The organism is Micromonospora okii (assembly GCF_020884795.1).
GTDB lineage: Bacteria > Actinomycetota > Actinomycetes > Mycobacteriales > Micromonosporaceae > Micromonospora > Micromonospora okii.
Genome location: NZ_BBZF01000023.1, coordinates 158330 through 216000, shown reverse-complemented (window position 1 = coordinate 216000; position 57671 = coordinate 158330). Strand labels below are relative to the sequence as shown.

Genomic DNA, 57671 nt, shown 5'->3' with positions numbered 1-57671 from the left:
CCGGGCGCGAACGGGATCTTCACCCGCGACCCGGAGAAGGTCGGCTCGCCGCCGAGGGCGGCCACGTCGCCCGGCCCGACGACTGTGATCTTCGTCGTATCCGGGTTCAGCTTCGCCAGGAAGCGGAGCTCGATCTGCTTCGGCGCGGCGGCCACCCGCGCGCCGTTGGCCGGATCGCTGCCGGTCAGCGAGTTGTGCGCGGCTGCCGGCGATGCCGGCAGCACGAGCGACACACCGAGCGCCACGCCGACGGCGACCATCCAGGTACGCGCCGCGCGTGGGAACCTTCCCCCCATGTACACCTCCGTAAAGGTACTATCCGCCCGCTGATCTACGGTGGACTCGTTAGTCGGGCCGAGATCGCAAATAGTTCCAATTCCTGATTGTCGAGCTGCAACCGATCGACGTTCCGCACAGTCTTGAGGTGGGCACCCGCCCTGTGGGCATGGTCACCGCCGTCGACCGACCAGACGCGTGACCTGCAGCGAAGCCATCCAAATCGACGGGGCGAGGAGGCGGCGATGGTCCGACAGGTGAGGCGGCTCATCATCACGGCGGTAGGGGCGCTGCTGGCCACGGCGCTCGCGGCGGGCCTGGCCGGCCCGGCACAGGCCGCGCCGAAGCCCAAGCCACCGGCCGGGGTGGACATCACGGGCGACCGGCTGACCGAGCCGCTGCGGCTGCGCGCCGGCACCCACCCGGCCCAGGTGGTCGCGGTCGTCGACCAGGTGAACTGGCTCAAGGGCATCCGGTCGGACTCCGGGCCGAAGCCCGCCGACCGGGGCCCGAAGTACACGGTTGTGGTGCTGGCCGGGGACGCCCCCACCCAGACGTACGACCTCTACCCGCTGGCCAAGGGCGGGCCCCGGGTGTACCAGCCGGCGAAGCAGCCGGGCTCCCCGCACAAGGTGAAGGCCGGCTGGTACCTCGGCCGGCTCACCATGTCCGAGACGCTGCGCGCGGCCGGGGTGCCGCTGGAGCCGCAGGTCGACACGGTCAGCGGCGGCATCGGCGGCGGCGAGCGGGTGCTTTCCGACGAGTCGACGAAGCCGGCGAAGGGCCTCGACGAGGTGCTCGGCGAACTCCAGCGGCTCCTGCTGGTCAACGTCGGGGTGATGGTGCTGATCACCCTCGGGCTGGCCGGGATCGCGCTGCTGATCCGCCGCCGTACCCGCTGACCCGCCGCCGTACCCACTGACCCACTGACCCGCCGCACGGCTGACCGGCGCGGCGCAGTCGGGGCGCAGGGCCGGTCGAGGCGGCGCAGGGCCGGTAGGGGCGGGCCCGCGCGGGACCGGTAGGGGGCCGGGCGGTCAGGCCCCGCTCAGCACCAGCGCTGCGGCGGGCGCTCCCGGCGCAGCGCCCGGTGCCGGGGGCGGACCGGGCCGTGCCGGTGCGCGCCGGCCCAGCCCGGCAGGTCGTTGCGGCAGGCGGCGGAGCGCCCCGACTCGCCCTCGGCGGACGGCTCGGGGGTGCGCTGGCGGGGCAGCGGGGCGTCGTCCTCGGCGCGGCCGGTCGCCTCGGCGGGGTGGGCCGGCCCCGGCGGGCGGCGGTGCTTGCCCGCCGCCTGGGGATCGTGGTGGCCCGGCCGGCACGGCTCCCCCTGGGCGCAGCCGTGTTCGGCCTCGCCGTGCGCCATCCCGGTCTCCTCACGCTCGCCCTCGCGCCGGCCGGCTGCTGGCTCGCGCGCCCTGACACCGTACTGGGGCCGGCGGGTGCCGCGTACGGCGCGTACCGGCTCAGCGCTTCGGGCGGCTCGGGAAGACCGTCTCCCAGACGGGGAACGCGACCAGCCAGATCACGATGGCCACGGTGAGCGTCAGGATCCAGCTCCGCAGCACGGCGGTGCGCTCGGCGTCGCCGACGTAGAGGATCGCCGCGCCGAGCAGCGCGCAGGACACCGCCCAGCCGAGCAGCCCCTTGGCCCACTCCCGCCACTCGTACCGGGCGCGGGCCCAGCCGTGCTTCGGCGGGCGGACCGGGGGCGGCCCGCCGGCGAACCAGTGGGCGAAGCGCTGGTCGGCCCAGCGCACCATCGAGTGGCCGAAGGCCACCGAGAAGCCGAGGTAGGCGGCGGCCAGGCCGTGGGTCACGTCGGCGGTGGCCCCGCGCCGCAGGTCCAGCGCGGTCGCCGCGAGCAGCACCACGTCGACCAGCGGCACGCAGACCAGCAGCGCCGCGCCGAGGCGCGGCCGGCGCAGCACGTAGCGGGCCAGCAGCCCCGCCGCGAGCACCACCCAGAACCCGATCTCACACCCGACGATGACCGCGACCAGCACGCGTACCTCCCGTTTCCTCGGATACGAGCCTGTCGGCCGCGGCGGGCCCCGGCCTCCACCGGCGCGACGAGATCCGGGTACGCCGAAGGGCGGACCCACCCGGCGACGCGGCGGGCCGTACCTATTTCGGCGGAGGCGGCCTCGTGCCCCGGTCGGAGCCCGCGCGGCGGCGGGTGTGGTGGGATCGGGCCATGCGACCGCCACCGTGGCTCGGCTCGGGCACCCTGGGCCGGGACGTGGCGCTCGCCGCCGTCTCCCTGGCCGGTGGGCTGGCGCTGCTCGCCCTCGGGGTGAACCTGGTAGTCGTTCCCCCGCCCGGGGTGCCCACGGCGGCCCTGCTGCCGTCGCTGCTGGCCGTCTCGCTGGCGGTCGGCCTGCGCCGGGTCGCCACCCGCACCGGCCTGGCCCTCGGCACGGCGGCGTTCCTCGTCGACACCGCCCTCGGCCCCACCATCGGCACCGCGCTGATCTACACCCAGGTGCTCTACGACTCCTGCGTCTACGGCTCGCCCCGGCTGTGGCGCTGGCTGCTGCGCGGCACCGTGGCGCTGAGCCTGCTCGCCGCCGTCGCCGGGGTGCTGGTCGCCGGCACGTGGCGCGCGGTGGGCTTCGCCGCGCCGGTGGTGCTGGTCGGAGTCATGCCGGTGCTGACGGGGATCAGCGTGCGGCAGTACCGGGACCAGGCGGCGGCCGAGCGGGCGCGCGCGGCGGCGGAACGGGCGCGGGCCGAGCAGACCGCCCGGCTGGCCGAGCTGGACCGGCGGGAGGCCGTCCACGCCGAGCGGGCCCGGATGGCCCGGGAGCTGCACGACGTGGTGGCCAACCACCTCAGCGCCGTGGCCATCCACGCCACCGCCGCGCTCTCCGTGCCGGAGCTGAGCGGCGAGCAGGTGACCTCGGCGCTGCGGGTGATCCGGGAGAACAGCGTGCAGGGCATGGCGGAGCTACGGCAGCTCGTCGGGCTGCTGCGGGAGCCCGCGCCGGGCCGCGCCGTCGACCCGACCGAGGAGGCGACCCGGGTCCGCCTCGACGAGCTGGACCGGCTGGTGGACCGGATGCGCGCCGCCGGGCTGGCCGTCCGGGCCGAGGTGACCGGCGAGGCCCGGCCGCTGCCGGTGGGGGTGGACCTGGCGGCGTACCGGATCGTGCAGGAGTCGTTGACCAACGCGCTGAAGCACGGCGCGGGCGAGGCGGAGGTGGCGGTGGCGTACCGGCCGGTGGAGGTGGCGGTGACCGTGACGAACCCGGTCCGGGCGGGCGGCGCCGCGCTGCCGGGCGCGGGCGCCGGCCTGATCGGGATGCGGGAGCGCGCCGTGCTGCTGGGCGGCCAATTCGCCGCCGGCCCGCTGGACGGGCGCTGGCGGGTCCGCGCGGAGCTGCCCACCGGGGAGCCGGCGTGACCGCCCCGGCCGCCCCCGGTCCCTCCGGCGGCACGGCGGACGGCCCGGTGCCCCCCGGCGGGCCGTCCGCCTCCGGGGCCTCCAGCGGCGGGCCAGAGGGTCCGGTCGCGCGCGGCGGGCCGGTCGTGCCCGGCGGGCCGGTCGCCTCCGGCGGCGGTACGGACGGCGCGGTGCGGGTGGTCCTCGCCGACGACCAGCCGGCGGTGCGGGCGGGGCTGGCGCTGATCCTGGCGGCAACGCCGGGGATCGAGGTCGTCGGCGAGGCGGCCGACGGGGAGGAGGCGGTGCGGCTCTGCGCGGAGCTGCGCCCCGACGTAGCCGTGCTGGACGTGCGGATGCCCCGGCTCGACGGCATCTCCGCCACCCGGGAGATCGTCGCCGGCCGCCTCGCCGACGTGCTGGTGCTCACCACCTTCGACCTCGACGAGTACGTCTTCGGCGCGCTGCGGGCCGGCGCGGCCGGCTTCCTGCTCAAGGACACCGACGCGCCGGCCCTGATCGCCGCCGTCCGCACGGTGGCCCGGGGTGAGGGAATCATCGCCCCGGCCGTGACCCGGCGGCTGATCAGCGCGTTCGCCGCCACCGCCCCCGGGCCGCCCGCCGCCACCCGGGCGGCGGTGGCCACCCTCACCGCGCGCGAGCGCGACGTGCTGGCCTGCCTCGGGCTGGGCCTGTCCAACCAGCAGCTCGCCGAGCGGCTGACGATGGCGGAGAGCACCGCGAAGACCCACGTGAGCCGGGTGCTGGCCAAGCTCGACCTGCGCAGCCGCGTGCAGGCCGCCATCCTGGCCCAGGACCTCGCCCTGCCCGCACCGCCCCCAACCATGCCCGGCGCGCCCCCATCCGGCGCGCCCCCGCCCACGCCTCCGCCCCCGCCCGAGCAGGGGGCTCGGAGGTGAGAGGGGCGCCCCTCTCTACCGGGGGCGTTAACAGGGGGCCCTTCCTTTCTGCCAGGCTGGGGGGGTGAGCGAGCCGGACGGGATCGAGCTGTCGGCCACGCTGCGCCGCATCGAACGGGCGGCCGGGGCGCTGGCCACCGCCAGCGTGGCCCGGATGGACGAGACGCTGCCCTGGTTCCGGTCGCTCCCGGCCGACCAGCGGTCCTGGGTCATGCTGGTGGCCCAGGCCGGCGCCCGGTCGCTCGTGCAGTGGCTGCGTGGCGGCGGCGGCACGGACAGCACCCAGGAGGTCTCCGACGAGGTCTTCGCCGCCGCGCCGCTCGCCCTGGCCCGCTCGATCACCCTCCAGCAGACCGTGGCGCTGGTGAAGGTGACCATCGACGTGGTGGAGGAGCAGGTCGGCGCCCTCGCCGCCAAGGGCGAGGAGCAGCAGCTCCGGGAGGCCGTGCTGCGCTTCTCCCGGGAGATCGCGTTCTCCGCCGCCCGGGTGTACGCCCGCGCCGCCGAGTCGCGCGGTTCCTGGGACGCCCGGTTGCAGGCGCTGCTGGTCGACGCGCTGCTGCGCGGGGACTCCCCGGACGTGCTGGCCAGCCGGGCCGCCGCGCTCGGCTGGTCGGACGCGCCGCCGGTGGCGGTGGCGGTGGGCCGCTCGCCGGGTGGCGAGGTGGCCGCCGTGCTGCACACCGTCTACCGGCTGGCCCGGCGCATCGACGTCGAGGTGATCGGCGGGGTGCACGGGGACCGGCTGGTGATCGTGCTCGGCGGGGCGGCCGACCCGGTGGCGGCCGCCGGGAAGCTGCTGCCGGCGTTCGGGGACGGGCCGGTGGTGGTCGGCCCGGCGGTGCCGAGCCTCGACGAGGCGACCGACTCGGCCCGCGCCGCGCTGGCCGGGTTCCGCGCGGCCCCGGCCTGGCCGACCGCGCCGCGCCCGGTGTCGGCCGGCGGCCTGCTGCCGGAGCGGGCCCTGGCGGGGGACGCCGAGGCCCGCCGCCGGCTGCGCCACGACGTGTACGCGGTCCTCGCCCGCGCCCACGGGGAGCTGCTGGAGACCCTCGACGCCTTCTTCGCCGCCGGCGGGACGCTGGAGAGCGCGGCGCGGGCCCTTTTCGTGCACCCCAACACGGTGCGCTACCGGCTGCGGCGCATCGCCGAGGTGACCGGGTTCTCGCCGCTGGTGCCCCGGGACGCGTTCGCCCTCCAGGTGGCGCTGACGGTGGGCCGGCTCGATCCGGTGGCCCCGGTCGTCCCGAATCAGCCAATAACGCCCTCCGGTCGACAAAGCAACAGAAACGCCTAACCCGCCACGCCGATGTTTGTAGGGTTCCTCCAAACGTCCTAGTGTGGTTTGGTGGCCCTCGGCACCAACGTGACCGACGAGTATCCGGGAGAGTCATAGGCGTGCTCGCCGTACTCGCTCCCGGCCAGGGTTCCCAGAAGCCCGGCTTCCTGACACCCTGGCTCGACCTGCCCGGCGCCCGGGAACGGCTGCGCTGGTGGTCGGTGCTGGCCGGAGTCGACCTGGTGCACCTCGGCACGGAGGCCGACGCCGAGGAGATCAAGGACACCGCCCGCACCCAGCCGCTGCTGGTTGCCGCCGCGCTGCTCGCGGCCGAGCACCTGCCGATGCACGACGTCTCGCTCACCGTCGGGCACAGCGTCGGCGAGCTGGGCGCGGCGGCGCTCGCCGGGGTCGTGCCGGCCGAGACCGCCATCACCCTCGCCGGGGTGCGCGGCCGGGAGATGGCCGCCGCCTGCGCCCTGGAGCCGACCGGCATGGCCGCCGTCCTCGGCGGGGACACCGACGAGGTGCTCGCCGCCCTCGATGCCCACGGGCTGCACCCGGCCAACCGCAACGGGGCCGGGCAGATCGTCGCCGCCGGGTCGATCGACGGGCTGGACAAGCTCGCCGCCGAGCCGCCGGCGAAGGCCCGGGTGGTCCGGCTCAAGGTGGCCGGCGCGTTCCACACCCCGTACATGGCCCCGGCCGAGGCGGCGCTTGCCGAGGTGGCCGCCGGTGTCCTGCCGGCCGACCCGACCCGCGTCCTGCTGTCGAACCTCGACGGCACGGCGGTCCACCACGGCCCGGAGGTGGTGCGGCGGCTGGTCCGCCAGGTCACCTCGCCGGTGCGGTGGGACCTGTGCATGCGCGCCCTCGCCGACCTCGGCGTCACCGGCGGCATCGAGCTGCCACCGGCCGGCACCCTCGCCGGCCTCATCAAGCGGGACCTCAAGGACAGCGGCGTCCCCGAGACCGTCACCCTGAACACGCCCGACGACCTGCCCGCCGCGCGCGACCTCATCGCCCGGCACGGCTCGGCCCCGGGCCAACCGCTCGCCCGCATCGGGGGTCACGCATGACCGGCAGCCGCATCCTCGCCCTGGGGCACTACCAGCCGTCCCGGGTCGTCACCAACGACGACATCGCCCAGTTCGTCGAGACCAACGACGAGTGGATCAGGGACCGGGTGGGCATCGTCAGCCGCCGGATCGCCGGCGACGAGACGGTGGCCGACATGGCCGCCGCCGCGGCCGGCAAGGCGCTGGCCAACGCCGGCCTCACCGCCGCCGACATCGACCTGGTCGTGGTGGCGACCTGCACCGCCGTCGACCGCAGCCCGAACGTGGCCTGCCGGGTCGCCGCGAAGCTCGGCATCACCGCGCCGGGCGCGTTCGACATCAACACCGCGTGCTCCGGCTTCGCCTACGCGCTCGGCACGGTCGACCACGCGATCCGGGCCGGAGCGTCGCGCAACGCCCTCGTCATCGGCGTGGAGAAGCTCTCCGACTTCACCGACTGGACGGACCGCTCGACCTGCATCATCTTCGCCGACGGCGCGGGCGCGGCGGTGGTCACGGCGGCCGCCGAGGACGAGCCGGCCGGGGTCGGCCCGGTGGTCTGGGGCTCGGTGCCCGACAAGGGCGACGCGGTACGCATCGAGGGCTGGCGGCCGTACGTCAAGCAGGAGGGGCAGACCGTGTTCCGGTGGGCGACCACCGCGCTGGCCCCGCTGGCGCTGAAGGCGTGCGAGCAGGCCGGGGTCGCCCCGTCCGAACTGGCCGCGTTCGTGCCGCACCAGGCCAACACCCGGATCATCGACGGCATCGCCAAGCGGCTCGGCATCCCCGACGCGATCATCGCGAAGGACATCGTCGAGTCCGGCAACACCTCTGCGGCGAGCATCCCGCTGGCCCTGTCCAAGCTCGTCGAGCGGCGGGAGGTGCCCTCGGGCGCCCCGGTGCTGCTCTTCGGCTTCGGCGGCGGCCTGACCTATGCCGGTCAGGTCGTCCGCTGCCCCTGATGTCCGGCCCCCGTCGGGGGCCGTGCGCGCGCCGCGCTCGCGCGCGGCGAGTCCAACCATCGAGAGGAACGCACCAACCATGACCCGTGACGAGATCACCGCCGGCCTCGCCGAGATCCTCGAAGAGGTTGCCGGGGTGAGCCCGGACGACGTGGCCGAGGGCAAGTCCTTCACCGACGACCTCGACGTCGACTCGCTCTCCATGGTGGAGGTCGTGGTCGCCGCCGAGGAGAAGTTCGGCGTCAAGATCCCGGACAACGAGGTGCAGAACCTGAAGACCGTGGGCGACGCCGTCAGCTACATCGCGGCGCAGTCCTGATCATGAGTCGCTCCGACGTCGTCGTCACAGGGCTCGGCGCGACCACCCCGTTGGGCGGGGACGTCGCGTCGACCTGGGACGCCATGCTCGCCGGCCGCTCCGGGGTGGGTCCGCTCACCCAGGAGTGGGCGGCGCAGCTCCCGGTGCGGATCGCCGCGCAGCTCGCCGTCGACCCGTCCGAAGTGATCGACCGGGTCAAGCTGCGCCGCCTGGACCGCTCCGAGGCCATCGCGATCATCGCCGCCAGGCAGGCGTGGGAGGACGCGGGCCTCGCCGACTCCGGGGTCGACCCGGAGCGGCTGGCGGTCAGCGTCGGCTCCGGCATCGGCGGTGCCACCACGCTGCTCGCCCAGGACGACATCCTGGAGGCGTCCGGCCCCCGCCGGGTGTCCCCGCACACCATCCCGATGCTGATGCCGAACGGCCCCGCCGCCTGGGTGGGGCTGGAGCTGGGCGCGAAGGCCGGCGTGCACACGGTGGCCAGCGCCTGCGCGACCGGCGCGGAGGCCATCTCCCTCGGGTTGGACATCATCCGCTCCGGCCGGGCCGACGTGGTGCTGGTCGGCGGCACCGAGGCGGTCATCCACCCGCTGCCGATCGCCGGCTTCGCCTCGATGCGGGCCATGTCCACCCGCAACGACGAGCCGGAGCGGGCCTCCCGCCCCTGGGACTCGGGCCGCGACGGCTTCGTCCTCGGCGAGGGCGCGGGCGTGCTGGTGCTGGAGCGGGCCGAGCACGCCGCCGCCCGGGGCGCCCGGGTGTACGCGCGCCTGGCCGGTGCCGGGATCACCTCCGACGCGTACGACATCGTGCAGCCGCACGCCGAGGGCGAGGGCGCGGTCCGGGCCATCAGCAAGGCCATCGCCGACGCGGACATCGCCCGGGAGGACATCGTGCACGTCAACGCGCACGCCACCTCCACCCCGGTCGGCGACATGCTGGAGATCGGCGCGCTGCGCGCCGCGCTCGGCGACCACCCGGTGCTCACCGCCACCAAGTCGATGACCGGCCACCTCCTCGGCGCGGCCGGCGCGCTGGAGTCGATTGCCACGATCCTCTCCATCCGCGACGGCGTCGTCCCGCCGACGATCAACCTGGACGACCCGGACGCCGACCTGAGCCTGGACGTGGCCGCCCACAAGGCGCGGCACATGGAGATCCCGGCCGCGTTGAACAACGCGTTCGGCTTCGGCGGCCACAACGTGGCCCTCGTCTTCACCCGCCCCTGAGGTGTAAGGAAGGGCCCCCTGTTAACGCTTTTTGCATAGCAGGGGGCCCTTCCTAACGCTGCACGCCCGCCCTACCACCGGGCGGGACGCGCGGCGGCAGGCGGCGCGGGGGACAGCAGGCGGCGCGGGGGACGGCCCCGATCCGGGGCGCGGCCGGGGAAGTTACGTGCGGTTGCGGGGGTGCCGGCGCGCCTGGCGTTCGTTGCCCCGGCGATAGTTGCCGGTCCACCGGGCCATCACCAGTTGCGGGTCGTCGTCGACCTCGGCGAGGAACTCCGCCGCCCGTCCGCCCCGCAGCGTGCCGGCGACCCGCCCGTGGTGCGTGATCACCACCGACCCGTCCGCCCGCTCGGCGTACGCAAACCCCTGTGCTTCTCCCACGCCCGGCACCCTTCCACCCCGCCCACAGCCCCGCACTCCGTTTTCGGCCGCAGCGGCGCCTGTCGGCGGGGGCGGAACCCGGCCGAGTGGAGCCCTTCGCCCGGGCGACCGACGCGGCGAAGAAGTGCGTCGTGTCGAGCACCCTGGATCGGGTCGACCGGAACGCGGAACTCGTGCGGGCGGATCTCGGCGAGGCCGTGCAGCGGCTCAGGCGGGCCGGGTCGGTGCCTTCCACTCCGTGTCGGCGACATGGGGGGTCCGGGATCGGTGCAAGGCGCGATGTCCCCGACATGGAGTTGATCAAGGGCAGGAACCACCGAAGTCGGGCCGCGCCTTGCCGGATCCGGCGCTCTACCGGGCGGGGGCGCGGAGGTCGGCGACGAAGGCGCGCCAGGCCCCCGGGGCGAAGGCGAGGGTGCCGGCGTCGCGGGCCTTCGAGTCGCGCACCAGCACGAGGCCCGGCAGGTTGTCGGCGACCTCGACGCAGTTCCCGCCGTTCGTGTTGCTGCGGGTGGCGGTGCGCCAGCGGGGGCGATGGGTGCTCACAGCTCGTTCACCTGCTTCAGGATCAGGTCTCTCGACTGGTCGCGCGGCAGGGCGACCGCCCGCACAGCTTCCCACGCCCGCACCAGCGTGGAAACCCGCTTCGGGTCGGCGAGCACCCGCCCCTCCAACTGGTCCTCCAGGAACGCCAGGTGCTCGCCGCCGGCCGCCTCGGCGAGCGTGAACGGCCCCGACTGACCGATGTAGGGCCCCGCGTCGCAGGGCACGACGTGCACCAGCACCCGGGTCCGCAGCCCGACCTCGGCGAGGTGCAGGAGCTGCTCCTTCAGCACCGCCGGCTCGCCCCGGCGCAGCGCCGCCTCGTCGATGACGAAGATGGTCAGCGGCGGCTCCTTGCGGTCGAGCAGCGCCTGGCGCTCCATCCGGAAGGCGACGTGCTCCTCGACCTTCTCGGGCACGAACAGGCCGCTGGCGAGGGCCGCGCGGGCGTACCCCTCGGTCTGGAGCAGCCCCGGGATGATGACCGGCTCGAAGCAGCGCAGCGAGGTGGCCTCCCGCTCCACCTCCGCCCACGGGCGGAACCAGCCGGGCTGGGCGTCCCGGCGCGCCTCGACGGCCATCCGGGCGAACAGGTCGCCGGTGCCCAGCAGCTCGTCGAGTCGGCGCGCCGTGTCGGGCTGCGGCACGCGCCGCCCCGTCTCGAACATCGCGATCAGCGAGCCGGAGACGTGCACCGCCTCGGCGACCTGGTCCTGGGTCAGCCCCCGCTTGCCCCGCTCGTGTTTCAGGACCAGGGCGAGATATGCGCTCACTCCTCACCGCTCCTCACTGTTGGTTCGGCATCGGTCACGCTGTGCACCGTACTCCCGGCGCTCCTCCCTGTCCGGCCCGACCGGGTCCAGGGTGGAACCACGCGGTCCGGCTGGTGGAGGCGATGCCCGGCGGCCGGGCCTGCGCGGGGCCGCCCCGTACCCCCTTGCGGGGCGGCCCTCCCCCACCGACCAGGAGGCGAGCGCGTGGCAGACCCCCGATGCGACGGCGGCCGACGCCGGCCGCACCCGCCCCTGCGCCCGCTGTGGCTGTGCCGGACGTGCCTTGCCCCGTGGCCCTGCCCGCAGGCCCGGGACGACCTGCTGGCCGCCTACGCCGGGGACCGGGTCGGCCTGTGCCTCTTCCTGGCCTGGCGGATGTTCGACGCCGACGACGACCTGCGGGCGCTGCACCCCGACGACCCGCCCCCGGCCGCCGAGCTGTTCCGCCGCTTCCTGCGCTGGGCGCGCCGCTAGCCCTCGACCGAAGCCGGTCGCGGCCCCGCCGCAGAAGTCGGCCACGCCGACGCCCGTCGGGTGCCCCGTTCACGCGGGCAGCTCCATTAGGCACTGGACCGAGGTCGGTCACCGCCACCCGTGGGCCGCTGAGATCGCGCGAGGAGCGCACCCTGCGACCCGTTAGCATCCATCGGCCGTCCCGGGTGGACCGGGCGGCGAACGACCACGGGGGAAGTGCGCACGGTGTTTCGACGTATCTGCGCGGCGGTGCTGGCCGCGCTCATTCTTGCGACGGCGGCGGGCTGCGCCGACGATGGGCCACGAACGACGGGCGGCCGGGCCGGGGGTGGTCCGGTCCCCGCACCGTCGCCCTTCGTCTCCGGCCCGCCCTGGTACGACGACACGGCCCCCGCCGGGGCGGGCGTCACGGTCGGCGCGAAGGGCACCCCCTGCGAGCTGCCGGTCACGTTCTCGCTGCCCGCCCGGTGGACGGCCGAGCCGGTGGGCGACGCGGCCGGGACCACGCTGGGCGGTTCCCGGCTGCGCTGCGAGGTCGACGCGAAGCCCGCCGGCAACGTGGGCTTCCTGCGGGTCTGGGCGGTCGACGAGGGCACCGGGGACGTGCGCGCCGCGCTGGAGGAGTTCCTGGCCGACGACGACCGGGTCAGCGAGATCGAGTACCGGCGGGGGCGGCGCGGGCCGCTCGACCTGGCCGAGGCGACCTACGTGCAGGCCGACGGGCTGGGCGGCGGCCCGAACCGGCAGCGCGCCCTGGCGGTGGGCGTCCCCGGTGGCGGAACGGTCCTGGTGACCTTCGGCGGGATGGACACCAGCGAGTTCGAGGCGATGTTCCCGGCGTACCAGCTCGCCACGGGCACCCTGCGGGTCAGCCGCTGAGCGTCTCCCCATGCTGATCCCCCGCCGCCCCACGGACGGCGGAACCCGGCGGGCTGCGGGGCTTGAGTCTCCAGCGGCTGGAAGGTGCACGCTGAGCGGGTGACCGACCGCACCGAGCTGTACACCATCGGGCAACTCGCCCGCCGGACCGGCCTGGCCGTGCGCACCATCCGCTTCTGGTCCGACCTCGGGCTGCTGCCGACGACCACGCGGAGCGCAGGCGGCTACCGCCTGTACGACGCGCCGGCGGTGGCCCGGCTCGACCTGTTGCGGACCCTGCGGGGCCTCGGCATCGGCCTGGACGCCGCCCGCCGGATCCTGGACCGCCAGGAGAGCGTTGCCGACGTCGCGGGGGCGCACGTGCGGGCGCTCGACGCCGAGATCCGCACGCTGCGGCTGCGCCGGGCGGTGCTGCGGTCGGTCGCACGACGTGGCAGTACGACGGAGGAGCTGAGAATCATGACCGAACTGGCCCGACTCTCCGCAGAGGAGCGGCAGCGGATCATCGACGACTTCGTCGCCGAGGTCTTCGCCGGGGTGCCCGCCGACGCGCCGGGGGGCGGCCTGGCCGGCGCGATGCGGGCGCTGCCCCCCGCGCTTCCCGACGAGCCCACCGACGCGGAGGTGGACGCGTGGGTGGAGCTGGCGGGGCTGGTCGCCGACCCGGCGTTCCGCGAGCGGGTACGCGAGATGGCGCTGGCCGGCGCGGCGGGCGACTCCGGTGCGGAGCTGCCGCCCACGGCCCTGGAGCAGGCCCGGGAGGCGCTGGCCGCCGGGGTGGCCCCGGAGTCCCCGGAGGCGGCAGCGGTGCTGGCGCACCTCGTGGACCCGGCGCTGCCGGGCCGGGAGCGGGCCGCGCTCGCCGACCGGCTGGCGACCTTCACCGACCGCCGGGTCGAGCGGTACTGGCAGCTCGTCGGGGTGCTCAACCGGCAGCCCCCGTTCCCGCCCTCGGTGCCGGCCGGCGAGTGGCTGATCGCCGCCCTCCGCGCGCCCCGCTGAGCCCACCGGCGTCCGCCACCGTGCGGATCGGCCGCTGACGGGCTCCCGCCCGTCCCACACGGGGGGCGGGCGGGAGCCTCCCGGTCAGCGGGCCGCCGGCACCGCCTCGCGGGCCAGCACGACCGCGCCGAGCAGCGCGGCGTCGTCGGCGAAACCGGAGAGCACCACGTCCGGCCGGTACGGCAGCACGGCGGCGAGCCGCTCCACCAGCAGCCCACGGATCAGGTCGCTGCCGGCCACCCCGCCGACCAGCACCACCCGCTGCGGGTCGAGCAGCAGGCAGCAGGTGGCCAGGTGGCGGGCCAGCTCGTCGACCCGGGCGACCAGCGCGTCGCGGGGCGGGCCGGACCGCTCGGCGGCGGCGGCCAGCCCGGCCGCCCCGCCCGGCACCCCGAGGTCGTCGGCGAGCCGGTCCAGCGCCCGGCCGGAGAAGTCCAGCTCCAGCATGGTGCCCGGCCACGGGCCGCCGGCCACGGCGTACCCGATCTCGCCGGCCGCCCCGTGGTGGCCGGGCAGCACGGCCCCGCGCACGGTGACCGCCGCCGCGACCCCGGTGCCGAGGCCGACGACGAGGCCCGGGTCGGCGTCGCGCAGCGCGCCGAAGCGCAGCTCGGCCAGGGCGGCGGCGTTCAGGTCGTTGTCGACGGCCACCGTCGGCACGCCGAGCCGGTCGCGGACCGCGTCGGCCAGCCGGAGCCGGTCCCAGCCGGGCACGTTCGGGGCCAGGTCGATCCCGTCGGGCCGGACCACGCCGGGCGAGGCGATCCCCGCCGCCGCGACCGGCGCGCCGACCCGACCCACCAGGGTCACGGCCAGCTCCAGCGCGCGGTCCAGGGCCTGCGGGGCGCCCTTCTCGGCGTACGTCGGCACGCGCTCGCTCGCCAGCAGCCGGCCCTCACCGTCGGCCACCCCGACGGCCATCTTCGTGCCGCCGAAGTCGATGCCGAGCAGCACGCCCTCGTCCCCGGCCAGCGACGCGGGCTCTCCCGCCCGACCAACCAGCCGAACGGTCATCGGGCAGCCTTGGCGGCTACCGCGTCCAGCGCCTCGTCGGCCTCGGCGAGCCGGGCCCGCACGCCCGCCAGGCGGCCGGCGACGCCGTCGAGGGTGCCACGCAGCACCGTCACCTGGGCCCGGACCGCGCCCGCGCCCGGCCCGTCGGCCTGGGCCCGGTCGAGCACCAGCGCGGGGCGGACGGCGGCGGCGATCAGGTCGCCGATCGCGTCGTCGCCGAGCCGGTCGGTGACGCCCTCGGCCGCCGCGCGCACGCCCTCGGGGGTCCAGGTGTCCGGCGCGCCGCCGCGCACCAACCGTCCGACGACCGAGTGGGCGGCCCGGAACGGCACCCCGTGCCGGGTCAGCGCGTCGGCGGCGGCCGTGGTGGTGGCCCCGGAGGCGACGATCTCCTCCCGCGACGGCGGCTCCAGCGGCTCGATCTCGGCGAGGAAGCCGCCGAGCAGGGCGAAGAAGCGGTACGCCCGGTCGTTGCTCTCCCAGAGCCGCACCTGCACGTCGGTGGTGGCGTTGTTGGAGTCCTCCCACCACGCCGCGCCCACGTTGTTGAGCACGCTCGCGGCGTCGGCGGCGGTCGCCCCGGCCATCGAGACCAGGTGCTCCAGCACCACCGGGTTGCGCTTCTGCGGCATGATGCTGCTGCCCTGGGTGAAGTCGCCGGGGGTGGTCACCCAGCGCCAGCTCAGCCAGTCCATCAGGGTGCGGGCCAGCCGCGCCCCGGTGGCGAGGGCCTGGGCGTTGAGGGTGCCGACCCGGACCAGGTGGTCGGCGCCGGCCACCGCCTCGTACGAGTTGGTGACCAGGCCGCCGAAGCCGAGCAGCTCGGCCACCCGGGCCGGGGAGATGTCCAGGTCGGTGCCGGCGAACGCGCAGGACCCCAGCGGCGAGGTGTTGAGCTGGTCGATGAGGTCGGCGTACGCGACGGCCTCGCCCGCGAGGGCCTCGGCGTACCCGGCGAGGGCGTGGCCGATCGTGGTGGGCTGGGCCGGGCGGCGGTGGGTGTAGCCGGTGATCACCACGTCGGCGTAGCGGTCGGCGGCGTCGAGGGCGGTGGCCCCGGTGGCGAGCACCCGGTCGAGCACCCCGAGGAGCTGGTCGCGCAGCAGCATCCGGAAGACCCCGGCGTCGAGGTCGTTGCGGCTGCGGGCCATCTGCACGTCGAGCTCGGAGGTGGGGATGCCGCAGGCCTCGGCCAGCCGCTTCTCCATGAGGTAGTAGGTGTCCTCGAAGGTGCCGTCGAACGCGGGCGCGCCGCCGGTGTCGGCGCGCAGCTCCGCCAGCCCGCGCAGCAGCCGCGCGCCCCGGTCGGCGGGGATCAGCCCCTGCTCGGTCAGCATGACCACGTGCGCCTGGCTGGCCCGCACCATTGCGGGGAAGAGGTGCCCGACGTGGTGCTCGTAGGTCGGCCGCAGGTGGTGCCGCTGGTAGGTGGTCAGCGCGGGTGTGTCCATCAGGGTCTCTGCTTCCTTCCGTGCCGGACGCGACGACGCTCGCCGCGCCCGGGCGTCAGCCGGTCTAGTCGTGCGCGCCGAGCAGGCGCTCGGCGTTTCCGGCGAAGATCGCGGCCAGGTGGTCGTCGGGCAGGCCCAGCTCCCGGCAGATCCGAAGCTGGTCGTCGAGGTAGCGGGTGACGTAGCCGCGCGGGAACCACGACGAGTCGCTGCCGTAGACGATGCGGTGCGGGCCGATCGTCTCGTAGCAGCGCCGGAACAGCTCCTCCAGCGTGAGCTTGTACGGCATCCAGCGCACCCACTGGTTCGAGCCGGACGTGTCGACGTGGATGTTCGGGCAGCCCCAGGCGGCGAAGAGGAGGTCCTGCACGTGCTGGACGCCGAAGTGCGGCACCACCACGGCCAGCTCGGGGAAGCGCCGCGCCATCCGGGCCAGCTCGTCCGGGCCGCCGTGGCGGCCGTGGGAGAGGCCGCCGGCGCTGCCGTAGTGCCCGATGTGGATGAGCACCGGCACGCCGAGGCGCTGGGCGGTGCCCCAGAGCGGGTCCAGGTCGGCGTGGTCGAGGGGGCCGCGCAGCAGCGGGGCGAAGAGCTTCAGCCCGCGCAGGCCGCGCTCGGTGACCGCGCGCTCCAGCTCGCCGGCCGCGTCCGGGCCGTACGGGTCGTGGTGGGCGAAGCCGAGCAGCAGGTCCGGGTGCCGGTCCACCACGTCGGCGACGGTGTCGTTGCCGCCGCCGGTGACGAAGACGGCCCGGCGCACGTTCACCCGGCGCAGCTCCTCGGCCCAGCGGTCCGCCTCGTCCTGCCAGCGCTCGGCGGGGGGCTCGGGGTCACCGAAGCCCCACGCCTGCCGCCAGCCCTTGGCGTACGGGGCGGAGGCGGCGGCGCGCACGGCCCGCTCGTGCTCCCCGCCGGGGTGCATCCCGGCGGCGTCCTCGCAGGCCCGGATCGTCTCATCCGCGCCGATGCGGAAGTGCAGGTGGAAGTCGACGACGTCCAGTCCCCGGTCGACGGTCACGATTCCTCCTCGGAGACGGGCAGCGGGTCGGCGGTGGGCGGGGCGGGCGGCGCGGCGGCCACCCAGGCGGCGACGATCTCGCGCAGCCGCGCCCCGGCCAGCTCGCGCACGCGCCGGCCGGCGGGCTCGTCGGCCAGCGAGACGTGCCCGGACCAGCCCTGCCACGGGTCGGGCCGGGACTCCACCAGCACGTACGGGTGGCGCACCGGCAGCTTCGGCTTCGGCGGCAGGTCGTCGACCGCGTCGAGCCGCACCGCGCCCGGGTCGAACCCGAGCACCCCGGACGTCTCGTACGCCCCGCCGTGGCCGCGGGAGACCAGCGGCCCGTACAGCTCGGCGGTCTCGTCGGGGGTGACGAGCTGGAACCAGTTGACCAGCAGCAGGCTGGCCGTCCGCCGCCCGGAGACCCACTCCATCGCGGCGCGGACGGTGGACATGTTGGCGTCGTGGCCGTTGACGACCAGCAGCCGGGGGAAACCGGCCGCCACGATCCCCTCGATGACGTCGGCGAGGTAGCCGACGGCGATCTCCGGCCGGATCGCCACGGTGCCGGGCCACGGCCGGGTCTGCCCGGGGCAGGCGGCGTACGGCACGGCGGGGAAGACCACCCCGCGCGGGCCCGGGGCCGCGGCCTCGTCCGGGGTCCCGCCACCGGACGAGGCCGGGCCGCTTCCGGTGCCGCCCGCGGCGACGGCGCTCTCGCCGGCGAAGCCCTCGGCGAGGATCAGGTCGGTGCCCAGCGGCAGGTGCGGGCCGTGCCACTCGACCGCGCCGACCGGCAGCACCGCGAAGTCCGCCGCGTCGGCGACCGCCGCCAGCTCCCCGCCGGGGACCCGGGCGGCGGGGAGCAGCCCGCCGCCGGCCAGCCAGGTGGCGATGTGGTCGTCGCGCGTCACGCCGTCCACTTCGCCGCCTCCCGGCTCGACCGCCGGCCGCCCTCCAGCCGGCCGGAGACCACCATCACCACGAAGATCAGGACGACCTGGAGCATCCCGTACGCGGCGGCGGTGCCGACCTCGAACGAGTACATCCGGTTGTTGATCTCCACGGAGATCGGCGCGGTCTCCGAGGTGTAGATGAGCACCGAGGCGACGAACTCGCCGACCCCGTTGACGAAGGCGAGCAGCGCGCCGGCCAGCACGCCCGGCAGCATCAGCCGCAGCGTGACCGTGCCGAACGCCCGCCACCAGGACGCCCCGAGGTTGCGCGCGGCCTCCTCCAGCGACGGGTCGATCTGCGCGAGGGTGGCCGAGCTGGAGCGGAACACCAGCGGCAGGAACCGCACGAAGTACGCCAGCGGCATGATCCAGAAGGTGCCGATGAGGACCTGGCCGAAGCTGAACGCGTTGCCGGTGCTGAACGCCGAGATCAGGTTGATCGCCACCACCGTTCCGGGCAGCGCCCAGGCCAGCATGACCGCCACGTCCAGCAGCCCCCGGCCGCGGAAGTTCAGCCGGCGCACCGCGTACGCGACGAGCACGCCGACCACGACGCAGGCGACGGTCGCGATGAAGCTCATCTGCAGCGAGTTGACGATCGGCTGGAACGCCCTCGGCTCGGAGAAGATCGTGACGAAGTTCTCCGTCGTGTACGCCGACGGCACCACCTCGGTCGTCCACGAGCCGTCCTTCGAGAACGCCACCAGGGCGATGGTCGCCACCGGGGCCAGCAGCACGGCCGTGGCCAGCAGCGACGCGGCCAGGGCGAACCACTTGCCGAACGGGTTCGTGATCTCCCGCCGGTGCGCCGCGACGCCCTTGGACTGGGAGCGGTAGCTGCGCCGCCCCTCGTACCAGCGCATCCAGAGCAGGAACAGCACCGACACCACGCCGAGCACCGAGGCGTACGTGGAGGCCATCGGCAGGTCGCCGTTGGTGCGGTTGATGTAGATCTGCATGGTCATCGTCCGGTCCACCCCGAACAGCAGCGGGGCGGTGTACGACGCCAGCGACGTCATGAAGACCAGCAGCGACGCCGAGACCAGGGCCGGGGTGAGCATCGGCAGCAGCACCGTGCGCCACACCCGCACCCGGGAGGCGCCCAGGTTGTACGCCGCCTCCTCCACCGAGGGGTCCATCCCGCTCAGCGCGGCGGAGGCGGAGAGGTAGAAGAACGGGTACATGGTGAACGTGTGCACCACCAGCACGCCGGCGATGCCGCTGAACGGCAGCACCGGGTTCTCCGCGCCGAAGAGCTGCTGGAGGCCGCGCGGCAGGATGCCGGTCTCGCTGTAGAGGAGCTGGAACGAGATCGCCCCGATCAGCGGCGGCAGGGCCGCCGGCACCAGGATGATCGCCTCGATCAGCTTCCGGCCCGGGAACGAGAAGCGCTTGAGCAGGAACGCCATCGCCACGCCGACGATGCCGCAGAGCAGCACGCTGGCCGCCGAGATGACCACCGAGGTGATCAGGGAGGAGCGGGCCACCCCGTCGCCGGTGAGGAAGGCGCCGTAGTTCTCCACCCCGTCCACGCCGACGCTCTCGGCGAAGGTGGCGAACATCGGCTGCACCACGTACCCGAAGAGGATCAGGGCGAGCGGGAACACCAGCACGTACGGGAACCAGCGGGAGCCGGCACCGCCGCCGAAGCGGTCGGCCAACCGGCGGCGCGGGCCCGGCGGCGGCGTCGGCTCCTTCGTGACCGGGGCGACGGTCGCCGGGCCGGAGGCGGCGGGGATGGTGGTCACGGACGCACCACCCACATCCGCTCGCGGTTGAGCCGCAGCCCGACCTGGTCGCCGACGGCGAGCCCGGCGGGCACGTCCACGGCGGCCACCTGCACCTGCTCGCCGGCGGTGTCCACCACGAGGTTGGTGGCCATGCCGGTGAACTCGACCTCGGCGATCCGACCGGGCAGCGCGCCCGGGTCGGTGGTCGTGGTCAGGCCGATGTGCTCGGGGCGCACCGACACCAGCGCGGTCTCGCCCTGACGCAGCCCGTGGCCGGCCGGGGCGGGCGCGGCGATCTCGCCGCCGCCGGGCAGCCCGACCGTGACGCCGGCCTCCGTCGCGGCGAGCACCGGCAGGCTGAGCACGTTGCTGCGGCCGATGAAGCGGGCCACGAAGCTGGTGGCCGGGCGGTGGTAGATGTCCTGCGGCGCGCCGATCTGCTGCACCCGGCCGGACTGCATGACCGCGATCCGGTCCGACATGGCCATCGCCTCGGCCTGGTCGTGGGTGACGTAGATGCCGGTGGTGCCGGCCTCCTTCTGGATGCGGCGGATCTCCGTGCGGGTCTCCTCGCGCAGCTTCGCGTCGAGGTTCGACAGCGGCTCGTCCAGCAGCAGGGTCTTCGGCCGGATCACCAGGGCGCGGGCCAGGGCGACCCGCTGCTGCTGGCCGCCGGAGAGCTCGTCGATGCGGCGGTCGCCGTACCCGGCGAGGTGCACCTGGCCGAGGGCCTCCTCGACCCGGCGCTTCGCATCGGCCCGGCCGACCTTGCGGATCTTCAGCCCGTACGCCACGTTCTGCGCGACGCTCATGTGCGGGAAGAGCGCGTAGTTCTGGAACACCATGCCGGTGTCGCGCTTGTTCGGCGGCCGGCGGGTCACGTCCTCCTCGCCGAACCGGATGCGCCCGGAGGTGGGGAAGTAGAACCCGGCCACCATGCGCAGCGTGGTGGTCTTGCCGCAGCCGCTCGGGCCGAGCAGGGTGAAGAACTCCCCGGCGGCGATGGTGAAGTCGACGTCGTCCACGGCCGCGGTGTCGCCGCCGCGCGCGAAGCGCTTGCTCACCGACTCCAGCGTGACATCGATCATGATGTCCTCTCCTCTTGCGCTACGTGGGGGCCGGCTGAAGGAAGGGCACCTTCTTGACGCCTCCGGTAGAGAAGGGCGCCCCTCTCACACCGGCCGGGCGCGACCCTGCCGGCGAGCGGTGACGCCGGGGACGGAAGAACCCGTCCCCGGCGTCCGCCGCGTCAGCCCTTGTTCTTGATCTGGCCGTTCCAGTGGTTGATCCACTCGGTCTCGTTCTTGCCGATCACGTCCCAGTTGACGTCCAGCGGCTTGAGGTTGAGCTGGGCCAGCCACTCCGGCTTGTCGGCGATGTCCACGGCCGGGATCTGGAAGTAGTCCTTGGCCAGGGTGCCGCGCAGCGAGTCGTCGAAGAGGAACTCCATGAACTTCTGCGCGCCGGTGGTGTTGCCGCCCTTGACCGCGGCGATGCCGTCGACCAGCACGGGAGCGCCGGAGGCCGGCATCACGTACCCGAAGGGCATGTTCGCCTGGTTGGCCTGGAGCAGCACGTCCTGGAGGTTCCAGGCGCTGAGCACGCCCTGCTGCCGGGAGAGCTTCAGGTACAGGTCGGCCGGGTTGGCCGCGTACGAGCCGGTGTTGGCGTCGAGCTTCTTCAGCCAGTCGTACCCGGGCTGGGGGTTGCTGCCGTCCGGGGACTGCCGCATGATCATCGCGGCGTAGATCGACCGCATGGTGCCGGACGCCGCGACGTCCCGAATGACGATCTTGTCCTTCCACTCCGGCTTCAGCAGGTCGTCCCAGTCCTTCGGGGCCTGCTCCGGGGTGAGCGCCTTGTTGTTGTACATGATGACCTCGGGGAGCAGGATCTCCCCGAACCAGCGGCCCTCGGCGTCCTTGTACTTGGCGTCCATCTTGCTGGCGAAGGCCGGCTGCCAGCCGGTCAGCAGGTCCTCGGACGCGCCGGCGGAGAGCCCCTGCTGGGTGCCGCCCCACCAGACGTCGGCCTGCGGGTTGGCCTTCTCCGCCCGGACCCGCTCCAGGATCTCCTGCGCGCCCAGGTTGAGGATCTCGACCTTGCCCTTGTACTCCGGGTACTTCTTGGTGAACTCGTCCACCACGAAGGTCGAGACCTTCTTGTCGCGGGCCGTGTAGATGGTCAGCTTCTCGGCGCTCGCGCCGCCGGCCTTGTCGTCGTCGCCGCCACCGCCGCAGGCGGTGCCCGCGGCGAGGACGGTGGCGAGCGCACCGGCGAGGAGAAGGCGACGTCTCATGGAAAACCTCCGAGGGGATTGCGGTGGGGTAACTTGCGGGGTCAGGGGCTGGGCAGCAGGGTGGGCAGGCCGGCGGCGGCGGCCGAGAGCGCGTAGCTGACCGCGCCGTGCAGCACGGCCCGGTCGCCGAGCACCGCCCGGCGTACCTCGGTGGCGCTCGGCGCGGCGGCGGCGACCAGGGTCTGGAGCCGGGCGACGGCCGCGTCGTCGAGCTGCGCGGCGGCCCCGCTGAGCAGGACCCGGCCCGGGTCGGCGACGCAGACGCAGGAGACGATCAGCCGGGACCAGGCGGCCAGGACCTCGCCGAGGTACGCGGCGGCCCGCTCGTCGGCGCGGGCCAGCTCGACCAGGGCGGTCACCGGCGCGTCGGGCCGCCGCCCGGGGGCCAGGGCCACGACCCGCTCGGCGATGGCGTTCTCCGACCAGCGCGCCTCGAACGGGCCGACCCCGTCGTGGCCCCGGTCGGCCGGGTCGAGCGGCAGGAAGCCGACCTCGCCGGCGGCGCCGCCCGAGCCCCGGCGCACCTGGCCGTCGAGCACGAGTCCGGCGCCGATGCCGTCGGCGACGTGCAGCAGCAGCAGGTCGGCGACGTCGCTGCCGGCGCCGACCGCGTGCTCCCCCGCCGCCATCAGGTTGACGTCGTTGTCGATCACCACCGGCACGCCGAGACACCGCTGCAGGGCCTCCCCTATCGGCCGGCCCTCGACCAGGCCGACCGAGGGGGCCAGCCGGACCGCGCCGCCGGAGGAGACGCCGGGGGCGGCGATGGCCACCCCGCGCAGCGCCGGCAGGCCGTCGCCGGCCAGCTCGGGCACCGAGCGGCAGATGGTGTCGATGATGTCCCCGGCGAGCCGGACGGTGCGGTGGGCGACCACCGTGCCGTCGCTGTCGGCGATCTCGCAGCTGATCCGGGAGGGCTCCAGCGCGACGGCGGCGACCAGCTCGGCGCGCGGGTTGAACTCCAGCATCGCCCGGGGGCGGCCGGCGCGCGACGCCCCCGGCCCCCGTTCGATCAGGTAGCCCTCGGCGATCAGCTCGCGCACGAGCGGGGTGAGCGTGGCGGGACTCAGGCCGGTGAGCTCGGTGAGCTCGGCGCGGGAGAGCACCCGCACCTGGCGGGCGGTGGAGATCACGGACAACCGCTTGATCTCCTTCGACCGCTCCCGGCTCACCGGGCTCGTTGGTGGCGTCACCACGTCAGTCACACTTCCTTCCTACGGCGAACGAACTATTGAGTCAAGTAACGAAATCGTCTCGGATTTCTGGGAACACCCAACTGACCAGGAAGAACGCCCCCATCCGCAGCGCTGCGGCACCCTTGCGCAAGGCGGCCCGCCGGCACCGCAAGGGGCGCGCCGGCGGGAGTTAATTTCTTTCGCAAAGAAAGAAAGACTTTGCAAACCATTGACTGGCCGCCTCGCCGGTCCCTAGCGTCACCGGGCGAAGGCCTTCCAGTGTGTACGGAACCCCGTGCCGCTGCGTACCCCGGTGACGCGACGCCCATCGGCGCCCATCGCCCCGTCCCCACCTCTCGCCGTCCGAACACGACACCCGCGTCGACGCGCCGCGTCCGACGACGGTCGTCGCTGCCCGGGCCCCGTGGTTCCGAAAGGATCTACATGCGAATCAAGGCGTTCCTGCTACCCACGGCGCTCGCCCTGGCCCTGTCCGGGGTGCCCGCCGCAGCCGTCGCCGCGCCCGCCGACCGCTCCGACGCCGTCGACCTCGACGTGCTCTTCGTCAGCGCCCACCCCGACGACGAGGCCGGCAGCCTCGCCACGATGGGCCAGTGGAAGGAGCGGTACGGCGCCAAGGCCGGCGTCCTCACCATCACCCGGGGCGAGGGCGGCGGCAACGCCGTCGGCCTCGAGGAGGGCCCGCCGCTCGGCATCATCCGCGAGCGCGAGGAGCGCACCGCCATCGGCAGGGCCGGGGTGGAGAACCTCTACAACCTCGACCGGGTCGACTTCTGGTACACCGCCTCCGCCCCGCTGTCCGAGCAGATCTGGGGGCACGACGACACCCTGGCGAAGATCGTCCGGGTGATCCGGCAGACCCGGCCCGAGATCATCATGACGATGAACCCGTCGCCGACCCCGGGCAACCACGGCAACCACCAGCAGGCCGCCCGGTTCGCCGCCGAGGCGTTCCACGCCGCCGCCGACCCGGCCGCCTTCCCCGAGCAGATCCGCGAGGAGGGGCTGCAGCCGTTCCGGGCGGCGAAGTTCCTGCGCACCGGGGGCACCGGCACCTCGGCCACCGGGCCGCAGTGCGCCACCAGCTTCGTCCCCACCGTCCCGACCGACCAGGTCTTCGGCGTCTGGGAGGGCACCCCGAGCAAGACCGGCAAGACCTGGGCCGAGATCGAGGTCGACGCCCGCCGGGACTACGTCACCCAGGGCTGGGCGGGCACCGCCGCCGCCCCCACCGACCCGGCCAAGATGCGCTGCGACTTCTACACCCTGGTCGAGAGCCGCGTCCCGTACGACCCGGCGGACACCTCCCCCGAGGCGATCCTTCGCGGTTCCGTGCTGCCCGCCCAGGCCGGCGGCCTGCCCGCGGGCACCGAGCTGTACCTCACCACCGACCGCTTCGACGTCGCCCCCGGCGAGACCGTCGAGGTCACCGCGCATGTGCGAGCGCCCCGGGACCGGGCACTGGCGCAGCCGAAGGTGGACCTGCGGCTGCCGCAGGGCTGGAAGGTCACCGGCCCCGGCGCGCTGAAGGGCGCCGTACCCGCCGGCAAGGAGCGTGCGGTGACCTTCACCGTGACCGTTCCGGCCGACGCCGCCACCAACCGCCAGCAGCTCGTCGGCGCGACCCTGAGCACCAACCGGGGGACCGGCCGCACCGACCGGGCCGTGCGCGTCGTCGCCGACGTGCGCGGCACCCTGGAGCCGCTGGAGGAGGTCGGGGTGTTCCGGCAGTGGGCCGGCGACAGCGCGTACCCGCAGCTCGACACGCTGATCAAGCCGGTGCTCCCCATCGGCTCCGGCAAGAGCCGGTCGGTCCGGGTCGACCTGCGCAACCACAGCGAGACCGCCCAGAGCGGCACCGTCGCCCTCGGCCTGCCCGCCGGGTTCACCGCCGACGCCGCCACGAAGAGCTACACCAACCTGGCCCCCGGCGCGACCGGGGCGGTCACCTTCACCGTGACCAACACCGACGCCACCCTGCCGACCGCCAACGAGGGCGGCACGGGCGGCGACTACGGCATCACCATCACCACCACCAGCGCCGCCGGCAGCACCGTCGAGACCGGCGCCCTGGAGATCGTGCCGACGACCGAGGTGCCGCGGGCCGGCCAGCAGAACGCCGTCGACGGCGTGGCCTCCCCCGGCGAGTACCCCGGCCCGGAGCTGGACCTCTCCCGCATCTGGGAGGGCGAGGCCACCACGCCGCAGGACGCCTCGGCGAAGGGCCGCGTCGCCTGGACCAAGGACGCGCTGAAGGTGTTCGTGCAGGTCACCGACGACGTGCTCGGCACGAAGGTGGTGCCGCAGGACTGCAAGCGGCAGCGCCGCACCGACAGCGTGGAAATCATCGTCGACCCGAAGGGGAACTCGGCGAACACCTCCACGGTCTTCAAGGCCGGCATCTTCCCGGTGACCGACGACCCGGCCAACGGCAACCCGCCGTGCTGGCAGCGCGACGCCGACAACCGGCAGGGCCCGGGCGACACCACCGCGCCGGGGATGACCGTGGTCAGCAAGGTCACCAGCCCGTACACGGGCTACACCATCGAGGCGAGCATCCCGTTCTCGGTGCTGCCCGACGCGGTGGACCCGGCCCACATGGGCCTCAACATCCTGGTCTACGACTCGGACACCCAGGACCTCACCTCCCAGTCCCGGCTGGGCTGGTCCACCTTCACCGGCGTCCGGGCCGACCCGTACCGCTACGGCCTGGCGACCCTGCCCGGCTACACCCCGGCGCCGCAGCAGCCCAGCGCCCCGGTGTTCCCGGACACCGCCGCCCGTAGCGTGCACAGCCCGCAGACGATCGCCCAGTCGGCGGTCGACGGGGTGGCCCCGGCCGCCGTGTCCCGGCTGCCGGAGAAGGCGCTGCGCCTGACCGACCAGCGCCGGGTGGCCGACGGGGTGCGGGTGACCCTGCGCGCCGACCGGGCCGGCACGGCCTACCTGTACGCCTGGGACGGCAACGCCGCCCTCGGCGAGCGGAAGGTCGAGCTGAAGGCCAACCAGTCGGTGACCGTCGTGGTTCCGGCCACCTCGGGCAAGCCCACCGACCTGCTCGCCGCGTTCGAGTCGAACGGCTCGGCCCTGGCCAGCAGCCTCCCCCTGCGCTGACGCGTGCAAGGAAGGGCCCCTTCTCAACAGACGTCTGTTAAGAAGGGGCCCTTCCTTGCGTCAGAGGCCACCCCGGCGGAGCAGAGCGTCGAGGCGGTCGTCGACGGCGTGGCCGGTCTCCTGGGCGGTCGCGAGCTTGCGCATCGCGGTGTTGAACTGCTCGGCCTGGTCGGCGTCGAGGGCCTGCTGGCATTCCTGGCTCCCCTGCCGAGCGAGCGCCACGAACCTCTGCCACACCGGGTGGGTCTCCGGGTCGGGGACCCGGAAGAAGCGCACGGCGGCGCGCGCGAACTCGCTGATCTCGGCGCACAGCGGGCGGACGTCGTCCAGCCTGTCGATGCTCCGGCCCGCCTGGACCCCGGTGGTGACGGCGGCGAAGAGGTCGCGGCGGCCACGCCAGAACCGGTCCAGGAGATCGTCGCCGCCGACGTCGAGCCACGCCTGCGCCTGCAACGCCCTCGACCGGGCCGACACCGGCGCGGCGACCAGCGCGTATCCGCCCTGTCGGGCGATGCGCTGCGTCTCCTCCTCGGCGGGCAGTCGCCCGGCGTGCGGCATCCGCTGCGCGGCGTGCACCGTGGCCACCGCGAGCCCGGCCGTGACGAGGAGGAGCGCGCAGGACCGGCCCCACGCCATCGACCGGGGGCGGCCGGGCGGCGGCGCGCCGCGCGGACGCGGCAGGGCGACCGCCGCGCCCGCGACGAGCACCGTGACCGGCAGCGCCGGCACGATGACCGACGGGAACATCCGCAGCGGCCCGGCCAGCTCCCACGAGCAGGAGCCGGCGTCGAGGGCCAGCGCGGGCACGCAGCCGTCCAGGACGCGCAGCGCCACCACGGTCGCGGACCCGAGGAACGTCGCGACGGCCCCGGCGATCAGGGCGGCGGGAAGCCGGTGCGCGGGCACGGCTACCCGGGCGGCGGCGCCGGCCACGGCCGCCGCGATCACCAGGGCCAGGATCGTGCCGGCCACGAAGGTCACCAGGAAGGCGGTGGCGGACGGGCGCTCCCGCCCGTGCAGCCAGGCCGAGTGCGCCACGGCGGCCAGGCTCCCCGCGACCCCGCCGAGCAGCCCGGCCACGAGCACCCGGCGCAGGCGCGGCGGCGGTGGGCCCGGCGCGGGACCGTCGCCCGGCGCGGCGTCACGCACCCAGCGGGGCGGGCCGACGCCGGGGCGGGGCAGCCAGGCCAGCAGCGGGACCGCCCACAGGCCGGCGAGCGCCAGCAGGGCCAGCGGCGGGGACGTGGGCCCCACGGTCATGAGCAGGACGTACGCCCGGTCGACCGGCGACACCGGCGGATGGTCCAGTTCCGTGCCGCCGGTGTACTGGGTCATCAGGTAGTCACGGAGCCCGGCGACGTCGAACGACCAGCCGGCGGCGTAGGCGGCCCCGACGCTCTGCCACCAGAAGAACCACAGCGACAACGCGAGGGCCGCGGCCGTCAGGTTCAGCAGGGCCACCCCGCGCAGCGACCGGCCCCGCCACGCCACCACCCACAGGCGGGCGCACTGCGTCAGCCACCAGGTGAACGCCACGGCCGCCGCGACGACGAGCGCGAACAGCCAGGGCCGGGCGGGCAGCCACTCGTTGATCGTCCCCTGGCCGGCCACCGCGCTGCCGCCCGCCAGCCCCAGCCCCAGCCAGAGGCCCGCCCGGACGCTGGAGGGCGCCGGTTGGCCGGTGAGCGCCGCGTACACCGCCGCGCGCCACAGTGCGGTCCCGACCACGCCCGCGACCAGCGCGGCGGGGACCAGCGCCGCCGCGTGCTGCGTCCACGTGGTGAGCAGGTTGTACTGGGTGATGGCGTACGCGATGTGGGTGTGGGTGATCGCGGCGGCCGCGCCGGTCAGCACCAGCGGGAGCGCGCGCACACCGAACAGCACGGCGGGGTCGGTCAGGGCCGCGCGCCGCACCTCCCACCCGGGGTGCGGGTGCCACAGTTGTGCGAACGCGTGCCGGATCCGCCGCCCGCGCCCACCGGCCGGGGCCGGGGCGGTGGACCAGCCCGCCGCCGGGTCCGCGCCCCAGCGCACGGCGGCGAGGTCGGCGTAGACCTCGCGGCTGCGCAGCACGTCGGACCGGGCCAGGTAGACCAGCACCGCGAGCAGGCCGGTGACCAGCAGGCCCCGGGCGACGACGGGCGCCTCGGCGGACCACACCTGCGATTCGGACGCCGTGCGGAACTTCCACCCGCACCACAGCAGGAAGAGCGGGACGGCCACGGCGACGTGGACCCGCCACAGGGCCACGGTGAGGTAGGTGACCGTCACGTCCCGGTTGGCGATGTGGGCCAGCTCGTGCAGCAGCACCGCCCGGAACCGCGCCGGGTCGGTGGCCCGCTCGGTGACCAAACCGATGTGCAGGCACACCGTCGCCCGCCCGGTCCGGCCGAACACGACCGCCCCGGCCGAGTCCGCGGCGAGGTCGACCACCGCGCGCGGCGGGCGGGCGAGGCCGGCGACCGCGCACAGGTCGGCCAGCGTACGACCGATCTCGCCGTCGGGGTCGACGGCGGCCAGCGGCACCACCCGGCTGCGGCGGGCCTTCCAGGCGGGCAGCACCCGGAACAACGCGGCCGTGCACAGGGCGAGCAGGGCCCACCAGCCGAGCAGCCACCATCCCGACGGCGGCGGCGCGTAGCGCTCGCTGCACGACCGGTACGCCTCCCACTGGAGGGCGCGCCTGGCCATCACGTTCGCCGCCGGGTCGGTCACCGGGTCGACTCCGGCCGCCAGGTTGCAGGAGAAGCCGTCGTAGGCCGACAGGGCGATCGCGACGTAGAGCAGGATCAGGCTGCTGCTGGCGACCAGGAGCGCGACCAGGAGTGCGAACCGCACCGTCGTGCCCGCGCCCAGCGTCCGCTCGTCGACCCGCGCCGTCGTCCCCGCACCCGGCGTCCGCCCGTCGACCCGCGCCGCCCCGTCGGCGGCGACGCGCTCCCCGAGATCGCCCACCACGGCTACCGCGCCGGGTTCGGCCCGCCGGGCCCCTCGTCGGCAGGCGGGCCCAGCCTGCGCACCACCGTGTCCGTGAGCTCGGCGGCGGCCCGCGCGTCCAGCCCCCGGCGGGTGAACAGGTCGAGCACCTCCGCGCGCAGCGCGGCGAGCTCGTCGGCGGTCAGGGAGGGGATGTCGGCCGGCGCGCGCCTGCCGCGCGCGAACCTGCGCAGCAGCCCCCTGGCCCGGCTGGTCGTGGTGTCCACCGCCTTGCCCGCGAGCCGCTGCGCGACCTGGTCGAGCACCAGCCACACCACCGGGGTGAGGAGCCCGACGGCCTCACCCCAGCCAAAGCCCAACGGCTCGCGCCGGGACCCGGTGCGGCGCAGCAGGCGCACGACGGTCTCGTCGTCGTACGTCGCCAGCCCGTCCACCAGCGGCAGCTCCCGGGGGGCCGCCTCCGTCACCACGGCCCGCACCACGTCCCGCACCGCGACCATGCCACCACCCTCCGTCGCCGCACCGCCCTCAGTAAAGGGCAGCGCCGCAACCCGTCACTGCGGCGGCGGGGGCGGGAAGGTGTGAGGAGGGGCCCCTTGCACAACAGAACGCGTTAACAAGGTGCCCTTCCTTTCACTCTGGGCCGGCGTCAGTTGTCGCAGGTCGTCGCGGGAAGGCCGGAGACCGGCACCGGGGAACGGCCGGTGGCCCGGGACTTGCCGGCGAGCACTTCCGCCAGGGCGGTCATCGACGCCCGGCTGGAGGAGTAGGTCGCCAGCAGCGTCGGCGACGACGCCTTCGACAGCAGGTACGGGGTGTCCATGGCGACGGTCACGGCCGCGTCGCCGCTGAGGTCGCCCGTGCCGTCGCCGTACCCGACGAGGTGCACCTTCGTGCCGCCGCTCGGGACGACCCGCACCCCGGCCGCGGTGAGCGCCTCGGTGAGCAGGGCCCGGGTGCGGTCCCGTCCGCCGGAGGAGGTGATGGTGACCGGGCCGCGCGCCTTCGCGGCGCAGGAGCCGCGCAGCACGGTCACCGCGCCGGCGGCGAGCGCGTCGGCGGCCCGCCGGTGCTCCGGGCTGTTCAGGGTGGACATCGCGGGCGCGGGCGTGCCGGCGAGGGTGAACTTCATGGTCAGCACGCGGGTGACCGCCTCGACGAGCCGGCCGCGGGGCAGCGACCCGTCGCGCAGCGCGGCGAGCAGCCCGTCGTATGCCTGGGTGACGTTCGGGGGCATCAGGATCAGGTCGTTGCCCGCCTTGAGCGCCCGCACCGCGGCCTCCCCCGGCGACCAGCGCTTGGCCGGCGGCATGTTCATGCCGTCGGTGATCACCACGCCCTTGAACCCGAGCTGCCCGCGCAGCACGTCGGTGAGGATCTTGCGGGAGAAGGTGGCCGGGGTGCCCGGGTCGAGGGCGGTGACGTCGAGGTGGGCGGACATCACCGCCAGCGCGCCGGCGTCGATCCCGGCGGAGAACGGCGGGAACGCGGTGCTGTCGAGCACCTTGCGGCTCTGCCCGATCACCGGGACGTCCTTGTGCGAGTCGGTCGCGCTGAGGCCGTGCCCCGGGAAGTGCTTGACGCTGGCCGCCACCCCGGCGCTCTGCAACCCCTTCACCGCGCCGGCGACCTGGGCGGAGGCCCGCTTCGGGTCCGCGCCGAAGGACCGGGAGCCGATCACCGCGCTGCGGGTGGCGAGCACGTCGGCGACCGGGGCGAAGTCCAGGTTGATCCCCATCGCCGCCAGCTCGGCCCCGGCGGCCCGCCAGGCGGCCTCGGTCAGCGCCGGGTCGCCGGCCGCCCCGGCTGCCAGCGGGCTGGGCAGCAGCGTGATCCCGTCGGTGATCCGGGTGACGATGCCGTACTCCTGGTCGGTGCCGATCAGGAAGGGCGCCGCGCCGGCCGGAAGCTTCCCGGCGGCCTCGCGCAGGCCGGCGGTCAGCTCGTGGACCTGAGCGGGGTTGTCGACGTTGGTGGTCTCCTGGTTGCCGCTGGTGGGGTCGTCGGCGCTGAAGCCGACCAGGATCACCCCGCCCAGCCGGTACTTCGCCACCATCTCCGCCGGGGTGGCGACCCCGGCGAGGGCCCGGTTGCCGGCGGCGGAGCCGTCCGAGACCTTCGTCGCCGAGCTGCCGTAGGCGTACGGCATCAGCACCTGGCCGACCAGGTCCTCGTCGGCCAGGGTGCCGACCAGCGCGGCGGCGCGGGCGGCCGGGTCGGCGGCGGGGGCCGGCGCGCCGGACGCGGTGGGGCCCGCCGCGGCGCTGCTGGCCGACGGGGTGGGACGGGGCCGTTCCGGCTCCCCGGAGCACCCGGTGACGAGCAGGGCGGTCAGGGCGGCGAGCGCGACGCCGACACGTCGCGGGGAGTTCGACACGCGCTCCATCCCACCAGTTCACCGCTTATCGGGGCAACCTGACCCCGGCTGGAAAGACCGCACGTCCCCCGTCGGTGTGACGGTCGTTCCCCGGGACAGCGTGGTTCAGCCGACCCGGGTGAGCAGGGTCACCGGCGCGCCGTCGCCCGCGTACCGGTAGGGCTCCAGCTCGGCGTCCCAGGCGGTGCCGAGTGCCTTGTCGAGGGCGTGCGCCAGCGCCTCGGGGGCGCGGGCGGCGGCCATGATGGCGCGCAGCCGGTCCTCGCCGATCTGGATGTCGCCGGCCGCGCCGACGGTGGCCCGGAACAGCCCCCGGCCCGGGACGTGCATGAAGCGCTCGCCGTCGACGCCGGCGCTGGGTTCCTCGGTCACCTCGAAACGGATCATGGGCCACTGCCGGAGGGCAGCAGCCAGCTCGGCGCCCGTCCCCGGGCGGCCGGTCCACCCGCACTCGGCACGGCGGGCGCCGGGATCGACGGGCTGGGCCGTCCACTGCAGGTTGACCGGCGCGACGAGGACGCGCGCAATCGCCCACTCGACGTGTGAGCACACGGCGAGCGGGGTCGAGTGGACATATACGACGCCACGCGTTGGCACGGTGACCTCCCGGAGAGCGAGGTGCGTCTTCCCCTACGACCTCGACCACCCGAGTGGTTGTTGGAACACATGATGACGGGTGGGACGGATGGTGCGCCAGGGAATCGCGAAATTCGCCGAGCCGGACAACGGCGACCCCGCCGCCGTACGCCTCCCCGCCGCTCCCGCCGGGGGCGGAATGTCGGGCCGCCGGCCGAGGTTGTATCCCTCGGACAGGCACGGTGACCAGCCAGGCATCGTGGTCGTGTAGAGTTCTCTCGGCGGCTTGTGCCGCGCACAACTTCGGCGGGTCGAGGTTCCCTCACCAGGGCGTCACCCGTCACAGCCCCCGGACGTTCCCGTCCTCCCGTACGTCTCAAGGAGTACCTCCGTGGCGAGCAACACCTCTAAGACCGCGCGCGCGTCAGTCCGGGCCGGCCAGGCTGGCCAGGGTGGCGCCCTCAGCGTGCTGGGCGAGTTCAAGTACCTCATCCCGCTCAACGGCGGCAAGCACGCCTACGTGCGGAACCTGACCAACGGCAAGACCGCGCACCTGCGCACCGACTCCGAGGCGTTCGTCGAGGAGATCCGGGTGCTGGCCGCCGCCGGCCACGCCGCCAAGATCCGGGCGGAGCTGAACAACCTCGCCGCCGCCCACCCGGACCACGGCTGGGACGCCACCGAGAAGCGCCTCGCCGAGGCCGGCGTCTTCGGCGGCTGAGTCAGCCCCTTCCGGCGGCTGAGTCAGGCCCCTCCGGGGCCGAGCCGGCCCGCCCTCGGGAGCCGGCCGAGCACGCCCCCTTCCGGCGGTCGAGACCGCCGATCGCGTCACCCGAACCGCCCGCCGGGCCACCCGGTGGGCGGTTCGCCGTCTCTGCCCCCTGGCCGGGCTCCTTCCCTCCCCTGCCGCTCGGCCGCCGCGCCGGCCCGGTGCGCTCGGCCCGGTGCGCTCGGCCGCCGCGCCGGCCCGGTGAGAGGGGAACCCTTCTCTACCGCAGGCGTTAACAAGGTGCCCTTCCTTGCACCTGGGTTGGCGTGGTGTCATGGCGGGTAGCCGGTGACCCGAGGGGAGGCGGCGAATGCGGGAGCACACTGAGGTACGGATGTCGGACGGGGTGCGCCTGCACGTCGAGGCGTCCGGGCCGGCCGAGCCGGAGGTCACCGCGGTCCTGCTGCACGGCTGGACCCTGGACGGGCGGACCTGGCACCGGCAGCGCGCCGAGCTGCGGGAGCGCTTCGGCGAGCGGGTGCGCGTGGTCACGTACGACGCCCGGGGTCACGGCCGGTCGAGCTGCATGGCGCTGCCCACGGCCACCCTGGCCCAGCTCGGCGACGACTTGGCCGCCGTGCTGGACGCGGTCGCCCCGGTCGGGCCGGTGGTCCTGGTGGGGCACTCGATGGGCGGCATGACCATCATGGAGTACGCGCACCGGCACCCCGGGCACTTCACCGCCCGCACCGCCGGGCTGGTGTTCGTCTCGACCACGGCCGAGGGGCACGCCCACACCGTCTACGGCCTCTCCCCCCGCATCGCCCGGCTGCTCCGGCTCGCGGAGACCGCCGGCGCCGGGGTGCTGGCCCGCTGCGGCGCGTGGCGTCCGCCCCGGGCCCTGCTGCGCGCCCTGCGCCCGAGCATCCGCTGGCTGCTGTTCGGCGACCGCTGCGACGCGGCCGACATCCGGCTGGTCACCTCGGCGGTGGCCCACGCGACGATGCGCTCGATCGGCGGCTTCCGGGCGTCCATCGGGGCGCAGCGCCGGCTGGACACCCTCGCCGCCCTGGCCCACCTTCCGGCGGCGGCGCTGGTCGGCGACCGGGACCGGCTCACCCCGCCGCCGTGCGCCGAGTCGATCGCGCAGGCCCTGCCGGCGACGGAGCTGACCGTCTGCCCGGGCGCGGGGCACATGCTGATGATGGAGCGCCCGGCCGAGGTGGGCGCCGCCCTGGCCGGCGTGCTGGGCCGGGTGCTGGAGGGCGCGCGGGCGGCGGCTGTCGGGGTCTGACCGGCGGTCGGCCGGGCCTGACGTGTGGCAGAGCGGACCTGACCGACGGCCGCGCCGGGCCGGCGGCGGGCGTGGGGCGGATCGCGTGGGCGGCATGGCCCCGTGAAGCCGCCGGCCGCTGGCCGTACCCTCACCCGGTCACCCCGGCGCGCGGCCCGGCCGCCCTCTGCGAGGAGCTCGTACGTTGACCGACCGCACCACCCTGGAGCAGGAGATCGCCGTCGAGCAGCGACACCTCGACCGCGTGTACGCCCGCCTCGCCGTGCTGCGCCGCTCGGCCGCCGAGGCCGAGAAGGAGGGGTACGGGCTGGCCCGGGTGGGCAACTTCGGGGCGCTCGTCGAGCGGGACGCGATGGTCTTCCACGCCGCCCAGCGCCGGCACCTGCTCGACGCCGAGCACGAGGGGCTGGTCTTCGGCCGGCTGGACCTGCGCGACCGGCAGGTGCTGCACGTCGGGCGGCTCGGGGTGCGCGGCGAGAACGCCGAGACCCTGGTGGTGGACTGGCGGGCCCCGGCCGCCGCCGCCTTCTACCAGGCCACCCCGGCGCAGCCGCTCGGCGTGGTGCGGCGGCGCACCATCGGCTCCGCCCGGGAGCGGGTGACCCGGATCGAGGACGACCTGCTGGACCCGGGCGCGGCCCCGCCGGACATGGCGGTGGTGGGCGACGGTGGGCTGCTGGCCACCCTGTCCCGGGCCACGGGTCGGGGGATGCGGGACATCGTGGCGACCATCCAGCGGGAGCAGGACGAGGCGATCCGCTCTCCCGGCTCCGGCGTGACGGTCGTCTCCGGCGGCCCGGGGACGGGCAAGACGGCGGTGGCCCTGCACCGGGCGGCGTACCTGCTCTACTCCGACCGCAGCCGGTACGCCGGGGGCGGCATCCTGGTGGTCGGCCCGTCGGCGGTGTTCGTGGAGTACATCGCCGCGGTGCTGCCGTCGCTGGGTGAGGAGACGGCGACGCTGCACTCGCTCGGCTCGCTCTTCCCGGGGATGAGCGCCACCCGCACCGATCCGCCCGACGTGGCGGCGGTGAAGGGGTCGCTGCGGATGCGGCGGGTGCTGGAGCGGGCGGCCCGGGACGCGGTGCCGGGCGGGCCGGGCGAGCTGCGGCTGCTCTACCGGGGCGCGCTGCTGCGGCTGGACCGCCGGGAGCTGGACGGCATCCGGGACCGGGCGCTGCCCCGGGGGGCCCGCCGCAACGAGGTGCGCCGGGCGGGCTTCGACGGGGTCTTCGCCGCGCTGTGGGCACAGGCCCGGCGGCTGGGCATCCGGGGGCTGCCGGAGCGGCCCGCGTTCGAGGACGAGATCGCCGAGCGGCCGGAGTTCCGCGAGTTCCTCAAGGCGTGGTGGCCCCGGCTGCACCCCCGGCACGTGCTGGGCTGGCTGGCCCGCCCCGACCGGCTGCGCCGGTACGCCGGGGGCGTGCTGTCCCGGGCGGAGACGGGGCTGCTGGTCGAGGCGTACCGGACGCTGGACGCCGAGGGGCTGACGGTGGCCGACGTCGCCCTGTTGGACGAGCTGGACGCGCTGCTGGGCCAGCCGGTGCGGCCGAAGCGGGCGAAGCGGGACCCGTTCCAGCTCGCCGGGGGCGTGCGCGAGCTGAGCACCGAGGCCGACCGGCGGCGGGCGGCCCGGGAGGCGGCGCGGGCCCGCCCGGAGGACTACCGCGAGTACGCGCACGTGGTGGTCGACGAGGCGCAGGACGTCTCCCCGATGCAGTGGCGGATGGTCGGCCGGCGCGGCCGGCTGGCCTCCTGGACGGTGGTGGGCGACCCGGCGCAGACGGCGTGGACGGGCGACGAGGAGGAGCTGACCCGGGCCCGGGACCAGGCGCTCGGCCGGCGTCGCCGGCACCACTTCGAGCTGACCACCAACTACCGCAACTCGGCGGAGATCTTCGCGGTGGCGGCGGCGGAGATCCGCCGGCTCCACCCGGACCTGGCGCTGCCCCGCGCGGTGCGCTCCACGGGCGTGGAGCCGGTCCGGCTCGCGGTGCCGCCGGCCGGCCTGGAGGCGGCGACCGTCGCTGCGGTGACCGACCTGCTCGGCGAGGTGGAGGGGACGGTCGGGGTGATCACGCCGGTGCCGCGCCGCGAGGAGGTCGCCGGCTGGCTCGCCGGCCTGGCCGCGCCGCGCCTGCAGGTGGTGACCAGCCTGGAGGCCAAGGGCATGGAGTACGACGGGGTGGCGCTGGTCGCCCCGGGGGAGATCCGGGCCGACCCGGGCTCGGGGGTGCGGACGCTGTACGTGGCGCTGTCCCGGGCCACCCAGCGCCTCACCACGATCGACCCGACCGGCTGATCCGGCGGCCCTCCGGTTTTTACTTGCATACATAGCGATGTGAGCATAGATTGAGCCGATCCAGACCGGAGGACGGAGGATCTGACGTGGGCGCGGGTCACGACCACAACCACGGGGCGCAGGCGCTCGGCGCCGACAGCCACCGGGGCCGACTCTGGGCGGCCTTCGGCCTGCTCGCCGCGCTGATGCTGGTCGAGGCGGTGACCGCGCTCAGCACCGGCTCGCTGGCGCTGCTCTCCGACGCCGGGCACATGTTCACCGACGTGCTCGGCATCGGCATGGCGCTCGCCGCAATCACCGCCAGCCGGCGGGCCGCCGCCGATCCGCAGCGCACCTTCGGCCTCTACCGGCTGGAGGTGCTCGCCGCCCTCGGCAACGCCCTGCTGCTCAGCGGCGTCGCGGTCTACGTCCTGGTCGAGGCGGTCCGCCGCTTCGGCGAGCCGCACGAGGTGACCACCGGGCCGATGCTCGTGGTGGCGGTGCTCGGCCTGCTGGCCAACCTCGTCGCCTTCGCGCTCCTGCGCCCCGGCGCGCAGGAGAACATCAACCTGCGCGGGGCGTACCTGGAGGTGCTGGGCGACCTGCTCGGCTCCGTCGGGGTGATCGCCGCCGCCGTGCTGATCATGTTCACCGGCTGGTGGTGGGCGGACCCGCTGGTGGCCGTCGCGATCGGCGTGTTCATCCTGCCCCGCACCTGGCGGCTGGGGCGGGCGGCGGTGCGCATCCTGGTCCAGGCCGCCCCGGAGCACCTCCAGGTGACCGCGGTGCACGACCGGCTGGCGGCGGTGCCCGGGGTGGCGGAGGTGCACGACCTGCACGTCTGGACGCTGACCTCCGGGATGGAGGTCGCCTCGGCCCACCTCACCATGACGCCCGGGGCCGAGGTGGGCGCGGTACTGACCGCCGCCCGCACCACGCTGCACGAGGAGTTCCACATCGAGCACGCCACGTTGCAGGTCGAGCCCGACGGCTGCGGCCCGACCTCCTGGTGACCGGCGAATTTCACGGAAAAATGTCCCGTACGCCGAGATTAACAGGTTTCGTCCGAGTACCATGCGTCACGGAGGCAGCGCTGGTCACACCCGCACCGGTAGGCTCGTTCCCGACCTCCGCCGGGCGGCGCCCTCCGGCGCCTGCGGTGGCCGCCGCCTAATCGCCGAACGGCGAGCCGGGGAACCACGTTCGTGGGGTGCATCCGCTTCGGCGGTAGGGATCTTCCGTCCCGAACCCGTCAGCTAACCCGGTCGGCGGCTGACGGAAGGATGTGCACATGCCAGTAGTGGCACCTGTAGGAAGGACCGCCGCCCGGATGGCGGCGTTGCTGGTGCTGACGCTCGCCGTCGGCCTCGGGCTCGCCCCGGCGGGGGCGGGGGCCGCACCGCCGACCGCCCTGCTCGCCGCCGCGCCCGGCCAGGACGAGGAGGGCGGCACGCCCGCCCTGCGCGCCCAGCTCGAGGCGGCCAGCAAGGGCTACGTGGAGGCCAAGAACGCCCTCGACCGCTCGGTGAAGCGGCAGAAGCAGCTCGGCGACCAGCTCAAGACCGTCGAGGCGGAGCTGGCCACCCGCAACGCGACGGTCGGCAGGATCGCCGGCGTGGCGTACCGCAAGGGGCGACTCAGCGCCGCCTCCGCGCTGCTCGACAGCAGCTCCCCCGAGGGCTTCCTGGACCGGGCCGCCGCGCTCGACGCCGTGGCCAGCCAGGAGGACCGGGCGCTGCGCGAGCTGATCACCACCCGGGACGAGGCGGCGAAGACCCGGCTGGCCCTCGACGCCGAGATCCGCGAGCAGCGCAAGCAGGTCGCGGTGATGGGCAAGCGCAAGGAGCAGGCCGAGCAGGCGCTGACCGTGGCCAACCGCAAGGCCCGCGCCAGCAGCACCGCGGGCAGCGCCGCCCCACGGGGCACCTCCAGCAAGAACGCCGCCCCCGCGAAGCGCAACTCCGACGGCTCCTGGCCGTCGGAGTCGTGCAGCGTGAACGACCCGACCCCGGCCAACGGCTGCATCACCCCCCGCACCCTGCACGCCCTCAAGCAGGCCAAGGCCGCCGGCTTCACCCGGTACGTCTCCTGCTACCGCCCCAGCGGCTCCGGGGAGCACCCGAAGGGGCGGGCGTGCGACTTCGCCGCCCAGAAGAACGGCTTCGGCGGCGTCGCCAGCGGCGGGGATCGCACCTACGGCAACAACCTGGCGGCGTTCTACGTGCGCAACGCCGACCGGCTCGCCGTGCTGTACGTGATCTGGTACAAGCAGATCTGGCTGCCCAGCAGCGGCTGGAAGGCGTACAGCGGTGGCAACGGAGACCCGTCCAGCGACCACACCAACCACGTGCACCTGTCGGTGATCTGAGGTCGGCGTCGCCCGAGGCGGGCGGGGCGGGGCCGGCGGCGAGCCGACCCCGCCCGCCGCCTCCGGCGAGAGGCAGCGGGGCGGCCCGGGGCGCAGCTCGCCGCCGGACGGGTCACCGGCTCAGGCGCCGGGCAGCACCTCGGGGGTGGCCGCCCCGGCGTAGTAGGGCTCCGGGGCACCGAACAGACCCAGCAGGCCGGTCACCCAGAGCTGCCGGTGCACGAACCGGCTCGGCTCGGTCACGATCAGCTTCACGCCACTGACCTCGGCGATCTGGAAGCCCGCCACCATCGCGCTGATGCCGACGGAGTCGATGAAGGTGACGAGCCGCATGTTCAGCTCGATGCGGGCGGGGCGGCCCTTGGCCAGGACCTCGGCGATGGCTTCACGCACCTCGTACGCGGTGTCGACGTCGATCTCGCCCCGCGGGGCGATCTCGATGACACCACCCGGAACAACCGACTTCACGATCGACAGGCTCACGCGAGCACCTCCACTCGCCCGTCCCCGGGCGCCTCATCAGTACGCGGGCCGCGACCGAGAGTATTCCTCCGACGGCCTCGGTCGCCACCCCTCGGGATGAGCAATTCGTGGATCAGGACCAGCCGGGCCCTCATCCAGACCTTATGGATTCTGTTTATCAGACGATCGACGCGGGATCGATGTCGCGGACCCAGGGTAACGGTCCCCGCCGATCATCGCGCGCACCCCGGGCCCCGGGCGCGCCCGCCGGCCGCCTCCCAGGCGTGTCGCCCACGACACACGGACGCCCCCAGCGAGATTGCGCCCGCCCCCTAGCATCGGCGAGGCCCGATATCCATAGCAGGGAGGGACTCGACATGATCCGGAGACTGGCCGGCCTGGCCGGCGTCGGCGCGCTGCTGGCACTCGTGCTGGCCTGCGGCATCGGCGGCGGCAGCGACGACGATGACGACGACGGGGACGACTTCGCCCGCCCGGCGACGGTGGTGGCCGTCCGCTGAGCCCCGCCCGACGGGCCGGGTTTGCCGCCCCGGCCCGTGGGGCACTGGCCGGTTGGTGGTCCACGCCGAAGTCCGAAGTGGCCGCAAGCTTCGGCACCCGAGGAGGTAGCACGATGTTCGGAACCAACCTGCTGGAACGCCGCAGCAAGCCCGAGCGGATCGCGGACCAGGCGTGGCAGCACCTCGCCTCGGTCGTCAGCTCCGCCGGGGACAGCGCCCTGGGCACCGCCCGCACCGTCCGCCGCAACGGTTCCGGCCTGGCCGACGAGGCCGGCGAGTTGGTCGGCTCCGCCGCCGAGGAGGCCCGCCGCCGGGCGGTGCTGGCCTTCGACGCCCTCGCCGGCCGCCGGCCGGCCCTGCCGTGGACGCTGCTGATCTCGGCTGCCCTGGTGGGCGCCGCGATCGGCTGGGCCGCCGGTTCGGTCGCCCGAGCCGCCTACAGCCGGGGCGAGCGCGACATCGAGGAGATCGAGTTCGTCGACGTCGACCGCCCCAACTCCCCCGCCGGCCTGGACGGCTGAGGCGTCCCGCCCCCGGGGCGGCCCGGCCGGGCGGCACGCCACCGCCGTCGCGCCGCCGTCGTGCCGCCCCGGGGCCGGCTCAATCCAGGTGGTGGGGCCGGCTCAGTCGAGGTGGTAGACGAGCCCGTCGCCCACCGCCTCGCGCCGGATGCCCAGCCCCTCCACCGGCCGGCTCTCCGCCCCCTGCCACGGGGTGCCAGCCGCGTGCGCCGGCAGCAGCACCACCGTGCGCACCCCCACCCGCCGCAGGTAAGCCACGGAGGCCGCGTCGGGGAAGCTCAGGCTCGCCGCCCGGATCTCCTGCTGGCTGGCCGGGATGAACGAGGCAAGCCCGTTGACCACCTTCGGGAAGCCGTCGGTGGACCAGAGCATCACGTGGAACTCCCGGATGCCCTCGCTGGGCAGCACCAGCGCCGGGCCGTCCAGCCCGCGCAGCGCCGCCGGCGCGACGGGGGCCGGCACGTGCGGCGTGCGGTTGACCCCCTCGGCGAGCACCAGCAGCACCGGCAGCACCAGCACGGCCTGCCCCCAGCGCCGCCACCGCCCGCCGGAGGCCCCGGAGCCGGGCGTCGACCCCGGCCCCCCGTCCCGTGCCGCCGCCTGGTCCGGCGCCGCCTCCCCGTCCTGTGTCGCCGCCCGGTCCCGTGCCGCCGCCCCGTCCCGTGCCGCCGCCCCGTCCTGCGCCTCCTCCGGCCCCGGGTCGCGGAGCGTCAGCGCGCCGGCGGCGAGCACCCCCAATAGCAGCGTCGTCCAGAGCACCAGCCGTCCCGGCGTGCGGATGCCGTCCCAGCCCGGCACGTGCTCCACCAGCGTCACGTACCCCGGGTCGCCGTCCCCGCCCAGCGTCGTGCCGGCCGCCAGCGCCGCGCTGACCAGCACCCCGACGGCCAGCGCCAGCCGGTGCCGCACCCGCCAGGCGGAGACGAACAGCCCCGCGACGGCGAGCCCGATCAGCACCATCCCCGGCAGCAGGGTCATCTCCCCCGCGAAGCTCAGCAGGGCCCGCGCCGTCTCGTGCCGCTCCCCCCACAGCCACGACTCCGGCGGGGCCGTGAGGAAGCCGCGCGGTGGCGGGGAGAACATCGCGATCTGCTCGACGGTGCGCCGGCCCGACGGGTGACGGGCCACCACCTCGAAGTAGGGAACGGCCATCAGCAGGGTCACCCCGGCGAAGAAGACGCCGCCGGCCAGGTCCGCCACCAGCAACCGGCGCGGGAACACCGGCCGCCGCCGACGACGCCACCACGACCAGCCGTACCCGCCGGCCGCGCCGAGGCAGAGCAGCGCCAGCGCGTACGCGAAGGGCAGGCCGATGCCGAAGCCGAGGCTCACCTGCCACGCGGCGACCAGCCACCCCGCGCCCGCCCAGCCCGGCCGCACCCGGTCCGGGCGGTGCCCGTCGCGCAGCGACCAGCCGTGCCCCCGGGCCAGCATGGCCAGCGCCAGCGCGATCCCGCCGACGCTGAGCACGTGCAGGTGCCCGGCCTGGGCCAGCTTCCACGGGGCGTACGCGAAGGAGGCCCCGGCCACCGCCGCGCCCGCCCAGGCCGCGCCGAGCTGCCGCGCCAGGGCGTACGCCCCGACGAAGGCGAGCGCGTGCACCAGCACGTACAGCAGGTTGTAGCGGACCACGGCCGCGACCGGCCCGTCCCCGATCATCCCGAACGGGGCGTAGCCGAGCAGGGTGTCCGAGTAGGCGTAGGTGTACGGCTCCGGGTAGAACGTGTTCGAGTGCCAGACGCCGGCCGGGTCGGTGAGCAGCGCGTGCCCGCCCCAGGCGACCTGCCACGCCTGCAACGTGGGGTCGCCGACGTCCTGCGGGAGCGTGCCGGTCAGGTCGGCCACGGTCGGCCAGGTCAGCGCCACGGCCAGCAGCACCGAGCCGAGCACCGCGAGGGTCCACTCGTGGCGCGCGAGGCGGGCCAGCCGGGCGGCCACGGCCCACCCCCGCCCAGGCCCCGGCCCGACGGCCGGCGCCTCGGGAACGGCCGGTGCCGCCTGCCGAACCTCACCCATCGCCCGCTCCCCACCGTCGAGTCCTGCCGTGCAGACGATGGTGCCGGACCGGGCCGACGCTTGTCGATGCCCGCCGCCGGCTCACCCACCCCGGGCGAGCCGCCCTCACCCGGGGCCCGGACAGGCTCGACGAGCACGCGGGCGCACGCCCGCCGCCGAGCGCCGACGCCCGAAGGGAGCCAGCGATGGCCACCGCCACGACCGTCCGTACCGACCAGGACATCCAGGCCGACGTGCTGGACGAGCTGACCTGGGAGCCACGGGTCCAGCCGAACGAGATCGGCGTGACCGTCACCGAGGGCGTGGTGACGCTGACGGGTTGGGTCGACAACTACGCGAAGAAGTGGGTGGCGGAACGCGCCGCGCACCGGGTCGCCCGGGTCCGGGCCGTCGCCAACGACCTCACCGTCCGGCTGCCCGGCCCGGCCGAGCGCACGGACACGGAGCTGGCCACGGCGGTGCGGCGCGCGCTGGAGTGGGACGCGTTCGTGCCGGTGGAGCCGCTCCAGGTCACCGTCGCCGACGGCTGGGTCACCCTGCGCGGCGACGTGGAGTGGGAGTACCAGCGGCGGGCCGTGGAGCGCGCCGTCGGCCGGCTGACCGGCGTGCGCGGGCTGAGCAACGGGATCACCGTGCGGCCCTCGGTCCGCCCCGATCCCGCCGAGCTGACCAACCGGATCGTCGACGCGCTGGCCCGCAACGCGGCGATCGCCGGCGAGCGGATCACGGTGCGGCTGCGCGGCGACGCCGTGCTGCTGGAGGGCGTGGTCCACTCGGTGCCGGAGCGCGCGGAGGTGGAGCGGACCGTCTGGTCGGCCCCTGGCATCCACCACGTCCACAACCATCTGGTCGTGCTGACTGCGTAAGGAGGGGCACCCTCTTAACGCATTCGGTAGAGGAAGGGCCCCCTCCTCACACCGTCGACGGCGGGGCGCTCGCGCTCCCCTCGGGCGGCGGCGGGCACGGCGCTCAGAGCAGGTGCAGCTCCCGGGCGCGGTGGACCGCCTCCCGGCGGCGCGTCGCGTCCAGCTTGCGGTAGATGTTGCGCACGTGCGTCTTGACGGTGTTCACCGACACCGACAGCTCGGCGGCAATCTCCACGTTCGACAGGATGCTCTGGAGGTAACGCAGGACGGTCAGCTCGCGCTCGGTGAGCGGCTCGTCCAGCGCCCGGCCCGCCTCGGCCTCCCGCCCCGCCGGTCGTTCCCGCGCGCCCCGGAGCAGGTCACTCACCGTCGGCCAGTGCGCCGTGCCGGAGTCCAGGTGCGCGGCGAGCAGGCTCCGCAGCCCCGGTTCGGCCCGGGTGAAGGGGCGGCGGAACCCCTCGGCCTCGGCCAACTCCAACGCCCGCTCCAGGAGCCGCCCGGCCCGCCGGTCGTCGCCCGCCCCGTGGGCGAGCACCGCGTCCAGCACCCCGGTGTCGAGGCGCACCGGCAGCGGCCAGGACGCGGCGTCCGGGCCGTCCCAGTCCGGCAGGGCGTACCCGGCGGCGCGGGAGTCCCCGGCGCGCAGCTCGACGTGGGCCAGGGCCACGGCCCGCGCGGCGGTCGTGCCGTCCGCGCCGCCCGCCGGGCCGGCGGCGAGCAGCTCCTGGGCGGTGCCGACGTCGCCGTGCGCGGCGCGCAGCTCCGCCTCGGCGGCACGCAGCCAGCCCACCAACTCCCCCGCCCCGGCCGACCCCGCCCCGCCGTCGACCGGGGAGGGCGGCGGGGAGCCGGCCGCACCAGCCACCGGCGAGCCGGGCGCAGTGGCGGGCGGCGGGGGGTCGGGCGGAGTCGCGGGCGGCGGGGGGCCGGGCGGAGTCGCGGGCGGCGGGGGGTCGGGCGGAGTCGCGGGCGGCGGGGGGTCGGGCGGGAGTGCGTCCCGGGCGGCGGTCAGCAGGCGCAGGGCCGCGGCGGGGTCGTCCCGGTCGCGGGGCAGGTCGGCCCGGCACAGCGCGGCGAGCGCCGCCGCCGTGGGCTCGTCGGCCGCCGGGCCGGCCAGCGCCAGGTGCGCCGCCGCGTCGTCGGGCCGGTCCCGGTGCAGCGCGACCAGGGCCAGGGCCAGGTGCGCGTGCGCGCAGTCGAGCCGGCAGGACCAGCCCTGGCAGGGCGGCATGGCCAGGGCGTCCAGGGCGGTCCGCTCGGCCGTCCGCAGCTCGCCGAGGGCCGCGTGCAGCAGGGCGGACCGGCTTGCGCAGAGCAGCTCGGTGCGCGGCCGACCGGCCTCGCGGGCCGCCGCCAGCGCCGGCCCGAACTGGCCCGCCGCCGCGCGCAGGTCGCCGCCGGCGAGCGCGGCCAGGCCGAGCGCCGCGCCGGCCGTCGCCCGCACGTCGGCGTCGTCGGCGGTCGCGGTCCGCGGGTCGTCCGCCGACCCCCCGGGGGTACGCGTGGCGAGCAGCCGGGACGCCGCGCGGCGTACCCCGTCGTGGTCGCCGGTGAGGCGGGCCAGGGTGACCTCCAGCGCGGTGGCCAGCCGGCGGAACCGGTCGCGGCGCGGCACGGGCAGCGACCGGGCGTGCCCGGCGGCCCGGTCGAGCTGGGCGGCTGCGGCGGCCACCGCGCCCGCGTGGGCCCGCTCGGCGGCGGCGGCGAGCCCCAGCTCGGGGTCGCGCCGGACCGCCTCCTCCGGCGGCGCGGCCGTGGCCGGGGCACCGAAACCCTCACGGTCGTACGGGACGAGTTCCGGCCAGCGGGTGACCAGCAGCTCCACGGCCCGCTCCCCGTCCCCGGCGGCGAGCGCGTGCCGCAGCGCCTCGGCGGGCCGCCCGTGCCCGGCGTACCAGTCGCAGGCCCGCAGGTGCAGCTCGCGCCGCTCCCCGTCGCCCAGCCCGGCCAGCTCGGCCCGGAGCAGGTCGGACAGCAGGGGGTGGCAGCGGTACCAGGGCGGTCGGCTGTCGTCGCGGCGCACGAAGCCGCCCGCCCCCGCCAGCGCCGCCAGCACCCGATCGGCGTCGGAGCGCCCGGTGAGCGCGTCGACCAGGTCGGCGCGGAACGCCCCGGCAGCCGCGCCCCGGCGCAGCACGTTTCGGGCCGCCTCGTCGAGCGGGGCGAGGACCTCCTCGCGCAGGTAGGCGGCCACGTCCGGCTGGTCGCCGCCGACCTGTTCCACCCAGCGCGCCGGGTCGGGCCGGTCCCGGGCCGCCAGCGCGGCCAGCCGCAGCCCCGCCGGCCAGCCGTCGGTCCGCTCGCGCAGCCGGGGCACCGTCGCCGCCGGCAGCAGCACGCCGAGCGCGGTGAGCAGGTCGGCCACCTCGTCGTCGGTGAAGGCCAGCTCGTCCGGCCCGACGGCGGTCAGCTCCCCGGCCAGACGCAGCCGGTGCAGCCCCGGCGGCAGCTCGGCGCGCGTGCCCACCACCACCCGCAGCCGCCCCCCGCCGTGGCGGAGCAGGAAGTCCAGCCCGACCAGCGCCGCCGGGTCGGCGAGCCGGTGCAGGTCGTCCAGGACGAGCAGCACCGGGCGTTCCCGGGCGGCGAGCGCGGCGGCCAGCAGCTCCAACTCCTCCGGCCGGGGCGGCGCGTCGGCCGACGGGACGGCAGGGGGCGGCGGAGCGGAGGGGGACGGCGGGTGGGGCGGGGCTTCGTCGGGTCGTTGTTCCCCGGTCACGCGCAGCGCCGCCGCGAGGTACGACCAGAGCCGGGTACCGGTGTCGCCCGCCTCGACCGACACCCAGGCCGGGGGTGTGTCGAGCGCCCGCGCCCAGGTGGTCAGCAGGGTGGTCTTGCCCCAGCCGGCCGGGGCGCGGACGAGGGTGAGCGGGCCGGCCGTCCCCTCATCGAGCCGGCGCAGCAGCCGGGGGCGGACCAGCGCCGGCTCGGGCGGCGGCGCGGGCGCGAGCCGGGACGCCAGCAGCGGCGCGGGACCGCCCCACGCGCCCACGTCCGCGCCGTCCCGCCCGGGTGCGCCGTCCCGCCCATCCACGCCCACGCCGTCCCGCCCCTCCCCCGCCTCGTGCGGCGGGCGGTTACCCGGCCCCGGCCGGTTCACCCCTTCGGGACGACACCGCTTCACCCGAGCACCGCCGACGATTGCTCGGTGCGACAGGAGGGGCGGTGGCGCGGATGGGGCGGAGTACGTGGGGCGGTCGGGCGCTGGCCCGTACCGCCGGGGTGTTGGCGGCAGGCGCGGTGGCCGGGGCGACGGCGGCGCGGGCGCTGCCCGTACCCCGGTGGGCGGAGCGGCCCCGCGCGGCGCGTGACGCCCGGCCGGACCGCTGGCAGGTGGTCACCGTCGACCGGCCGCCGGAGTGGGTGCTGCCGGGTGGGCGGTGGCCGGAGCCGCTGCGCCGGCTCGGCGGCGCGGTGGAGGTCGCGCTGCGCCCGGCGCCTGGCGGGCGCGGCACCGAGCTGGCCGCCCGCCCGGCCGGCACGCCGCTGCCGGGGATGGCCGCCCACGTCGTCGGCGACGACCCCGGGCCGCTGCTGAGGCAGGCGCTGCGCCAGGTCAAGCAGCTCGCGGAGACCGGCGAGGTGCTGCGCGCGGACCCCTCCCCGCTGGACGGGCCCCAGCCCTCCCACGGCCCGGCGGTGCCCGGGTGAGGGCGCTGTGCTGGCTCGGCGAGGACGGCCTGGCGGTGCGGCGGGTGCCCGACCCGGAGCTGCGCAACTCCACCGACGCGATCGTCCGGGTGCGGCGCAGCTCCACCTGCGGGGAGGACCTGCCGCTGTTCGCCGGGCGCGGGCCGGTGCTGTCGGTCGGCGACGTGCTCGGCCACGAGTTCCTCGGCGACGTGGTGGAGGTGGGGCCCGGGGTGCGCCGGCACCGCGTCGGCGACCGGGTGGTGGTCTGCGCCTCGGTGGCCTGCGGGAACTGCTGGTACTGCCGGCAGGGCCACTACGCCTCCTGCGACAACGGCAGCGCCGGGCCGGCCGTGGCGCGGTGGGGCCAGCCCACCGCCGGCCGCTTCGGGCATCCTCCGGCGGCCGGGGGCTTCGCCGGCAGCCACGCCGAGTACGTGCGGGTGCCGTACGCCGACGTGGGGGCGTTCGCCGTGCCGGAGCCGGTGGACGACGACCGGGCGGTCTTCGCCTCCGACGCCGTGCCGACCGGCTGGCTCGCCGCCGAGCTGGGCGAGGTGGGTCCTGGGGACGTGGTGGCGGTCTGGGGCGCGGGCGCGGTCGGCCAGATGGCCGCGCGCGCCGCCCTGCTGCGCGGCGCGGACCGGGTGGTGGTGATCGACCGGTACCCCGAGCGGTTGCGCTCGGCCGAGCGGCACGTCGGCGCGGAGACCCTCGACCACCGGGCCGTCGACGTGCCGGCGGAGCTGTGGGAACTCACCGGGGGGCGGGGCCCGGACGTGTGCGTCGAGGCGGCCGGGCCGACCGGGGACGACGCCGAACCCCCGTCGCTGGCCGAGCGGTTCGCCGCCGCCACCCGGCCCGGCACCGCCCCGGAGCGCCCGATCGCCGTACGGGAGGCGGTGCACGCCTGCCGCAAGAGCGGGCGGGTGGTCGTGCTCGGCACGTTCACCGGGTTCGTCGACGCGTTCCCACTCGGCGCAGTGGTGGACAAGGGGCTCACCCTGCGCGCCGGCCGGCAGCACGGGCAGCGCTGGATTCCGATGCTGCTGGAGCGGATGGCGCGCGGCGAGATCCCCACCGGCCACCTGGCGACCCACCGCCTGCCCCTGGATCAGGGCGCGCACGGCTACGACCTGTTCCGGGACCGCGCCGACGGGTGCCTGCGCGCCGTCTTCACCCCCTGACCGATCCCCGGCGGGGCACCGGACGGGGTGGCAGACTCGCGGGATGGGCGAGGAACGGGCGTACGACATCGTGCTGTTCGGGGCGACCGGGTTCACCGGCGGCCTCACCGCCGACTACCTCGCCCGGCACGCGCCGGACGGGCTGCGCTGGGCGCTCGCCGGGCGGAACCCGGCCCGGCTCGCGGCCGTGCGGGACCGGCTGGCCGACATCGACCCGGCCCTGGCCGAGCTGCCGCTGCTCACCGCCGACGTCACCGACCCGGAGTCGCTGCGCCTGGTCGCCGAGAGCGCCCGGGTGGTGGCGACGACCGTCGGGCCGTACGTGCACCACGGGGAGCCCCTGGTGGCGGCGTGCGCGCGGGCCGGCACCGACTACCTGGACATCACCGGCGAGCCGGAGTTCGTCGACACGATGTACGTGCGCCACCACGCCGAGGCGGTGCGCACGGGGGCCCGGCTGGTGCACGCCTGCGGCTTCGACTCGATCCCGCACGACGTGGGCGTCTGGTTCACGCTCAAGCACCTGCCGGCGGGCGCGCCGGTCAGCGTGGACGGCTACGTCCGGGCCGGCGGGCGATTCTCCGCCGGGACGTACCACTCGGCGCTGACCGCGTTCTCGCGCACCGCGCAGGCGGGCCGGGCCGCGCGGGAGCGGCGGGCCGTCGAGCCGCGCCCGCAGGGCCGCCGGGTCCGGGGCGGGCCCGGGAGGGTGGGGCGGGTGCGGGAGCTGGACATGTGGGCGGTGCCGCTGCCGACCGTCGACCCGCAGGTGGTCCGCCGGTCGGCGGTGGCCCGCCCCGAGTACGGCCCGGACTTCCGCTACCGGCACCACGCGGCGGTGAAGCGGCTGCCGACGGTCCTGCTCGGCGCGGCGGGCCTCGGCGGCGTGCTCGGGCTGGTGAAGCTCCCGCCGACCCGGCGCTGGCTGCTCGGGCGGCTCGCCTCCGGCGACGGGCCCAGCGCGCGGCAGCGGGCGAAGTCCTGGTTCACGGTGCGCTTCGTGGGCTCGGGCGGCGGCCGGACGGTGCTCACGGAGGTGGCCGGCGGCGACCCGGGGTACGACGAGACGTCGAAGATGCTCGCCGAGTCGGCGCTCTGCCTCGCCCTGGACGACGGCCTGCCGACGACCTCGGGCCAGGTCACGCCGGTGGCGGCGATGGGCGACGCCCTGCTGCGCCGCCTCACCGACGCCGGCCTCACCTTCCGCCTGCTGAAGGGGTAAGGAAGGGCACCCTGTTAACGCTTTCTGCATAGGAAGGGCCCCTTCCTAACGCCTGCGCCGGCCGGCGGGCCCGACCGCCCCGCAGCGCCGCCTTGACCCTCGACCCGGTCGAGGGGACAGGATCGGCCGCGTGGAGAGCGAACTGCGCAGCATCGGCGAGCTGGCCCGGGCCAGTGGCCTGACGATCAGCGCCCTGCGGTTCTACGACCGCTCCGGGGTGCTGATCCCGGCCCTGGTGGACCCGGTCACCGGCTACCGCTGGTACACCGACGACCAGGTCGCCCCGGCGCGGCTGGTGGCCGGTCTGCGCCGGGTCGGGATGCCGCTGGCGGAGATCGCCGCCGCCGTGCGGCACCGCGCCGAGCCGGCCGTCGTCGGACGGCTGCTCGACGCGCACCTGCGCCGGCTGGAGGACGGCCTCGCCGACGCCCGCCGCGAGCTCTCCCGCGTCCGCACCCTGCTCGAACCGGAGGAGAACCCGATGACCACCCGCATCATCCTGTCCCGCGCCGACCTCGCCGCCGCGCTCGACGCGGTCCGCTTCGCGGTCGGCGCCGACCCCGCCCTGCCGATGCTGTCGGGCGTGCTGTTCGACACCGACGGCGACGGCGTACGCCTCGTCGCCACCGACCGCCACCGGCTGGCCGTGTCCCGGGCCCCCGGCCGGGTCGAGGGCCCCTCAGCGCGGGCGCTGGCCCCGGTCGACCTGGTGGACCGGTTCCGCGCGCTGCTCGACGCCGACGCCCCCGAGGCGCTGCTGCGCCTGGACGGGGCGACCGTCGCCGTCTCCGTCGACGGCCGGGACGTCTCGGGCCCGGTCCTGCCGTACGACTTCCCCGACTACGCACGGCTCCTGCGCGCGGACGCGCCCGCGTACCGGATTCCGGTGGACGTGCCGGCGCTGCGCGCGGCGCTCGCGGGCGCGACGCCGGCCGTCGTCCGGCACGAGGGCGTCGACCTGCCGGTGACCGTGCTGGGCCTGGACGGCGCGGGTGGGCTGCGGGTCCTCGACGGCGACGCGCCCGCCGACGCCGCCCCGGAGGGGGTACGGGTCGGGGTCAACGGCCGGTACCTGCTCGACGCCCTGGACGCGGGCGACCGCGGCCAGCTCGTGCTGGAGCTGGACGGCCCGATCGCCCCGCTCGCGGTGCGCCGCCCGGACGACGCGGACGCGTTCTCCATCCTGATGCCGATCCGCCTCTGACGCCGATGAGGCTCTGACACCGATCCGGCTCTGACGCCGACGCCCGTCGCCTCCGTCCGGAGGGCGCAACCCCGCGACGGTACGATCTCAGGATTCCACCTGATCCCCGGACGGAGGCGTACGGAGCAGCATGCTCGACATGGACTTGATCCGGAAGGATCGCGAGGCGGTGGCGACCGCGCTGGCGAAGCGACTGGATCCCGCCGAGGTCACCCGGGCGCTGGACGAGATCCAGCGGCTCGACCAGGAGCGCCGCGCCCTCATCACCGAGATCGACGCCGAGCGGCAGCGCCGCAAGGCGGAGGCCCGGGCGTACGCGGCGGCGAAGCGGGCCGGCACCGCGCCGGAGGTCTCCGCCCCGGAGTCCGGGCGCAGGCAGCTCGCCGAGCTGGAGGCCCAGCTCGACGAGACGCAGTCCCGGCTGCGCGAGCGGATGAGCGAGCTGCCCAACCTGCCCGCCGACGACGTGGTCCCCGGCGGCAAGGAGGCCAACCGGGTGGTCCGCACCTTCGGCGAGCCCCCGGCCATCGAGAAGGTCCGCGACCACGTGGAGCTGAGCAGGGCGCTGCACCTGGTCGACCACGAGCGCGGGGTCAAGCTGGGCGGCTCCGGCTTCTGGATGTACACGGGCATGGGCGCGCGGCTGGAGTGGGCGCTGGTCAACTGGCTGATCGAGCAGAACGCCGAGGCCGGCTACGAGTTCCTGCTCCCGCCGCACCTGCTGCTCGACACCGTCGGCTTCGCCGCCGGGCAGTTCCCGAAGTTCTACGACGACGTCTACCACATGGACAAGCAGTCCGCCCCGCGCGGGCAGTTCCTGCTGCCCACCTCGGAGACGGCGATCCTCGGGGCGTACCAGGACGAGATCCTGGAGACGGCGAAGCTGCCGCTGAAGGCGTTCGCGTACACCCCGTGCTACCGGCGGGAGGCGGCCGGCTCGCACTCCGACGAGCGGGGCACCGTGCGCGGCCACCAGTTCAACAAGGTGGAGATCTTCCAGTTCACCCTGCCCGAGCAGGCGGCCGGCGCGCTGGAGGAGATGGTGGCCCACGTGGAGGGGCTGGTCGGCAAGCTGGGCCTGCACTTCCAGACCAGCCTGCTGGCGGCCGGCGACGCCAGCGCCTCGATGCGCAAAACCCTCGACGTCGAGGTCTGGATGCCGAGCACCGGCAAGTACAAGGAGGTGTCGTCGGTCTCCTGGGGCGGCGACTACCAGGCCCGCCGGGCGGCCATCCGCTACCGGGAGCCGGGCGGCAAGCAGACCCGGTTCGTGCACACCCTAAACGGTTCGGCGCTGGCCACCAGCCGCCTCTTCCCGGCGATCCTGGAGCAGCGCCAGCAGCCGGACGGCTCGGTGCTGGTGCCGGAGGTGCTCCAGGCCAAGCTCGGCACCGACCGGCTGGTCCCTCCGGGCCGCTGAGGCTGACGCGCCTCCAGGCCACTCCGGCGTACGACCACAGGAGGCCCCCGCGAGCGATGCTCGCGGGGGCCTCACTTCGTGATCGACTCCGTGTCGGCGACGTGGGGTGTTCCAGCGTGGATGAAGGCGCAATGTCGCCGACATGGAGTCGACCAAGGGCGTCCGCCCGGCTCAGGCGGCGGCGCGGAGCTTCTCGATGTCGTCGAGGACCTTGCCGGCGGCCAGGGGCCCGGCACCGCTGCTCCACACGCTGCCGTCGACGGGGCCGATCTTGCCGGCCTTGGCCGCCCCGAGCCGGGCGAACGCCGGCTGCGCCTTAGCGGCCTCGAGGGCCTGCTTGCCCTCCGCGTTGAGGGTGGCGATGTAGATGAAGTCGGCGTCGATCTTGCCGAGGTTCTCCAGGCTCAGCGGGTCGCTGTGCGGCTTGTCGGTGAAGTCCGCGACGGCGGGCAGGGTGTCGCCGGTGAGCTTGACCAGCCGGCTGGCCATCAGCGACGACGACATGACAATCGGCCCGTTCGGCATCCACCGGACGACGGCGGCGGTGCCCTCGTCGCTGCGGCGGGCGGCGATCTCCTGGCCGCGCTTCTCGAGGTCCGCGATGAGCTTGTCGGCCTCGGCCGCCTTGCCGAGCGCCGCGCCGAACACCCGGGTCTCCGACTCCCACTGGCCGAACTCGGGGGCCTTCGGCACGACGGTGGGCGCGATGGCGGCCAGCGCGTCGTACTGCTCCTTCGTGGTGGTGGAGGCGGCGAGGATCAGGTCCGGCTTGACGCCGACGACCGCTTCGAGGTTGGTCTCGCGGACGGTGCCGACGATGGTGATGCCGGGGACCCGGTCGGCCAGGTAGGGGGCGGCCGAGTCGCCGCCGCGGCTGGAGAGCGTGGCCACCGGGGTCACCCCGAGGGCCACGGCGCTGTCGAGCGGGGTGTCGCCCAGGGCCACCACCCGCTCGGCCTTCGCCGGCACCTTGACCGCGCCGTACGCGGTCTCGACCGCCGCGGTCTTCTGGTCGGCTGCGGCGTCGGCGCCGGAGTCCTCCCCGCACGCGGTGAGCAGGGCGAGCGGGATGAGGGCGAGTCCGGCGACGAGCCGGCGGCGGGACAGGGCGGACATGGTGCACTCCAGGGTGGCGACGGTAAACCTCTGCCTAAGAGGTATGGTTAGGCTTACCTAATCACAAGCCGTCGCGGCGCCGTCAACACCCCCCGGAGAACACGTGCTCGTCGAGGACCCCGTACGCCCCGCACGACGGCGTACCAGACCCCCGGGCGACCGGTCAGGACCGCGGCGGCTGGCCGCCGGACTGGTCGTGCCCGCCGTCCTGCTGGCGGTGGCCGGCATCACGTCGCTCCTGATCGGCAGCGGCGAGGTGGGACCGGGACGGGCGCTGCACGCGCTCACCGGTGGCGGCGACGCGGAGGCGTCCTTCGCCGTGTGGGAGCTGCGCTGGCCCCGTACCCTCGTGGCCGCCGGCGTCGGGGCCGCCCTCGGCGCGGCCGGCGCGGTGTTGCAGGCCGCCGCGCGCAACCCGCTGGCCGAGCCGGGCCTGCTCGGGGTCAGCGCCGGGGCGTCCACGGCGGTCGTCGTGGTGATCGCGGTCGGCGGCAGCGTCGCCACCCTCGGCCCGTACGTCGCGGTGGTCGGCGCGCTGCTCGGCTGCCTCGCCGCGCTCGGCGCGGCCCGGCTGCGCGGTGTGGGCGACGATCCGGTACGCCTCGTGCTGGCCGGCGCCGCGCTCAGCGGCCTGCTCGGCTCGCTCACCTCCATCCTCCTGCTGGTCGACCAGCGCAGCGCCGACGAGGTGCGCTTCTGGACGGTCGGCGCGGTGGCCGGGCGCGACCTGGGCGTGCTGGCCGGCGCGCTGCCGGTGCTGCTGCTCGGCGGGCTGCTCGTGCTGCTCGTCGCCCGCCCCCTGGCCGCCCTCGCCCTCGGCGAGCAGGTCGCCGCCGGCCTGGGCAACCGGCCCCGCCGGGCCCGCCTCGGCGCGATGGTCGCCGTCGCCCTGCTGGTGGGCGGCGCGACCGCGGTGGCCGGGCCGATCGGCTTCGTCGGCCTGGTGGTGCCGTTCGCCGCCCGCGCCCTGGTCGGCCCGGACCTGCGCCGGGCCCTGCTGCCGTCGCTGCTGCTCGGCCCGGTGGTCGTGCTGGTCGCCGACATCGCCTCCCGGCTGCTGGTGCGCCCGTACGAGATGCCGCTCGGCGTGGTCACCGCCATCATCGGCGCACCGGTGCTGGTGGCCGTGGTGCGCGCCCGACGGGTGCCGACGCTGTGAGCGCCCCGACCGCCCCGGTCTCCCCCGTCGCCCCGACCGCCGCCGCACCCGTCCAAGCTCTCGCCGCCTCCACCCCCGTCCAGGCTCCCGCCGGCACCCTGCTGCTGCGGCTCGGCCGCTGGTCGGTCCTGCTGCCGACGCGCGCGGCCGTGGGCTGCCTGCTCCTCGCCGCCGTGCTGCTGGTCGCCACGGCCGCCGCGCTCGCCGTCGGCACCACGTCGCTGAGCCCGGTGCGCTCGCTGCCCGCCCTGGTGGGGGTCGGCGACCCGACCGACGTGCTGGTCGTGCAGCGGCTGCGGCTGCCCCGGCTCGTCGCCGGCCTGCTCGTCGGGGCCGCGCTCGGCATCGCCGGCTGTCTCATGCAGACCCTCGCCCGCAACCGGCTCGCCACGCCCGGCACCGTCGGCATCGACGACGGCGCGACGGCCTTCGCGGTCGCCTCGGTCGTCGGGGTCTCCACCTCCCTCGCCCCGTCGGCGATGGCCCTCGTCGGCGCGGCCACCGCCGCCGCGCTCGCCCTCGGGCTCGCCGGCGGCGCGGGCACCTCCGGCTACCGGTTCGTCGTGGTCGGGCTGGGCGTGGGCGCGGTGCTCGGCGCGGTCACCAACCTGCTGCTGGTACGCGCCCCGATCGACGCCGCCAACGCCGCGTTCCCGTGGTCGGTGGGGACGCTGAACGCCCGCCCCACGCTGCCGGTCACCCTGCTCGCCCTCGGGCTCGCGGTCTGCGTGCCGGCGGCCCTCCTGGTCGGCCGGCGGCTGGGCGCGCTGCGCTTCCCCGACACCGTCGCGGCCGGGCTCGGCGTGCGGGTACGCCTGGTGCGGCTGGCCGCCCTGGCCGTCGCCGTGGTCTGCGCCGGCCTCGCGGTGGCCGTCGGCGGCCCGCTCGGCATGGTCGCCCTCATCGCGCCGGAGGCCGCCCGGCGGGTCTGCGGCCCCCGGGGCGTGCCCGTGCTGGGCAGCGCGCTCGCCGGCGCGGTGCTCGTCCTCGCCGCCGACACCGTGGGCCGTACGGTCGCCGCGCCCGTGGAGGTGCCGGTCGGGCTCGTCACCGCCGTGCTCGGCTGCCCGTACCTGATCTGGCTCCTGCTCAACTCTCGCCCCCGGAGGCTGCCATGACCCCGCCCACCGTCCTGCGGGCCGACGACCTCAGCCTCGCCTACGGGCGCACCACCGTCGTGGACTCGATCGGGCTGGACCTGCCGGCGGGGCAGCTCACCGCCGTCGTCGGCCCGAACGGCTGCGGCAAGAGCACGCTGCTGGCCGGGCTGAGCCGGCTGCACAAGCCGGCCCGGGGGGCCGTGCTGCTCGACGGCCAGGTGCTGGCGCGGCTGCCGGTGCGGGAGGCCGCCCGCCGCATCGGCCTGCTGCCGCAGTCGGCCGACGCGCCGGACGGGATGACCGTCGCCGACCTGGTCCGGTTCGGCCGGCAGCCGCACCAGGGGCTGCTGCGGCAGTGGTCGGAGCAGGACCAGCGGGCCGTCGACGGCGCGCTCGCCGCCGCCGACGTGGCCACGCTGGCCGACCGCCGACTGGAGACCCTGTCGGGCGGTCAGCGGCAGCGCGCCTGGATCGCCATGGCCGTCGCCCAGGACACCCCGGTCCTGCTGCTCGACGAGCCCACCGCCGCCCTGGACCTGGGCCACCAACTGGAGGTCTTCGAGCTGCTGCGCGGGCTAGCCGCCGCCGGCCGGACGGTGGTCGTCGTGGTGCACGACCTCACCTCCGCCTGCCGCTACGCCGACCACCTCGTCGCGATGCTCGCCGGCCAGGTGGTCGCCGAGGGCGCGCCGCGCGAGGTCGTCACGACCGACCTGGTCCGGCGGCTCTACGGGGTGGAGTCCAGCGTGCTGCGCGACCCGGTCACCGGCTGCCCGGTCGTCGTGCCCTGCGGCCCGGCCGCCTGACTCACCCCGTCCGACTCCTCGCCGCCCGCCTCGTGCAGGGCGGCGAGGAGCCGGCGTAGGGCGGGCAGGCTCCCCCGGATCGCCGACCGGTCGCCCTCGTCGAGCCGGGCCAGCGCCGTCGACAGCACCTCGTCGCGGGCCGCGTCCCAGCGGGCCAGCCGGTCCACGGCCTGCTCGGTGAGGTGCAGTCGGGTGGCCCGCCGGTCGCCGTCGTCACGTACCCGCAGCAGCAGGCCCGCCGCGACCAGACCGCCGACCAGCGTGGAGACCGTGTTGGGCACGAGCTGGAGCCGCTGCGCGACGGCCCGCGTGCCGATGCCCGGCTGCGCCTGGACCGCGCGCAGCACCTCGACCTGGGCCTGCGGGAGCCCGGCCGCCGCGACCTGCCGCCGCACCGCCCGCCGGGCCGTACGCGCCAGCGCGCCGAACAGGATCGTCTCCCGGGCCAGCAGCACCATCTCCGGGGGCTGCCCGCTCACCGGCCGCCCCTGCCGGGTCCACTCGGGACAGTGTCGCCACGCACCCCGCCCACCCTACGGTCCCGGGCGAGCGCCGCCGCCGCGCGGGCGGCCGATGGCCGTACCCGAATCGGGTCTTGTAAGGAAGGGCCCCTTGTTAACGCATTTTGTATAGGAAGGGGCCCCTCCTAACACCCCGGAGCTAGAGTGCTTACGTGCTATTTGCCCGACTTGTGTCGCGTTGGCCGGTTGGCTGGTTGGCCGCCGCGCTCGGCGTACCGCTGCTCCTCGCCACCGCGCTGCTCGCCGTCCCGGCCCTGACCTCCGCCCCGCCGCCTCCCGCCGCCCCGCCGCCTCCCGCCGGACCGGCCCGACCGGCCGGGCCCACCGCGCCGCCCGACGAGGCCGCGCCCAGCGAGGAGCCGGTGCCCGCCGCCGCGCCCGCGCCGGACAGCCTGCCGGTCGTCGACTACGACCCCGCGCCGGCCGGCTTCCCCGCCGACCCGCGCACGCTGGACACCGCCCCGCTCACCGAGGGGCTCACCCCGACGCGCGACATCGCCGCGTACGACGCGCCCGGCGGCCGGCCGCTCGCCTTCCTCGCCCCCACCATCAACGGCGTCAAGCTGACCATGCCCATCGTGGAGCGGCGGACCGGCTGGACGGCCGTGCTGCTGCCCTCGGCCAACCGGCGACTCGCCTGGCTGCCACCCGCCGAGGACGACCGGACCCTCGTGCCGCTGCGCGACCAAATCGTGGTGGAGCGCCGGCACCACCGGCTCACCTGGCGCCGCGACGGCCAGGCGAAGCAGTCGTGGCCGGTGAGCCTCGGGATGTCCGGCCAGGCCACCCCGCTCGGCCGGACCTTCGTCCTGGGCCGCACACCCCCGCCCGAGCCCGTGTACGGCGGGGTGGACGTCCTCGCCCTCGGCGCGGTGCCCGACGACCCGGACGCCGTGCCCGCCGGGCTGCGCGGCGCGCACATCGGCGTGCACACCTGGTACAACGACGACACGCTCGGCCAGGACGTCACCAACGGCTGCATCCGGCTGCCCCGCAGCGCCCAGCGGCAGATCCTCGCCGAGGTCCCGCCGGGCGCGAGCGTGCTCGTGGTCGAGGAACTGCCACCCGCCCCCACCGGCCACGTCTGAGTGTCAGCGGCGGGCAAAGCTGATAACAAGCGAGGGTAGCCGCGACGAGAGGC

Annotated in this window: 52 protein-coding genes and 1 riboswitch (1 of these 53 cut by a window edge); of the genes, 29 read left to right on the top strand and 23 right to left on the bottom strand. The window is 75.6% G+C overall.

Annotated features, from left to right (window positions below; translation table 11 throughout):
- Positions 1-296: the beginning of a copper resistance CopC family protein gene (locus tag LPU43_RS22990; RefSeq protein ID WP_229402576.1), read on the bottom strand. It extends 310 nt beyond the left edge of the window; only the first 296 of its 606 coding nucleotides appear in the window; the start codon lies at positions 294-296; its stop codon lies off the left edge, out of view.
- A gap of 225 nt (positions 297-521) precedes the next feature.
- Between LPU43_RS22990 and LPU43_RS22985 the strand changes: the two genes are divergently transcribed.
- Complete coding sequence (locus LPU43_RS22985; protein ID WP_229402575.1) at positions 522-1178, top strand: hypothetical protein; 657 nt, start codon at positions 522-524, stop codon at positions 1176-1178.
- Positions 1179-1324: 146 nt separating this feature from the next.
- Here the strand turns inward: LPU43_RS22985 and LPU43_RS22980 are convergent, their stop codons facing one another.
- Both LPU43_RS22980 and LPU43_RS22975 read right to left on the bottom strand, forming a co-directional pair.
- The gene (locus LPU43_RS22980) at positions 1325-1639 is read right to left on the bottom strand and encodes a hypothetical protein (RefSeq protein ID WP_229402574.1); all 315 of its coding nucleotides are present in this window, start codon (positions 1637-1639) and stop codon (positions 1325-1327) included.
- 100 nt (positions 1640-1739) lie between these two features.
- Positions 1740-2279, bottom strand: coding sequence for a hypothetical protein (locus LPU43_RS22975; protein WP_229402573.1), 540 nt, complete (start codon positions 2277-2279; stop codon positions 1740-1742).
- Positions 2280-2470: 191 nt separating this feature from the next.
- Between LPU43_RS22975 and LPU43_RS22970 the strand changes: the two genes are divergently transcribed.
- From LPU43_RS22970 to fabF, 7 genes are all read left to right on the top strand, one after another.
- Positions 2471-3679, top strand: a complete 1209-nt coding sequence (locus LPU43_RS22970) for a sensor histidine kinase (RefSeq protein ID WP_229402572.1) — start codon at positions 2471-2473, stop codon at positions 3677-3679.
- 170 nt (positions 3680-3849) lie between these two features.
- Positions 3850-4578, top strand: a complete 729-nt coding sequence (locus LPU43_RS22965; RefSeq protein WP_229402612.1) for a response regulator — start codon at positions 3850-3852, stop codon at positions 4576-4578.
- Between the two features lie 64 nt (positions 4579-4642).
- Positions 4643-5875 (top strand): PucR family transcriptional regulator, encoded by a 1233-nt coding sequence (locus LPU43_RS22960; protein WP_229402571.1) that lies wholly within the window; start codon positions 4643-4645, stop codon positions 5873-5875.
- A 101-nt stretch (positions 5876-5976) separates the two neighbouring features.
- Positions 5977-6936, top strand: a complete 960-nt coding sequence (locus tag LPU43_RS22955) for an ACP S-malonyltransferase (RefSeq protein WP_229402570.1) — start codon at positions 5977-5979, stop codon at positions 6934-6936.
- Positions 6933-7877, top strand: a complete 945-nt coding sequence (locus LPU43_RS22950; protein ID WP_229402569.1) for a beta-ketoacyl-ACP synthase III — start codon at positions 6933-6935, stop codon at positions 7875-7877. Before LPU43_RS22955 ends, LPU43_RS22950 begins: the two co-directional genes overlap by 4 nt.
- Positions 7878-7956: 79 nt before the next feature.
- Positions 7957-8196 (top strand): acyl carrier protein, encoded by a 240-nt coding sequence (locus LPU43_RS22945; protein WP_229402568.1) that lies wholly within the window; start codon positions 7957-7959, stop codon positions 8194-8196.
- Positions 8197-8198: 2 nt separating this feature from the next.
- Positions 8199-9425 (top strand): beta-ketoacyl-ACP synthase II, encoded by a 1227-nt coding sequence (fabF, locus tag LPU43_RS22940; RefSeq protein ID WP_229402567.1) that lies wholly within the window; start codon positions 8199-8201, stop codon positions 9423-9425.
- Between the two features lie 162 nt (positions 9426-9587).
- Here fabF and LPU43_RS22935 read toward each other — a convergent pair whose 3' ends face one another.
- The 3 genes from LPU43_RS22935 to LPU43_RS22925 form a co-directional block, all read right to left on the bottom strand.
- Positions 9588-9806 carry a hypothetical protein gene (locus tag LPU43_RS22935; RefSeq protein ID WP_229402566.1) on the bottom strand — a complete coding sequence of 73 codons (219 nt, stop codon included), beginning with the start codon at positions 9804-9806 and terminating at the stop codon, positions 9588-9590.
- A gap of 351 nt (positions 9807-10157) precedes the next feature.
- Positions 10158-10352, bottom strand: a complete 195-nt coding sequence (locus LPU43_RS22930) for a DUF397 domain-containing protein (protein ID WP_229402565.1) — start codon at positions 10350-10352, stop codon at positions 10158-10160.
- On the bottom strand, positions 10349-11122 hold the full coding sequence (locus LPU43_RS22925) for a helix-turn-helix domain-containing protein (RefSeq protein WP_229402564.1): 774 nt from the start codon (positions 11120-11122) through the stop codon (positions 10349-10351). The genes LPU43_RS22930 and LPU43_RS22925 overlap by 4 nt, the downstream gene beginning before the upstream one ends.
- Positions 11123-11326: 204 nt before the next feature.
- Here LPU43_RS22925 and LPU43_RS22920 point away from each other — a divergent pair, with 204 nt between their 5' ends.
- The 3 genes from LPU43_RS22920 to LPU43_RS22910 all read left to right on the top strand — a co-directional run bounded on the left by LPU43_RS22920 (position 11327) and on the right by LPU43_RS22910 (position 13477).
- The gene (locus LPU43_RS22920; protein ID WP_229402563.1) at positions 11327-11596 is read left to right on the top strand and encodes a hypothetical protein; all 270 of its coding nucleotides are present in this window, start codon (positions 11327-11329) and stop codon (positions 11594-11596) included.
- Between the two features lie 225 nt (positions 11597-11821).
- Positions 11822-12475 carry a lipoprotein gene (locus LPU43_RS22915; RefSeq protein WP_229402562.1) on the top strand — a complete coding sequence of 218 codons (654 nt, stop codon included), beginning with the start codon at positions 11822-11824 and terminating at the stop codon, positions 12473-12475.
- A 99-nt stretch (positions 12476-12574) separates the two neighbouring features.
- Entirely contained in the window at positions 12575-13477 is a 903-nt protein-coding gene (locus LPU43_RS22910; protein WP_229402561.1) for a helix-turn-helix domain-containing protein, read from the top strand.
- A gap of 84 nt (positions 13478-13561) precedes the next feature.
- Here LPU43_RS22910 and LPU43_RS22905 read toward each other — a convergent pair whose 3' ends face one another.
- The 8 genes from LPU43_RS22905 to LPU43_RS22870 all read right to left on the bottom strand — a co-directional run bounded on the left by LPU43_RS22905 (position 13562) and on the right by LPU43_RS22870 (position 23132).
- Entirely contained in the window at positions 13562-14491 is a 930-nt protein-coding gene (locus LPU43_RS22905) for an ROK family protein (protein WP_229402560.1), read from the bottom strand.
- The gene (locus LPU43_RS22900; protein ID WP_229402559.1) at positions 14488-15942 is read right to left on the bottom strand and encodes an argininosuccinate lyase; all 1455 of its coding nucleotides are present in this window, start codon (positions 15940-15942) and stop codon (positions 14488-14490) included. The genes LPU43_RS22905 and LPU43_RS22900 overlap by 4 nt, the downstream gene beginning before the upstream one ends.
- Positions 15943-16006: 64 nt before the next feature.
- Positions 16007-16960 carry an amidohydrolase family protein gene (locus tag LPU43_RS22895; RefSeq protein WP_229402558.1) on the bottom strand — a complete coding sequence of 318 codons (954 nt, stop codon included), beginning with the start codon at positions 16958-16960 and terminating at the stop codon, positions 16007-16009.
- Positions 16957-17865, bottom strand: a complete 909-nt coding sequence (locus tag LPU43_RS22890; RefSeq protein WP_229402557.1) for a creatininase family protein — start codon at positions 17863-17865, stop codon at positions 16957-16959. The genes LPU43_RS22895 and LPU43_RS22890 overlap by 4 nt, the downstream gene beginning before the upstream one ends.
- Positions 17853-19646 carry an ABC transporter permease gene (locus LPU43_RS22885; protein ID WP_229402556.1) on the bottom strand — a complete coding sequence of 598 codons (1794 nt, stop codon included), beginning with the start codon at positions 19644-19646 and terminating at the stop codon, positions 17853-17855. The genes LPU43_RS22890 and LPU43_RS22885 overlap by 13 nt, the downstream gene beginning before the upstream one ends.
- Positions 19643-20716, bottom strand: coding sequence for an ABC transporter ATP-binding protein (locus tag LPU43_RS22880; protein ID WP_229402555.1), 1074 nt, complete (start codon positions 20714-20716; stop codon positions 19643-19645). The genes LPU43_RS22885 and LPU43_RS22880 overlap by 4 nt, the downstream gene beginning before the upstream one ends.
- A gap of 161 nt (positions 20717-20877) precedes the next feature.
- The gene (locus tag LPU43_RS22875; protein ID WP_229402554.1) at positions 20878-21927 is read right to left on the bottom strand and encodes an extracellular solute-binding protein; all 1050 of its coding nucleotides are present in this window, start codon (positions 21925-21927) and stop codon (positions 20878-20880) included.
- Positions 21928-21968: 41 nt separating this feature from the next.
- Entirely contained in the window at positions 21969-23132 is a 1164-nt protein-coding gene (locus tag LPU43_RS22870; protein ID WP_229402553.1) for an ROK family protein, read from the bottom strand.
- A 414-nt stretch (positions 23133-23546) separates the two neighbouring features.
- Here LPU43_RS22870 and LPU43_RS22865 point away from each other — a divergent pair, with 414 nt between their 5' ends.
- Complete coding sequence (locus LPU43_RS22865) at positions 23547-26237, top strand: sugar-binding protein (protein WP_229402552.1); 2691 nt, start codon at positions 23547-23549, stop codon at positions 26235-26237.
- 60 nt (positions 26238-26297) lie between these two features.
- On the opposite strand, the gene LPU43_RS22860 is transcribed toward LPU43_RS22865, so the two are convergent.
- From LPU43_RS22860 to LPU43_RS22845, 4 genes are all read right to left on the bottom strand, one after another.
- Positions 26298-29192: a M56 family metallopeptidase gene (locus LPU43_RS22860; RefSeq protein ID WP_229402551.1), complete on the bottom strand. Its 2895-nt coding sequence runs from the start codon at positions 29190-29192 to the stop codon at positions 26298-26300.
- Between the two features lie 5 nt (positions 29193-29197).
- Positions 29198-29674: a hypothetical protein gene (locus LPU43_RS22855; RefSeq protein WP_229402550.1), complete on the bottom strand. Its 477-nt coding sequence runs from the start codon at positions 29672-29674 to the stop codon at positions 29198-29200.
- A 149-nt stretch (positions 29675-29823) separates the two neighbouring features.
- Positions 29824-31560: a glycoside hydrolase family 3 protein gene (locus LPU43_RS22850; RefSeq protein ID WP_229402549.1), complete on the bottom strand. Its 1737-nt coding sequence runs from the start codon at positions 31558-31560 to the stop codon at positions 29824-29826.
- 96 nt (positions 31561-31656) lie between these two features.
- Positions 31657-32148, bottom strand: coding sequence for a DUF3145 domain-containing protein (locus LPU43_RS22845; protein WP_229402548.1), 492 nt, complete (start codon positions 32146-32148; stop codon positions 31657-31659).
- Between the two features lie 370 nt (positions 32149-32518).
- Here LPU43_RS22845 and LPU43_RS22840 point away from each other — a divergent pair, with 370 nt between their 5' ends.
- The 5 genes from LPU43_RS22840 to LPU43_RS22820 all read left to right on the top strand — a co-directional run bounded on the left by LPU43_RS22840 (position 32519) and on the right by LPU43_RS22820 (position 38779).
- Entirely contained in the window at positions 32519-32848 is a 330-nt protein-coding gene (locus tag LPU43_RS22840; RefSeq protein ID WP_229402547.1) for a hypothetical protein, read from the top strand.
- A 358-nt stretch (positions 32849-33206) separates the two neighbouring features.
- Positions 33207-34130 carry an alpha/beta fold hydrolase gene (locus tag LPU43_RS22835; protein ID WP_229402546.1) on the top strand — a complete coding sequence of 308 codons (924 nt, stop codon included), beginning with the start codon at positions 33207-33209 and terminating at the stop codon, positions 34128-34130.
- 184 nt (positions 34131-34314) lie between these two features.
- Complete coding sequence (locus LPU43_RS22830) at positions 34315-36432, top strand: HelD family protein (protein ID WP_229402545.1); 2118 nt, start codon at positions 34315-34317, stop codon at positions 36430-36432.
- Positions 36433-36518: 86 nt separating this feature from the next.
- Positions 36519-37424, top strand: coding sequence for a cation diffusion facilitator family transporter (locus LPU43_RS22825; RefSeq protein ID WP_229402544.1), 906 nt, complete (start codon positions 36519-36521; stop codon positions 37422-37424).
- A gap of 144 nt (positions 37425-37568) precedes the next feature.
- A riboswitch (cyclic di-AMP (ydaO/yuaA leader) is annotated at positions 37569-37698 on the top strand.
- Between the two features lie 4 nt (positions 37699-37702).
- Positions 37703-38779, top strand: a complete 1077-nt coding sequence (locus LPU43_RS22820; RefSeq protein WP_229402543.1) for a coiled-coil domain-containing protein — start codon at positions 37703-37705, stop codon at positions 38777-38779.
- 120 nt (positions 38780-38899) lie between these two features.
- Here LPU43_RS22820 and LPU43_RS22815 read toward each other — a convergent pair whose 3' ends face one another.
- Entirely contained in the window at positions 38900-39262 is a 363-nt protein-coding gene (locus LPU43_RS22815) for an STAS domain-containing protein (RefSeq protein ID WP_229402542.1), read from the bottom strand.
- A gap of 356 nt (positions 39263-39618) precedes the next feature.
- Between LPU43_RS22815 and LPU43_RS22810 the strand changes: the two genes are divergently transcribed.
- Together LPU43_RS22810 and LPU43_RS22805 are read left to right on the top strand one after the other, a co-directional pair.
- The gene (locus LPU43_RS22810) at positions 39619-39762 is read left to right on the top strand and encodes a hypothetical protein (RefSeq protein WP_229402541.1); all 144 of its coding nucleotides are present in this window, start codon (positions 39619-39621) and stop codon (positions 39760-39762) included.
- A gap of 113 nt (positions 39763-39875) precedes the next feature.
- The gene (locus tag LPU43_RS22805; protein WP_229402540.1) at positions 39876-40283 is read left to right on the top strand and encodes a hypothetical protein; all 408 of its coding nucleotides are present in this window, start codon (positions 39876-39878) and stop codon (positions 40281-40283) included.
- 102 nt (positions 40284-40385) lie between these two features.
- On the opposite strand, the gene LPU43_RS22800 is transcribed toward LPU43_RS22805, so the two are convergent.
- Entirely contained in the window at positions 40386-42299 is a 1914-nt protein-coding gene (locus LPU43_RS22800) for a hypothetical protein (RefSeq protein WP_229402539.1), read from the bottom strand.
- 185 nt (positions 42300-42484) lie between these two features.
- Here LPU43_RS22800 and LPU43_RS22795 point away from each other — a divergent pair, with 185 nt between their 5' ends.
- Positions 42485-43165 (top strand): BON domain-containing protein, encoded by a 681-nt coding sequence (locus LPU43_RS22795; RefSeq protein ID WP_229402538.1) that lies wholly within the window; start codon positions 42485-42487, stop codon positions 43163-43165.
- A 103-nt stretch (positions 43166-43268) separates the two neighbouring features.
- Here LPU43_RS22795 and LPU43_RS22790 read toward each other — a convergent pair whose 3' ends face one another.
- Positions 43269-46205, bottom strand: a complete 2937-nt coding sequence (locus LPU43_RS22790; protein ID WP_373321788.1) for a helix-turn-helix transcriptional regulator — start codon at positions 46203-46205, stop codon at positions 43269-43271.
- A gap of 134 nt (positions 46206-46339) precedes the next feature.
- On the opposite strand from LPU43_RS22790, the gene LPU43_RS22785 reads away from it, so the two are divergent.
- From LPU43_RS22785 to serS, 5 genes are all read left to right on the top strand, one after another.
- Positions 46340-46816, top strand: coding sequence for a hypothetical protein (locus LPU43_RS22785; RefSeq protein WP_229402537.1), 477 nt, complete (start codon positions 46340-46342; stop codon positions 46814-46816).
- On the top strand, positions 46813-47982 hold the full coding sequence (locus tag LPU43_RS22780) for an alcohol dehydrogenase catalytic domain-containing protein (protein WP_229402536.1): 1170 nt from the start codon (positions 46813-46815) through the stop codon (positions 47980-47982). The genes LPU43_RS22785 and LPU43_RS22780 overlap by 4 nt, the downstream gene beginning before the upstream one ends.
- 43 nt (positions 47983-48025) lie before the next feature.
- Positions 48026-49204 carry a saccharopine dehydrogenase family protein gene (locus tag LPU43_RS22775; RefSeq protein ID WP_229402535.1) on the top strand — a complete coding sequence of 393 codons (1179 nt, stop codon included), beginning with the start codon at positions 48026-48028 and terminating at the stop codon, positions 49202-49204.
- A 142-nt stretch (positions 49205-49346) separates the two neighbouring features.
- Positions 49347-50408 (top strand): DNA polymerase III subunit beta family protein, encoded by a 1062-nt coding sequence (locus LPU43_RS22770; RefSeq protein WP_229402610.1) that lies wholly within the window; start codon positions 49347-49349, stop codon positions 50406-50408.
- A 130-nt stretch (positions 50409-50538) separates the two neighbouring features.
- Entirely contained in the window at positions 50539-51828 is a 1290-nt protein-coding gene (serS, locus tag LPU43_RS22765; protein WP_229402534.1) for a serine--tRNA ligase, read from the top strand.
- A 171-nt stretch (positions 51829-51999) separates the two neighbouring features.
- On the opposite strand, the gene LPU43_RS22760 is transcribed toward serS, so the two are convergent.
- Positions 52000-52944, bottom strand: coding sequence for an ABC transporter substrate-binding protein (locus LPU43_RS22760; RefSeq protein ID WP_229402533.1), 945 nt, complete (start codon positions 52942-52944; stop codon positions 52000-52002).
- Between the two features lie 196 nt (positions 52945-53140).
- On the opposite strand from LPU43_RS22760, the gene LPU43_RS22755 reads away from it, so the two are divergent.
- Genes LPU43_RS22755 through LPU43_RS22745 form a run of 3 tightly spaced genes read left to right on the top strand, consistent with a single transcriptional unit; the run spans position 53141 to position 56009 of the window.
- A complete protein-coding gene (locus LPU43_RS22755; RefSeq protein ID WP_229402532.1) occupies positions 53141-54103 on the top strand; it encodes a FecCD family ABC transporter permease in 963 nt (320 codons plus the stop codon).
- Positions 54100-55221: a FecCD family ABC transporter permease gene (locus LPU43_RS22750; RefSeq protein WP_229402531.1), complete on the top strand. Its 1122-nt coding sequence runs from the start codon at positions 54100-54102 to the stop codon at positions 55219-55221. The genes LPU43_RS22755 and LPU43_RS22750 overlap by 4 nt, the downstream gene beginning before the upstream one ends.
- Entirely contained in the window at positions 55218-56009 is a 792-nt protein-coding gene (locus LPU43_RS22745) for an ABC transporter ATP-binding protein (RefSeq protein ID WP_229402530.1), read from the top strand. Before LPU43_RS22750 ends, LPU43_RS22745 begins: the two co-directional genes overlap by 4 nt.
- On the opposite strand, the gene LPU43_RS22740 is transcribed toward LPU43_RS22745, so the two are convergent.
- Entirely contained in the window at positions 55931-56488 is a 558-nt protein-coding gene (locus LPU43_RS22740; RefSeq protein ID WP_229402529.1) for a MarR family winged helix-turn-helix transcriptional regulator, read from the bottom strand. The genes LPU43_RS22745 and LPU43_RS22740 overlap by 79 nt on opposite strands.
- 236 nt (positions 56489-56724) lie before the next feature.
- On the opposite strand from LPU43_RS22740, the gene LPU43_RS22735 reads away from it, so the two are divergent.
- Entirely contained in the window at positions 56725-57618 is an 894-nt protein-coding gene (locus LPU43_RS22735) for a L,D-transpeptidase (protein ID WP_229402528.1), read from the top strand.
- Positions 57619-57671: the final 53 nt, after the last annotated feature.

Coding starts and splice junctions, on each gene's coding strand:
- LPU43_RS22745 (WP_229402530.1), top strand. CDS start 55,218: ATGACCCCGCCCACCGTCCTGCGGGCCGACGACCTCAGCCTCGCCTAC.
- LPU43_RS22880 (WP_229402555.1), bottom strand. CDS start 20,716: ATGATCGATGTCACGCTGGAGTCGGTGAGCAAGCGCTTCGCGCGCGGC.
- LPU43_RS22760 (WP_229402533.1), bottom strand. CDS start 52,944: ATGTCCGCCCTGTCCCGCCGCCGGCTCGTCGCCGGACTCGCCCTCATC.
- LPU43_RS22950 (WP_229402569.1), top strand. CDS start 6,933: ATGACCGGCAGCCGCATCCTCGCCCTGGGGCACTACCAGCCGTCCCGG.
- LPU43_RS22985 (WP_229402575.1), top strand. CDS start 522: ATGGTCCGACAGGTGAGGCGGCTCATCATCACGGCGGTAGGGGCGCTG.
- LPU43_RS22835 (WP_229402546.1), top strand. CDS start 33,207: ATGCGGGAGCACACTGAGGTACGGATGTCGGACGGGGTGCGCCTGCAC.
- LPU43_RS22855 (WP_229402550.1), bottom strand. CDS start 29,674: ATGGTCGCGGTGCGGGACGTGGTGCGGGCCGTGGTGACGGAGGCGGCC.
- LPU43_RS22945 (WP_229402568.1), top strand. CDS start 7,957: ATGACCCGTGACGAGATCACCGCCGGCCTCGCCGAGATCCTCGAAGAG.
- LPU43_RS22900 (WP_229402559.1), bottom strand. CDS start 15,942: ATGGACACACCCGCGCTGACCACCTACCAGCGGCACCACCTGCGGCCG.
- LPU43_RS22805 (WP_229402540.1), top strand. CDS start 39,876: ATGTTCGGAACCAACCTGCTGGAACGCCGCAGCAAGCCCGAGCGGATC.
- LPU43_RS22875 (WP_229402554.1), bottom strand. CDS start 21,927: ATGAGACGTCGCCTTCTCCTCGCCGGTGCGCTCGCCACCGTCCTCGCC.
- LPU43_RS22775 (WP_229402535.1), top strand. CDS start 48,026: ATGGGCGAGGAACGGGCGTACGACATCGTGCTGTTCGGGGCGACCGGG.
- fabF (WP_229402567.1), top strand. CDS start 8,199: ATGAGTCGCTCCGACGTCGTCGTCACAGGGCTCGGCGCGACCACCCCG.
- serS (WP_229402534.1), top strand. CDS start 50,539: ATGCTCGACATGGACTTGATCCGGAAGGATCGCGAGGCGGTGGCGACC.
- LPU43_RS22970 (WP_229402572.1), top strand. CDS start 2,471: ATGCGACCGCCACCGTGGCTCGGCTCGGGCACCCTGGGCCGGGACGTG.
- LPU43_RS22810 (WP_229402541.1), top strand. CDS start 39,619: ATGATCCGGAGACTGGCCGGCCTGGCCGGCGTCGGCGCGCTGCTGGCA.
- LPU43_RS22905 (WP_229402560.1), bottom strand. CDS start 14,491: ATGACCGTTCGGCTGGTTGGTCGGGCGGGAGAGCCCGCGTCGCTGGCC.
- LPU43_RS22795 (WP_229402538.1), top strand. CDS start 42,485: ATGGCCACCGCCACGACCGTCCGTACCGACCAGGACATCCAGGCCGAC.
- LPU43_RS22980 (WP_229402574.1), bottom strand. CDS start 1,639: ATGGCGCACGGCGAGGCCGAACACGGCTGCGCCCAGGGGGAGCCGTGC.
- LPU43_RS22850 (WP_229402549.1), bottom strand. CDS start 31,560: ATGGAGCGCGTGTCGAACTCCCCGCGACGTGTCGGCGTCGCGCTCGCC.
- LPU43_RS22785 (WP_229402537.1), top strand. CDS start 46,340: ATGGGGCGGAGTACGTGGGGCGGTCGGGCGCTGGCCCGTACCGCCGGG.
- LPU43_RS22865 (WP_229402552.1), top strand. CDS start 23,547: ATGCGAATCAAGGCGTTCCTGCTACCCACGGCGCTCGCCCTGGCCCTG.
- LPU43_RS22800 (WP_229402539.1), bottom strand. CDS start 42,299: ATGGGTGAGGTTCGGCAGGCGGCACCGGCCGTTCCCGAGGCGCCGGCC.
- LPU43_RS22820 (WP_229402543.1), top strand. CDS start 37,703: ATGCCAGTAGTGGCACCTGTAGGAAGGACCGCCGCCCGGATGGCGGCG.